The organism is Clostridium estertheticum (genome assembly GCF_018861295.1).
Lineage (GTDB): Bacteria > Bacillota > Clostridia > Clostridiales > Clostridiaceae > Clostridium_AD > Clostridium_AD estertheticum_D.
The window spans coordinates 1-57,671 of sequence record NZ_JAHLDM010000022.1; the positions used below are offsets into that span (position 1 = coordinate 1).

Sequence of the window (57,671 nt, forward strand, 5' to 3'; positions counted from 1 at the left end):
CATTTGGCCATTATGGAAAAGCAATGTACAATTTATTTAGATACTTAGGTGTCAAAGAATTATCATTTAATCAACCAAAAGGAATGCTTTATAAATCAGAAAATCCATTTAAATAAAAAATCTTGAACATTATAACCTATTAAGAACAAATTATACAAATGGCTGTAGATAAATTTATCTACAGCCATTTTAAAATATAAATCATAATTATTAATTTTTATGCTTTAGTGCTTACCTTTGAAATTGCATTTTCAAGTATATCGAGTCCTGCATTTAATTGTTCATCTGTAATACATAAAGGCATTAAGCAACGAAGTGTGTTTCCTCTAACGCCACAATTTAATATGACTAAGCCATTATCGTTGCAATCTTTAATTATTGCTTTTACTTCTTTTGAAGCTGGTTCTTTTGTTACTCTATCAGTAACAAACTCAACACCCATCATTGCCCCGAGGCCTCGAACATCTCCAATAATTTTATATTTTTCCTTCATTTTATTAAATCTATCCATAGCTATTTCTGCAATATGATTTGATTTATCAGCATAATTATCTCTTTCCATAATTTCAATAACTTTTAAAGCTGAAACACATGCTATTGGGTTTCCAGCATAAGTTCCACCAATTCCACCAGCTTGGGAGGCATCCATAATTTCAGCTCTACCTGTTACTGCACTAATTGGCATTCCAGCTCCAAGTGATTTTGCAGAAGTTATTATATCAGCATATAATCCATTGTCTGCCCAGTATTCACTAGCAAACATTCTACCAGTTCTGCAGTATCCTGATTGTACTTCATCACATACTAATAATATTCCATTCTCATCACATATACGTCTTAGCTCTCTTACATATTCAATAGGTGTTGGAAGGAATCCACCTTCACCTTGAAGAGGCTCAATAACAACCGCTGCAACGTCTTCTACATTTATTTTTTCTAAAAAGAAATTCTTTAATTTTTCAATGTAATACTTCATTGCATTTTCCTCTGGCATTCCAGCTGGACGACGATAAATATAAGGAAATTCTGCTTGATGAACTCCTGGAGCGAAAGGTCCAAAGCCAAGTTTATATGGTTTTATTGTACTTGTCATTGCCATAGTTAAACTTGTTCTTCCATGAAATCCACCTGTAAATGTAACTATTTCTGTTCTTTTTGTATATTTACGTGCAATTTTTACAGCATTTTCAAGAGCTTCAGATCCACTATTTACGAACATTGTTTTTTTCTTAAAATTCCCTGGAATAATACTATTTAATTTTTCAGCTAAACGTACATAAGATTCATATTGTACTACATTTATACTTGAATGAAAAAATTTTGAAACTTGTTCTTTAACAACTTCAATAACTTCTGGATTACTATACCCTATATTTAAAACTCCAATTCCACCAACAAAATCTAACATGATATTTCCATCTACATCTTCAAACATTGCACCTTCCCCTCTTTCAATAAAAGTAGGTACTCCGGATGATACTCCAACTGGAACATTTTCTTGTCTAAGTTTTATTAATTCCTTTGCTTTTGGTCCCGGTATTGTTGTTATTATTTTGGGTAAACTAGTTCTTAATTCTGTCATAATAAATTCCTCCTCGATTATATTGAAATATATGGTTGTTATGCATCTAATTTAATATTTTTATTGTTACTCAAAACCTCTCCAACAATTTCTTTTCTTGCATATAGCTCACCAAATATTAAAAGTTCTCTTTCTTTCAAAGTTACATTTGGATACGCCTTTTGAGTCATTAAAGATAATCCAATACCAAGCACTGCCCAGAAAAGAATCATACCCCATTCATAAGGCCAAACAAGTCCTCCTGACGAAAATGGAAGATATAGACATATAAATGCTACAGATATAGTAATTGCTCCATATCCTATAAACTTATCATGTTTAACTTTAAAAGGTCTTTCTAAATTTGGTTCTTGCTTTCTAAGCATTACGAAAGCTAAGCAAACAAACAAATATGTTACAACAACTCCAAAAGAACTTGCATTAACAAACCAAACTAATGCATTCTTCCCTAATAAAGGAGCTAGTTCGCATATAATTCCTATAAGAATTACTGCTGCATACGGACTTTGTGTTTTAGGATTAACTTTACCAAAAATCGGTGGAAGCATTTTAGCTCTTCCCATTGCAAATAAAACTCTTGCACCCCCAATAATAAATCCATTCCAACTAGTTAAGATACCACATAAAGCACCTAAAATTATAACCTTACCCATTATCGGATTTCCGAACATAAAGGCTGCCGCATCAGCAACAGGAACTGCTCCATTAAGTCTAATATTTGTTGGTGCTGCTAGAGCAATACCAACACACATTGCCACATACCAGAATCCAGCCAATAAAATTGAAAAAATAAGAATTTTACCTATTTGTTTTTTAGGAATATTCATTTCTTCTGCCGATTGTGGAATAACATCAAATCCTACATACATGGCAGGAACCATTAAAAGAACTGCAAAGATTCCTTTTCCACTCTTAACTGCATCTCCCATAAACTTTGAATCTCCTATGCTAAATCCACCTATTATAAAAATTAGTCCAACTAAAGTTAGACCAATAGTAGCTACATTCTGGAATAAAACTGCACCTTTTCCACCTCTCAGGTTTATTATAATTAAAATTAGTCCTACAATCATACCTATCGCAGACCAAGATGCGTAAACGTCATAACCAGCAATAGTCCATAAATATCCCAGCTGTGGTATTGGAATTATATAGTTAACAGCAGTTGAGATAGCAATTCCTTCCCATGCTGCAACTCCTACGTAAGCAAAGCATGTACACCATATAGTTATCCATCCAAGCTTATACCCCATGGCTCTATATGCAAATACCAATCCTCCACCAGCACATGGCAATGCAGGAGTTAACTCCGCATAACACAGTCCTACAAATATGCACATTACTCCACCAATTAAAAATGCAATAACTGCTCCTAACCATCCAGCTTGTTCTACCCAGTATCCAGATAACATTACCCAGCCCCATCCAATCATTGCTCCAAAAGCTAATGCTAATATGTCACCTTTAGAGTAGACCTTCTCCAGGCTTTCACGTTTTTCACTCATGAGTTCCCCCCCTTATTATGTATGATAATATTTTGTTTAGTTTCATAATTTACTTGCCAGTTAATATAAATTTGTATATATCTCAATCATTTCTTCTCTTGATAATTCTACGTAGTTATTTACTAATAATCTTTGTTGTGACTCTATAACGCTATCAGTAAACAATTCTATTTCTTCTTTCTTCATTCCAAATTCTTTTAATGGCTTTTTCATCAATAATTTATTTAATACATTTTCAATTTCTTTATAAACATCCTCACCATGACTAAGGCCTAATATGTTTGTCAAAAGAGTATTTATTTCCTTTATCTTTCCATTTGGATTCTTTTTACTGTACATTTTAAAAACTTCAGTAAATAGTTCATAGTTAGCTTCTCCATGTGCTACATGATAAACTCCACCTAATGGATAAGACATAGCATGAACTGCTCCAACTCCAGCATTTGCAAAAGCAATTCCAGCATAATTACTGGCGGTTGAAAATTCCTTTAATAAATTCTGACGATAATCCTCACCTTTTTCTATAATTTCCATGTAGCCCTTCATAATCATTTCTATAGCTCTAACTGAAAATATCTCTGTGTATACACTAGCCTTAGGAGATACAAAAGATTCAATAGCATGAATTAACGCATCTATAGAGCTAGCAACAAAAAATTTAAAAGGTAATCCCTTAATTAACTCTGGAATAAGCACTGCTTGATTTGCAAATAACTCATCAGTCGCAAGTCCCATTTTTGTATGTTTTGATTTTATTTCTGCAATTGAGATATTAGTTACTTCGCTTCCAGTTCCACAAGTTGTAGGGATAATTATTAATTCCTTATCCCTTATAAAAGGTACTTTTTTCTCAAATAAATCAAGACAATTTTTCACATCTTTAAAAACCATTAATTTAGAAATATCTATAACAGTTCCACCACCTATACCTACAATTCTTTTGATTTTTTTATTAGGCATAGCTGCAATAATTTTGTTAATCATCTCGTCTGAAGGTTCACCAACACCATATTTTTCTTGAAAAATAAAGTCTGCTTTTAAATTCAAATATTTCATAAATGGTTCATAAATAAATTCTTGAGTTAATACTAAGTCACCTTCGCCAATTTTAAACTCATCTGCAAAATCTTTAAAATTATTAAAAGTATGAATCTGAGGTACTAATTGAAAATTCTTCATAACATCCTACCTTTCTTTTATTCATATTTAATTTTGTAAGACTTTTTATGTATTCCTCTCCTTTCATTGAAACATTCCTCTCTCAGTTGTATTTTATACTTACATATGTAGCAATTCCTATGCCAAAGTTATAACAAAATTATACATTTGAAAACTATTGCTAGTTAAGCGTTCTCTTTGTGTCTTTTAATTAAATATTCTGATTATTGTTTTATGTAAATATTATAAAATAAATAATAGAATGTGTATCATAAAAGAAACACATCTTAACAATTTAAATTGCCGGATTCCATAAACCCTTGCATATTATAAGTGTTACACCTTATATTTATTTCTGTTGCATATCTGAAACGTGTTCCATTTTTAAAACATATTTTTTCCCGAATATTTTAGATGTACAAGTTAAACTACTCAATGTGATTGAAGTGGATAAAGTTGAAAGAATTGGAATTCTAAATTACTTGCACCTGAAATGCTCCCTTTTCATAACCAAAAAAATAAAAGTCTGTTTTTGTCTCTATGGCACTTTTACATGAATTAATTTTTCTTTACAAATGTATTTTATCAAATTTACTCTAATATATCAATTAAAAAAACTGTAAATAGATTTGTATTTAACCAAATTTATCTACAACCACCTTTAATTGAGTCTATAATATCAAATTATTTGATGCTATCGCTTTCACTATTTATACAAATCTTTTCATATTTAGCTTCAAGATTTTCGTAACTAGCGCAAGCCTTGCTACCTTCATTTAAAATTTTTCTAGCTTGTTCTAATAAGTCTTCATTTATTTGATTTATTAGTATTACTTTTTTAATATCTGGTATTGCTTCTTTAAGTGTAGCTTCGACCAAATCCTCAACAGTATATTTTGCAGAAAGACAGCCTTTACATTGACCTAAAAGCTTTACTTCAACTATTCCATCACAGATGTTAACAAGTTCAATGTTTCCATAGTGATCTGCTAGTTTTGGTCTAACATCCATCTCAAGGATTTTTTCAATTTTAGCAAACATACCTTCTTTAGTAAACATTTTGTCACTCCAATCTTTTAAATATATTAGGGTTTAGTTATCCCCTAATATATTTAGGTATTTAATATTATGAAAGATGTATTTATTCTTTTATTCTAGCTATTACTTTTGCTAAGGCTTTTTTATGAGCCAAATTGCCTTGTCTTGCTATCATTATTCTTTGAGCCTGTGGCGATCCTGCCCCATGCATTGATTCCGTTCTATAACCAACAGCAGCTGTTCCAAGTGCTAAATTTTCTATTAATCTTAATATTCTCATTCTGTTTTCAGTTGAAACAGATGCAACACCTTTTAAGTATTTTTCAAGATAAGGTCCAGTTATTGGATCTTTAAAATCTTTATCTGCAGGCATAGTTACCATAAGTCCTCCAGCAATGTCTTCCGCAAGTCTTACTATTTCATATGGGAATCTTGTAACATTTTGTTTACAGACATTTGCAAGTAACAAATCTATTATATAGTTACCTGATTCAGTTTTATGTCCTTCTGCAGAGCATGCAATTCCACAAGCATATAGAGTTTCATTTAAGTGAGTCATTTCTATTAATTTGTCTTTAATGTGTGATACTCTATTTGTTCCATTGTAATCTGCGGCTACAGCAGTAGCTCCAATGAGCACGTCACCAACACCAGTTTTGCACCCACCATAACTTTGTCTATGATATCCTGCAAATCTTTCAACAAGCATTCCTGCAAATTCAGTTTCTCCATTTAAGAATATTCTATCATTTGGTACAAATACATTATCAAAGATAGTTAAAGCTTCTACTCCACCATAATTATAATTTCCAACATCTATATCTGCGCCTTCTTCACTTTTTCTTGTATCACAAGATTGACGTCCAAGAATCATAATAATACCTTCTGTGTTTGTTGGTATTGAAAAAGATACAGCATAATCCTTATCCTCAGGTCTCATAGCAATAGTTGGCATAACTAAAACTTCGTGAGAATTACATATTCCGGTTTGATGAGCTTTAGCTCCGCGAACTACAATACCATCTACCCTTCTTTCAACTACATGAAGATACATATCTGGATCTTCTTGTTTTGTTATTGAAAGCCCTCTATCTCCTTTTGGATCTGTCATTGCACCATCTACTATTAAATCATTTTCATGAATATATTCTAAAAACTTTGTAAAATTTTTATGGTACTTTGTTCCATATTCTTTATCAATTTCATAAGTAGTACTGTATTCAGCATTAAATGCATCCATTCCAACACATCTTTGAAAACATGAAGCGGTTTTTTGTCCACATAATCTTTGCATTTTGACTTTTTTAACTAAATCCTCTGTGCTCATATGAATATTTGCGAATCTGTTAATTTTTTTACCAGTAATTATTGAAGTAGATGTCATTAAGTCTTCGTACTCAGACATTTGTGCCAAATCATAGGTCATTTTAACTGAGTTCATTGATGGACGAATTATAGGATTGTCCACTACATTTTCTACTTTTTCCCCAAACATATAAACCTTCAAATTTAATTTTCTAAGACTCTCTACATATTGTTCTCCAGTCATTAATCCCACTAAAACCATTCCCTTCACATGTATATTTTTTTATATTACTTCACGTTTATTTAATTTTACATTTATAAATGTAGCAATACTCATGCCAAAGTTATATGAAAAATACATTTTTACAACATTCCCATCTCTAAATATCTTTTACGCTTTCTAAAAAAAGTAGTAGAATTAATGCCCAATTTTTTGGCAGCATCACGAACGTTACCAGCATCATCAAAAGCCATACTAATAAGTTTTGCTTCTACTTTTTCAACTGCCTCCTTTAAATTACATATTTCCTCACACTCAATAACTTTTCCTATAATACTCTGTGATAATTCAATTGGCAAGTCACTTTTGAATATTTTATTGCCATAACTCATCACTATAACCCTTTCTACAATGTTTTTGAGTTCACGTACATTTCCTGGAAATTTGTAATTATAAAGTGTACTCAACGCCTCAATAGTGAAAGTCTTTTCAAAATTATATTTATTATTTAATTTAGATAAGAAATGCTGAATTAAAGGTAAAATATCCTCTCTCCTATCTCTTAACGATGGTACAATAAGTGGTACAACAGCTAAACGATAATATAAATCCGCTCTAAACGTTTTATTTTTAATCATCTCTTCTAATTTTCTATTTGTAGCTGCTAATACTCTTATATCAATTTTTACTGGTTTCACCGCTCCAACTCTTTCAACTTTTCCTTCTTGAAGTACATTAAGCAGCTTAACTTGTATGTCTAAAGGAAGTTCTCCAATTTCATCCAAAAAAACTGTGCCTCCATCTGCCACTTCAAAAAGTCCCATCTTGCCTTCCTTGTTAGCCCCTGTAAACGCACCTTTTACATACCCAAAGAGCTCAGATTCTATAAGATTTTGAGGAATTGCTCCACAATTAATTTTTATAAAGTTTTTGTCACGTCTCATACTATTTTTATATATAAATTTAGCGATTTCTTCTTTTCCAACTCCCGTTTCTCCGAGTATTAAAACAGTAGTATCCACATTAGCTACTCTTTTAGCAACTTCCAATAAGTCTAACATTGTTTTATCCTTAGCAATCACGTCTGTTAAATTTAGATACTGAATTCTCATAGCCTCTATCTCTGAATAATATTTTTCTGTTAACTTCATATTTTTAGCAAGCTGATCTTGTAGCTCGTATAGTTCTGTTATGTCTCGTACATTTGTAACAACCATATTTATATTGCCCTCGTCATCAAAGATAGGGTTACTTGAAACCAACACTTTTTTACCTGTACTAAATTCCTGCTCAATTGTATTAGATTTTCTATTTTTTAATACCATAAGAGTAGATGACTTAGATATGTATCCCTCTTTTTCTAGTTCGTACATATTTCTGGCTATCATATTTTTTCTTTGTAACCCTGTTATGTTTTCATAAGATTTATTAATCTTTAATGTATTAGCTTTGCCATCGGTTATATAGATACCATCAAAGGATGCTTCAATAACTGCATCCAATTCTATGCAATTGAGTTTTACAATGCCACATTCATTATTGCAGTTTAATCTTTGCTTAAGATCATTTATTTCTTCTAATGAATTAGCAAACCGATGTTTATAAATATTATTCACACTGAAATTCCCTACAAATTTACCATCTGAATTTGTAACTGCCATATAACTTTCCACTTTATCAATGCAGTCCGATATTTTAGAATCTTCATTTATAATATTTGTTGTACCCCTTAAAAGGTATTTTACATATGTATCAGGGCTTGTACCGTTAATAAAATTTTTAATTATATCACTTTTCGTTATAACTCCAACTAAAATATCTTTTTTATCTAATATAGGTATTACTTCTACTTCATTATTATTAAATAACTGTGATGCCTCATAAAAAGTATTATTTTCTTTTAGTTTGAAATCACTTTTCGTCATAATATCCTTTACTTTCAAAAAAAACACCTCTCAATTTATAATAAATTAAACCATGCATTATTTATAAATTACATAGTTCAATTTTATTATATCATTCCCTTTATACTAAGAGAACACCATCTAACTAATTCACTCATTATTAAACTTCCATCCCAAGGAGAATCATAGAAGTTCATATACCCTATTTTCACAACTCTGTCTACTCCAAATGTTGTTACTTTGTCCGTAAATTCTAAAACTTTTTCCCTATTCTTAGAAGCTATTCCTATAGTTTGTATATTTCTAGTAATTAAAGGACATACATCAAATATATCCTCCACCTCTTTTATAAATATAGTTCGCCCCGTGATTGGTTCCTCAAGCTTTATTTCACTATCAATTAATATTGTATATTGAAGTCCTGTGCTTATATAAGCTAGCTTATCAAGGCCTAATAAATATTCTCCTCTTTTATTAATTATCTTAGCAGCAATAGCCTCTTCTAAATCTAAATTTGTATATCTTTTAGTGATTCTTTCGAATTTTAGACTTATTATTTTAGCTACATCTATTACATTTAATTTACTTTTCTCTATAAATAACACCTGAGGCGAAGAACATCCCTTTTGACCAAAAACAATTATATCTGTAACCAAATTCTCTAAGTATTCTTCTAAATCATCACTCTCAATAGCTGATTTATCAAAAACAGCAAAAGAATACTTAGGGCCAAAAATCAAATCCTTACAAGTGGTTTTTTTTGGCATTAGGCAAATATCATCTACTGCTGCTTTATTTCCCCAAACTATCCTAACATCAGCTTTTAAGGACATCAAAGAATTAAGATTTCTATCAAAACTATCGAAATAAATAAGGGCAATATTCTTAAGTAAAATATTAGAAGAATATGTTCGGCCTTCATATTCAACATTTATATTTGCTAAAATTATTAATAATTTATATACAACACTTACGCTTTTCTTAGATACTCGAAGAATATTAGCATTTTTACATAATATGCTTTGCATAACAGAATAAATTCCAAGTGTAGGCACATTCCCAGCCATCCAATGACATACTATACCCCTTGGTTGTGCTTTAATGTATTTTTCATCATCTATCTGTACGAATTTATTTAAGTATTCGATATTTTCTAAGTTAAGTTTTAACTGTTTTTCAATATTAACCTTTTTCAAATAGAAACATAAAAACGAAACGCCTTCCATTCTTAATATTTCTCTGTTTTTTGCAATTTTTTTGCTATACTCATTAATTATAAGTATTATAGCTTCTACTGGAATTTTATGAATTTCCGAAAGATTGTTATTTAAGTAGGTTTCTATTTCGTTAAAATCTTTAAAACTCATACCATTCTCATTAAATTCACCATTTAGCTCATAACAATTTATCATTTTCCTACCTCTCTTCGTGCAAAAGTATCTCCACATCCTCTAACTTCAGCTTTGTCTATTCGCGACTTAAATTTAAAATACTTGCCGTGTCTACCACACAGGCAATCATCTATACCTATAAACTCGCCGACATCTTCAGTTAGGATCGCTTGTGACGGATAACTAGTACCTAAAATACTCATAACCTCTATAATCCCACTTTTTCCAAATTTCACTTCTTCTAATGTTTGTATATCCCTTATAATAATTTCTGCAAAATTAGGGACATGTTTATACCCATATTCACAATCAATAAAAACTACTCCTAACTGCTCTACCATTCCATAAAAATCTATTATATTAGAAACTTTAGCCTTAAATACCTGTGCAGCAGTCTCTGAAAACACTTTTTTCTCTACCCTTTCAGATATTAATTTTTTCCATCCGCCACTATGTAGTAGCTTCATATTTGGCATATTTAATTGTATTTGTTCCTGTTTTAAAACTTTTAAAAATTTAGACCATAATATATAGGTAAATCCATAAACTATAATTTTCTCATCCTTATGCTTTCGCTCAAATGCACGTAGTCTATCTATATTTACCCTAAGTTCATCATTCTCTTTATCCATTACATAACAAATCTCACTTCCAAAAGCACTTACTCCTCTTATCGCTGCACCACGTGCAGTCATGCTATCCCCTTTTTTATTGCTATCTTCATCATCTATGATAAGCATTGGTCTTCTTTTGGAACCTAAAAAATTTGATAATGTACTTATTAACCCTTGTGTTTGCCTTATTGAAGTCTTTTTATCTAAATATATTTTGCTAGGGATTCCTGTGGTTGTAGCACTAGAAAGCAACACTCTTGCTACTTTCTCAACCTCGCAAACTCTAAGATCAAAAGATTTAAACATATTGACAGGTATATATGGAACCTCTTCTAATGTTTTAATGCTATTTATATCTATACCTAATTTTTCATACATAGATTTTATGTTTAGATTCTCCATATTGTTATCTAGCTGAGATAATATTGTTTTTAAAAGGAGCTTTTCCTTATCTTTCTGATTTAAATTAAACTGTTCACCAAACACTAGCTCATCTATAATTTCCGCAATCTCCAATTTTATCACCCTCTTGTTGTTACTTAAGTTGTTTAATTAACACCTTACCTGAAGAATTTTTAGGAAGAGTGCTTAAAAACTCTATATATCTTGGTATTTTATATGAAGGCAATTGTTTTTTACAAAAATCTAAGATATATTTAAAATCTATAAATGTTTTATCCACAACTATTACTACAAAGGCTTTTACCGCTTCTCCTAAAATGTCATCCCAAACCCCAATAACAACGCATTCTACTACTTCTGGAATTTGTAATATTATATCTTCTATTTCTTTAGGACTTATTCTAATACCACCACTTTTAATAATATTTTTTTCTCTTGAAACTATATATATAAACCCCTCATCATCTACTTTTGCTATATCTCCCGTATATAAATATCCTTGCTTTAGAACTTTATCTGTTTCTTCCTTATCATTAAAATATCCCTTCATTATATTGTCGCCTTGAGCAACAACCTCTCCTATTTCACCAGATTTCACTCTATTTCCTTCACTATTTAAAACAAAAAGCTCTGTTCCCTTAATTCCATGTCCTATTGAATTCATCTTTTCCTTAATTAAGCATGGTGGTAAATAAGATAACCTTGCTGTAGCCTCAGTTTGACCGTACATTATAAATATATCTACGCCTCCCAAAATATCTATAAGTTGTTTTATAAATATCTCTGGTAGCTTTCCACCTGCTTGAGTTATATACCTTAATGTTGGGAACTTAGTATTCTTCATATCAGTCATTCTAAGCAATATTTGATAAGTACTAGGAACACCTGAAAAACCTGTACAATTATACTTATTTATATCCTCAAGAACTGTTTGTGGAAACATAAATTTATTATTAATTACTAGACTTCCCCCTACTCTAAAATGAGTATGTAAAATTGAAGTACCATAACAATAATAAAAAGGAAGCACCGTTTCCACTCTATCATTATTTGTAAGTTCCAAGTATTCTATTATAGAATTTGTATTGTATATAAGATTATAATGGGTAAGCATTACTCCCTTAGGATTACCTGTAGACCCAGAAGTAAACAATATTACAGCTACATCTTCTTTTATATTTATATTATCTTTATTGTTATTTTCCTGATTAGAACTTAAATTAGATCCATTTTTATCTGTATATATTTCAACATCTTTATAATCAAGTGACTTTATTTTTTCACAAAATTTGTTTTGAGTAAAAATCACCTTAATATTTAGAGAGTCAATAATATACTTTATCTCATTACTACTTAAAGCTGGATTAATAGGAACACATATGACCCCGCTTTTAATTATTCCAAAGTAGTTTTCAATAAAGAAATTAGAATTTTCCGAAACTAAAAGTACAGCATTCTTTTTTGATAAATTCTTGTTTATTAAGAAAGAAGCTTTTTTTTTACATTTTCATAAACTTCTTTATAGCTAATCTCATTTTTAAAGATAACAGATGTTTTATTAAGTTTTGATGAATTCTCGAAAATGTAATCTGTAAATGTCATATCTCAATACCATACTTGCCAACTATTTTCTTAATATCACCTATAGTATACATTCTAGAAATATCCACCACATTTAAAGCTATATCAAAAACTTCTTCTAAACTTGTTATAAGTTCTACATGTCCAATAGAATCCCAATTTTCTATCTCATCTGGTCCCATATCATCATTTATATCCTCAATTTTTTTTATATCAAATACATCACGTAACACCTTGTTTAGTTTTTCTAAATTGCTCATAGTAATTCCTCCTAAATATTAATGTTTTATTATATACAAAGCAATATTCATGCCAAAAGAGATTATACTTCTCCAAGTATAATCTCTTTTTCTTCTTCATTAAGGTTAAAGTAATCATATAAATAATTTTCATCTGTGCCCTTATACTCCATCATGGTTGGAATGCATAATTTCATTAAGTTATTTGGATAATACTCATATGCATCCTCACCTAGTTTTTTCGCAAAGGTCTTAAAATAGAATTCGTATATTTTACTATTTAATATGTATAATAAAAAATCATAAGTAACCTCAGTATCTTCTTTTAATGTAAGTGCATATACATCTGCACTAAAATAACTTCCCGTGTCAAGAGCAAATCTGTTACTACTCGCTTTAAACGGAAAAATTATCTTTTCACCTTCGAATATACTTTGATTTCTTCCCCATTGAAGTTCATACCATTTTCTAATACCCTTTTGACACTCCCTTCTTTTTAGAAGCTTTTCCTTCTGTAGTCCAATATAAGCTATAGCATTATTATATTCTTTAGGATTACAAATTAAATCTGAATATATTATATAACTATCTTGCCTTAAAATTATATTTTTTTCTATGTAACTACTCTTAATCCAAGGTTTTATTATATTCTTTTCAATATTTTTTCTTAGTAAAGTATCCTTATTTAGTACGAAAGCTTTATCACACCCAGTTATTATTCCCTGATAGCTATAACATATATTACTAAGCTCAGTATGTTTTTGTTGTTTTATTTTTTTTATTATGGTTCTCACTTTCTCATCTACTAAAACCCAACCCTTATCATCTAGTTCTTTTTTATTTAGCATAAAAGCGTTGAATTTATTGCCACCTTTTAAAAATACATTATTATAAAATTCTTTTTTTTCTTTACCTTTTACGGTCAATGGCTTTATAATTTCAATTTGATTATCAGGGGTTTTATGATTTGTTATAAATATAATTAAAGGGTCTATCCCTACATTTTTAAATGGTCTTATACCATAAAAATCTATCATTTTATCTATAGTGTAGCCTTCCCTTAATAGTTTCCTCAAATCTTCTCCACTAGGTGATTCTATAAAGTATCTTGAAGTAATAAATGTAAGTTTCCCACCCTCACTTAAATCTTCTAATGCTTTCTCAAAAAAACAATATGATAAGTCACCTTTATCTCTGTATACTTTTTTATATTTTATTTTTAAAAATGAAGCATACTCGTTATCTATAGATTTTTTGCCAACATAAGGTGGATTTCCTATTACGATATCATATTTACATTCGTTCTCATATAATAAAAAATCCTTATTAAAAATATTTACAAGTATGCAACCCTTGCTTAAATCATATAAATCAATAACAAGAATTTTTAATGCTATATCATCAATGTCAAATCCGAACAAGTTATATCTTATTATATGGTCATCAATGCTTTTTTCATTTAACTTTAATCCATTTTTCTCATTAATAAAGCTCAAATTATCCTTATATAAATTTTTAAGAAATTTAAAACAACAAATCAAAATATTCCCTGTGCCACAGGATGGATCGACAATTCTTATATATGGATTATTTATTATCTGCACTGCTTTTATAGTATTTTCTATCATATAAGAGGTTATAGGTTCTGGAGTGTACACCGTACCCTTCTCTTTATTATTTTTTATAAATTCATAATAGCCATCACCAAAACTTTTTTTCCCTGATCTTTCTAATTTTATTTTATAATTTTTAAGAGCAATTACTTTATATATATCCTCTATTGGACTTATTATAATATTATATACCTCTTTTATTTCTTTTTTTAATAAATCAAGCATTTATTTTCTCCCACCTATGTTACTAAAATTTAGTTTTAACATGTTATTATTTAACTACAAACTCTCATCAACAATAGTTAATATTTCATCCCGTTTTATTCTTCCATTTTCAACTAATTCGTAACAACGTTTTTTAACTTTTTCTTTGTAAATTTCATCTTTAATACTAGAAAGGTTTATTTTAACATTTAAAATTGCACTTTCAATAGATGCTTGAAGCATTAAAACTGATACCCCAGCATCAGAAATCGCATTTTTGTTACCTAACTTAGCTGCTACCATCACATACTCATATGTTTTATATGCTTCTTCTGCTACATTTAAAGGAACTTCTAAAGCCCCTAAATATCCCTCTTTTATTTTAGCACTTCGTGCTTTCTTATCATCATCGCTTTCCTTTGGAAGTTTAAAAGCTGACATCAGTATTAAAAAAGCCTCCTTGTCTTTATTCATTAGTTCTAAAAATTTATCCTGATATTTAAGACATTCATCTAGAGTTTTAGAAATAAGTATTTTTTCCTCATCACTATATTCATTGTATACCTTCTTACCTATAGTTAAATTAAATACCATAGAACCTAATCCACTGGCTAAAGATGCTGCAAGTGCTGCAACACTTCCACCTCCTGGTACAGGTGAATTTGAACCTAATTCATCAATAAATTCTCTTACAGTTTTTTGATCTAACATTTTTTATTCTCCCTTCAAAAATCTAATTATTTCTTTGTTAATATCACTACTGACAAAACAATCATTATACTCCCAATTATAATTCTAGATGAAATAGGCTCTCCTAAAATTATTATTCCTAGTATTAAGCTAACTATAGGCTCAATAGTACTTAGAATTGAAGCCTTAGAAGGTCCTATTAGTCTAACCCCTTCTAAAAATGCCATTAAAGCTACCACCGTAGATATAAATGCTATAAGTAAAATTGCCACAAGTGCATAGAAAGAAATATGGATGCTAAAATTATTAGTGCTCATAGCAGCTATAAACATAACAGTAGCAGATGCACATGAAATATAAAAGGTTAATACGTAACTATTAATATTCTTAAATTCTTTATTAGAAGCTCCTAGCACATATAATGAATATAATACTGCCGCTATTAATGCGAGTATTATTCCTTTTATGTTAAAACTAACACTTGCCTTATCAATTAAAATATAAATACCCATTAAAGATATAATCAAAGATATAATTTTTCTAGAATATATTTTTTCTTTATAAAACACATATGCTAATATAGTGACAATAGATGGATATATGTAGAAAATCATACTTGCCATTCCAATGCCTATATAATTATATGACATGTATAAACTAGAAGTTGTAAGTGTAAATCCAAATACACCAATAATTAATATTAAAATGGACTGTTTTTTAGTCAATTTCATAGATATACCTTTTGTTTTCAAGTAATAGAAAAGCATAATTGCTGCAAACAAAAACCTAAGGAACAGTGTACTGTATGCATTTGCTCCTCCTTTATATGACAGTTTCGCAAGTATTGGCATAATGCCAAAAGCACTAGCTGATAAAATAATGTATAGAATTCCTTTTGTTTTCTCCATAGTATCCCTCCTCTTTTTCACATAAATTAAATAACAATTGCATAACTATTAAAATTGTACCATTTTTATGTTAATATTTCATCAATTAACTAAAATAAGACCCCATGATAACAAAAACATCATAGGGTCCTAGAATAAATTATCTATTTAGTATATGCATTATCCCAAGTGTTTGAAAATACAAATTCTTTTACATCTTTTTTATCATAATGTTCTTTACTCTCTGCAATTTCTCCAATTGGGGTTATAGCAACTACCTTATAATTTTGTGGAATTGACAATGCTTTTTTGATAATATCCTCATCAATTGCAGCAATCCAACAAGTTCCATACCCCTCATTAGTAGCAGATAAAACAAAATGCTCCATAGCTATAGCACTATCTACTAAATAATACTCTTTATTTTCTACTTCTCCCGAAGCATTTGGATCCGCAACTACAACTGCCGTCATTGGCGCATCAATTATTGACTGTGCTGCTAAATTATCCTTGTTCATTATTGCTTTTGAAATTTCCATAAGCTCCTTCTTTTCATCAACTAATATAAATTTGTAAGAAGTCTTATTTTTCCATGATGGCGACATCATAGCTGCATTAATCATTCTAGCTAACTTTTCTGCATTTACTGGGGTACTTTTAAATTTCTTAATACTTTTTCTATTTTCAACTACATCATAAAATTCCATATAACACACTCCTTTAAATTTAGTATGTGTAATAGTGGCATAAACAATGTAATTATTTTTTCGAATTTTTACTTTTAAATATATTCCATACATACATAGTTTCTTCGATTTTAAAAAGGTACGTCAAAACAAAATATAATATACTTCCTATAGCTGCACATACAAATAAAATTGTTAAATTCAAAACAAATCCTGACACTAAATTAATTATAAATATTTTTTTCATGAAATATATTATCACGCCCATAATAATAGAAGCTATAGATATTTTTCCCACGGTTTTAGCCATAGAACTAAACTGTATTCCTGGAAATTTCTTATTCATCTTAAAAAACAACATTAAAGTAATAACTACAGCTGATATTGATGATGATAATGCCAGTCCCGGAACTAACATATGTCTATACAAAACAGCACTTAAAACAACATTTATTACCACACCTACTACACTATATATCATCGGAGTTTTAGTATCTTTAGCTGAGTAAAATGCCCTATTTAATATGTCACGTACTCCATAAGCTACCATAGTAGGAGAATATAGTACTAATGCCTCTGAAACCAATTTCATGTTACCTACCGTAAATTTTCCTCTTAAATATAGTACGCTAATTAAAGGTTCCCTTAATATTACTATTGCAAGTGCAGCAGGTATCATTACTATATTTATGATGTTAATTGATTTAACTAAAGATTTTTTGTATTCCTCATGATTATTTTGAACTATGAATGTAGAGAGTATTGGGTATATTATCATAGATACTGCTACAGCAAAAACTTCATAAGTAAGTAAAGTGACCTTATTTGCGCAATCAAGAATTGACGCTGCACCCTCATATAAACCTATTGCAAATGATCTATTAATGAATAAATTGAATTGCATTGTTGCAGTACTTATTATTATAGGAATCATTAATATAAACATTTTTCTTAAGTCTTTATCCTTAAAATCAACTTCTAATTTATACCTATATCCAAATTTCCTAAATTTGGGTACATTAATTATGAATTGTATAAAGAATGCTAAAACTGTTGTTATTGCAAATCCAGTAAGTCCAAATTTATCTACAAATAAACTTAAATAGATTATATATATTAAATTTGCTGCAGCCGCCATGGCCGACGGAATAGAAAATTCCTTATGAGCTTGCAGAGCGCCCGCAACCACACCTTGAAGAGTTAAAAATAAAACTGATAAAAACATTATTCTAAGTATTTTCACAGTTTGTTTAAATACTATTGGCTCATTAGACAAGTTATTAGCAAAATAATACACTATATAATAAGAAAATAATATCCCAATTCCTGTTATTATTACAGTAGCTAACATTGAAGTGTTAGTTACATTATTTACAAAGCTATTTCTTTCATTTATATCTTTTGTCTCAATATATTCTGTAAGCACAGGTATTATTGTAGTACTAAGTCCATATCCTAGACTAGTAAAAAGATACACTATTCCAAAACACCATACATATATGTCTGATGAATGAGAAGTCCCAAATTTAGCAAATATTAAACTATCTCTTACTATACCTAATATTTTCCCAACAATTACAAATATCATTACAATCATTGAACTCTTTAAAACTTTATTTTCTTTCATGATACGCTCCATATTTTTGTGAATTTAAGAATTATTATCATCTTCACTGTTAAATCATTTTTTTAATATTTTTTTATAAATTTCATAATATTTTTCCCAAAAATTATCTATAGTGAAATTATTAATAACGATACCATGTAAATTTTCTCCTTTTACATTTGAATAATCCTTATCTAAATAGGCCTCTCTCATGGCCATGTAAATATAAACATTATCCTTATCTTTTATTTTATATCCACTATTGTCATCTAATATACACTCTAGGTCTCCAACTTGCGTATAAATTAATGGTTTCTTTACAATTCCTGATTCTAATACTGTAAGTGGCGGTGCTCCACCCTCACTTAAAGAAGCTAGAATACTAACATTAGATGCATTTATGTAGTCTAAAGGATTAAAAACATTTCCTACCATAATAACTTCATTTTCTAATTTTAATTCCTTTATTAAATTTTTCAGTTCTAAGTCTAACTCTCCACCACCAACTAATAATAATTTCACATCATGAAATTCAAGAATTAATTTTTTAAATGCTAAAATAACTTCTTTATGGTTTTTTATTGGATGTAATCTTGCTACCATAACATATACAAATTCATTCTCTTTTATTTTCAAACTATTCCTTATATCTTTTGCAGGGATCCCAATGATACAATTTTTTATATCTATACCATTGTTTACAACTGAAATTTTTCCTTCTATTTTCTTATCTTCAAGTAAAGACTTCAAGTTATTTGATACACAAATATAATTTTTAAAACTCTTTAATCCACTAGTACTTAAAGGCGTAAATATAAAATATTTCAGCTTATTGTTAAGAAAATCATATCTAAAATCACTATGAACTACGGCTACTGTTGACACATTTAATTTACTTTTTAAAACTAAATGTAATAGGAAAGGTTTGGCTCCATGGAAATTAACTATATTTATTTCATTGTGATTTATGAAGTTAACAAGCTCCATATTATAAAGCTTCTTACTAAAAAGTTTATAACTAACACCCAGTTCCTTAGCTTTTATATATAACGGGCCTTCTCCAAGACAAGCAATTACATTTTCAAATTTTTTATTTGATTTGTCACATATATTTAATACATGTTTTCCACCACCACCATTGTCATTACCAGATATAATATGTAATACTTTAATGTTTACCCCTCCCTTTACTCATCTAAAAAAACAATAATTACTCCTGTTTGTTTTTATATTTTATTACCATCATAATAAATTTTGGTATAGATGCTAATCTTTTAATCCTAAATGGCTCTTTTATTACTCTATATAACCATTCCATTCCTAAGTTTATCATCCATTTAGGTGCGCGTTTAACCTTACCCGCAATATTATCAAAACTTCCCCCAACTCCCATAAATATTTTGCAAGGAAGCCTGTCCATGTATTTTGTTATAAATAATTCTTGCCTTGGACATCCCATTGCAACAAATAATACTTTAGGTTTTACGGCTTCTATTTCTTTTAATATATCTTCACAATTATCTAATTCAAAATATCCATCATGGCTACCAAGTATATTCAATTTATGATATTTAGTTCGTAAATTTATATTACACATATCAACTGTCTCTTTTGTTGATCCTAAGAGATATATTCCTTCATTATCTTTTTCACATTTTTTAACTATATTATCCATGACTTCTATACCTGCAATCTTTTCTTTGACAGGATTTCCTACAATTTTAGAACATATAACTGTTCCAATTCCATCTGGAATAATAATTGAATTTTCACTTATAAAATTATGCAGCAAAACAGTATTTTCAAGTCCACTAAGGAGAACTTCTGGATTTCCTGAAATAATATGTACCTTTTCAAAATTGTCTATAGCTTCAAGTAAAGCTCCCATATTATCATTAAAAATTTTATATTGTAAAATTTTCGTTATCATAAATTCCTCCAAACAACCTACCTCTAGCAGATTCAATATTAAATTAGTTTAGTTTAGTAACTCACTAATGTGAGTTACTAAAATGCACCATCTTTCTTAAATACAGACACCACGGTTAATAAGATTATTTTTATATCTAATATAACTGAAAAGTCCTTAATATAATTAAGATCATAAGCAACCGTTTTTCCTAGTTCTATTTCTCCTCTTCCACTAATTTGTGCAAGTCCTGTTATTCCTGGCAAAACTAAAAGCCTTTGATGATAACTTTCCGGATAATACTTAACTACTTCTGGTATTTCAGGTCTAGGTCCTACAAGACTCATATTGCCAAACAAAACATTAAAAAGTTGAGGTATCTCATCTAAACTACTACGTCTCAAAAAATTACCTACCTTAGTTACCCTACTGTCTGACCTACTTTGAAATACAAAATTTTCAAGATCATCTGGATTAATATCAAGTTTTCTTTTACTCTCAGCTTGAACTATCATGGTTCGAAATTTATAGATAGTAAAGTTTTCACCATCTTTACCAACTCTAATTTGCCTAAATATAGTTCCACCTTTTGAGTCTATTTTAATAGCGATAATGATAATTAAATATATAGGTGATAATATAATTATCCCTATTAAAGATAATATAATGTCCATTAATCTTTTAAGTGCAAATTGAAATTTTTTATTTTCGATGTGTGTTTTCTTATCTATAGTTATCATTTTACTTTTATTCACCTTATACCCCTACCTTCTCATGAATATTTAAATACTTTTCATTTATAATTTTCTTAATAATTCGTATATTTTAATTAATTTCTGATGAATTTAATAAACTTTCAGCTGTAGCTATTAAAAACCAAAAATATGTTGTAGCCATAGGTACAAAAAATAAATTATCAACTATATTCATAAAATAAAACGCAATCATTGATGCAAATGCTCCCATATAAAAGGCTTTTATAAATTTATCATTTGTTATAGTAAATAGTTTCTTCACTCTAATAAGCGATGTCACTAAAACTGCTAAAAAAGACACTATTCCTACTATCCCCAATTCACTTTCAACTTTCAAATAAGAATTATGAGCAGGATATCTTTTGTAAGCATTATAACTTAAACCCTTATATTTACTAACATATTCATTATATCTACTTATATAATTACCATTACCAACTCCGAGAATCGGATGATCTTTAATCATCATTAGTGCCGTTTTCCACAATTTAATTCTAGATTCATTTTGCGCTGTATTTTGTAAATCTCTTACTCTGTCAAGAACCGATGGCATAAATAAAGTTAAAATTCCTATACCACCAAAAGCTATAATTAATTTATAACTGTAAATTATACATAATACTACTGCACCTATACAAACTCCTACTTGTGCACTCCTAGAATAAGTCATTATTATATTTACAAATAATAAAATAGATATTATCCCATACATGCTCTTAATCTTTTTGTTTTTCTCATAAATAGTAAGCATTACTACTGGAAATATAATTAAAATAAGAAAGGCAGCGTAGGCATTAGGATTAAACATTGTCGTAGCAATTCTAACCACTCTGTATCCTGGATACTGTTCTACAAACTTTTTATCTAATCCTATTATTGTGAAATGTTGGATTATACCAAAAATGCTCAAAAGCCCTGCTGTGAATATATAACATTTCAATAAATTCTTCACTAATTTTTTAGTATTAAATTCATACTTAATTACAAAAAATATAAATACATAAGTTAAAAACCTTGCGCTTTCTTTTAATGCTAATGGTTTTTCTAATGCATAGGAAGTTGATAATAACATTATTCCAAGTAATATTATTATGCAAATGCTTAAAGTACTACTAAATAAATCTCTAATACCATAAAGGAACCTTTCACGTGTAGTCTTCTCAATAATTAACTTTATCAAATATACAAATACGACTATACCTAATAAGATATCTGACACAGGTATTCCTTTAAAATTTGTTCCTTCCTGAATCAAAGGCATTATTACTATATACACACACATTAAAAAATATAAAATACTATACTTGTTTTTCATTATTTACACCTCTTTATACAATAATAATATCATTTTTACATAATCAGTCCCTCACTTTCAAAGACGCTTCAATTTGTAAGTGAGGGACTGCAACTTATTATGATTTTTATAAATTCACCAATATTTTTTCAAGTTTTCTTGTTATATTTTCTCTAGCATAATTTTCCATAACATAAGCTCTGCCATTTTCACCCAATTCATTTCTAAGTTCTATATCATTATATAACTTTAACACTGCTTCTGCAATTTCTTTTGAATTTTCAGGTTCCACAACTATTCCTGCATTTGCATTATTTATTAGCTTTGCAGCTTCTCCCTGTACAGGAAGAATAATTGGTATCTCTGAGGCCAATGTTTCAAACATTTTTGAAGGTAGTGCACCTTTAAACAGCTCTAATTTCTTTAAAGGAATTATTGCGGCGTCCATAGATGATACTATTTTAGGCATATTAGTTTTTGGCTGAAGAGGTAAAAATGTAACATTTGTTAATTCTTTTTCTTTAACCAAATTTATAAGATCCTGTTTTTCTGGACCATCACCAACAAAAATAAATTGAATGTTTTCTTCATCTTTTACTATCTCCGCTGCATTTATTATAACTTCAAGTCCTTGTGCAATACCATGAATACCAGCATAACATAATGCAAACTTATTTTCTATTCCAATTTCACGTCTAAAGTCTTCATCCCTATTTTCTTTCTTAAATAACTCTGTATCCACTCCATTAGTTAAAAGGTGTATTTTATTTTTATCGAAGCCTCTATTAACTATGTCATCAACTATTCCTTGTGTTTGACATGTAACAGCTGCAGCCCTTCTATAACAGAATTCTTCTAGCCATACAGACATTTTTATGAACAATTTATTATGAAGCACACCTAATTTTATAGCTGATTCTGGCCATAAATCAGATATGTTAAAAATAAATTTAGCTCCTTTAAGCTTAGCTAATACGAACCCTGAAAATCCAAGGAACAATGGTGGAGACTCTGTTATTATTACATCCTGTTTATCTATATGTTTAGCGCCACTAAGTACTGATGAAAAAGTAAAAGATAGATAATTCCTTAATCTTTTAGTAAACTGCTTGGATTTCGTAGCATAAATACTAGTTCTAACTATCTTTATACCCTCTATTTCTTCGATAACAACTCCACGATCTTTGTACTCATCAAAGATTTCTCCCCTAGGGTAGTTAGGTAAAGCTGTTAATATTGTAACTTCATGACCAAATTCTTTTAATTTCTTAGCAAACTCAAAAATTCTATTTTGAGGTGCCCCAACTTCTGGAGGACAATATTGTGTTAAAAATAAAATACGCATTTTCCACCTCTATTATTTGTTTATGATTTCTAAAATTTTCTCTGCAGCGTGACCATCACCAAAAATATTTTGTTGAACTTTATTTGGTTTAAAATTGATTATACCATCTAATATTTTCGCCTTATTAGTTCCAACAACAATATTCCAGCCATTTTCTACTGTTTCTACCCATTCGGTTTCATCTCTCATAGTAATGCAAGGCTTATTCATGAAGAAAGCTTCCTTCTGAACTCCACCACTATCTGTAATAATCTTTCTACAGTTCATTTCTAAACTTATCATCTCTAAGTACCCAACTGGATCTATTATCTTTATATTTTTGTTAAATGATAAATTATAATCGTCCATATACTTTTTAGTCCTTGGATGTAATGGCAATATTACTTGCTGACCACTTTCATTTAATGCTTCAATTATATTTCTTAACCTATTTATATCATTGGTATTTTCTGCTCTATGAATAGTCGCTAATATAAATTCTTCCTGCTTTAAGTTCAGCTCTTTCATAATCTTTGATTTTTCTTTTGAAAGTTTTGAAAAATTAAGCGTTGCATCATACATTACATCTCCTACATTATAAACACCACTCGTAACTCCTTCGTTACTAAGGTTTTTAATAGCTGAAGCCGTAGGTACAAATAAATATTTTGATATATGGTCAGTTAAAATTCTATTTTGCTCTTCTGGCATAGTCATATTAAAGCTTCTAAGTCCAGCTTCTATATGAGCTACTGGAATAAGTAATTTACTTGCACAAAGTGCACCAGCTAAAGTTGAATTCGTATCCCCATAAACCAAAACCATATCTGGTTTTTCCTTTTCATAAAGTTCTTCAAGTTCTATTAACATATTTCCTGTTTGCTTGCCATGTCCACCTGAACCTACTCCTAAATTATAATCAGGTTTAGGTATATTAAGTTCCTCAAAAAAGATTTTCGACATATTTTCATCATAATGTTGGCCTGTATGCACTAAAATTTCCTCATGCTCTTTTCTGATAACATTAGATACTGCAGCTGCTTTTATAAACTGTGGTCTTGCTCCTACTACTGTTAATATTTTCATATATACTCCTACCATTCACCAAAGTTTTTCTTTGATAAAATTAGGATTTACACTTCCTTCCACAACATTTTCTATAAACTTTCAATAATATTAATTAAATCGCGAGTTAAATTTTCCCTACTGTACTCACTAACTTTTTCCCAATTAACATCTGTTTTTTTCTGCATACCCTTCCAAATACTATAAGATTTGTATATAGCTACTTCAATTTCATCCACTTTTTCAGGATGACAACAAAAACCTGTATTTGTACTTAGTATTAAACCTCTAGCAACCCCTGGAGGCACAATACCTACGATATCGCGTCCACTCCTTATGTATTCAAAAAGCTTACCTGTATATATTCCATCGCTACCCTCGCCAGCTTCAATAATTAAAAGTGTTGCAGTAGACTCTTCTAATTTCTTTAAACTTTCTTTATGTGGCAGATATGATATAAATTCAATAATATTATCATATTTAGCAATAAAAAATCGTATATCCTCTTGGGCATCTTTTCCTATTTGTCCAACAAATCTAATTGTAAGTTCATCCTGCTTTATCTTTTTTTCCATTATCAACTTATCTATAGCTATCAAGAAATTCTTAGGTGATCTCTTACCATATAAAGTACCATTATGAGTTATAATATATTTTTTTGCCACCAAATTCATGTTAAAATCAGCAAAATCTTCTTCGTCATATCCATTAGTAATAACCTTAAATTTATCTACTGACTCATCTTTATATCTATAAGCAAACTCATCTATTATAGGTTTACTTACAGATATTACACAATCAGCCTTTTCTATTACCATTTTCTCCATCTTTTCATTTTTTATTTTAGCATATGTCGAATAATTTACAAATGGATTAGCTACCCACTGATCACGAAAATCTGCAATCCATGGTAGATTAGATTTTTGTTTCAATTCATATGCAATTAAATGTCCAGTATATGGTGCTGATGTAGAATATATTATATCAATTTTCTCATCCTTAATTATTTTAAGACCTACCTTGACCGCATCTTTTTTCCAGGATATTTTATCATCAGGTATATACATATTTCTGTACATATTTAATAAATGTTTTTTTACTTTTCTCTTAATTCTAGATTTCAATGTAGTCTCAGGCGCTTTTTTTGTAATATTTTCTTTATTATCTATTTTAACATCAGTTACTTTTCTATTGAGAATAGAATTAACAATAAATTTTTCTTTTTGAATAGCCCTAAATACTTTTATTCCATCAGTTGCTTCAAGTTTTAAAGATTCATCTTTTATAGTTCCCTTTTCATTATTTACAGTAAGTACAAATACATTATAGCCAAATTTCTTTAGAAACTTAGCAAATTTTAATGTTCTCTGAACTCCTGCACCACCAAGTGGCGGATAAAAATAAGCAACAATTAGTATATTTTTCATTACAAACCCCTCACACTATTCTAAATCTTAATTGGTAGATTTTCCTTCTGGATATATCATTAATATCATCACCACAGTAAAAACAAAAGCAGGTGCTACACTTAGTGGATTTGCCGAGGCCATAAAAGATTGCCCTGTAATATTTCCATAGCTCAACAGACAAATAACACCAATAATTCCAGGCCATTTAAACTCCTTAAAATCTTTTTTCCTATTTTTAATAATGTCCAATACAGATTTTAATAAAGCGCCTATCCATGCTACCATAAATGCAAATGAAAATATAATCCCAAATTCTGTAACTAAATCAAGTACAATATTATGAGCATCTATATACATTTTTTTAGGATTACCACCATATTCTAAGTAATAATATTTGAAATGCCCTGGTCCCACACCAAAATACGCATGATCTTTAATCATTCCAAGAGCTAACGCCCATATAGGTCTTCTATTTTTAGCCTCATCTATCAATCTATTCCATATTTTAGCATTGCTCGTAACAAGGCTTGCTGGACTGGTTATTTTAATACCATCTGCAATGCCCTCCACATCCCATCTATGCATAACATTATAAGTCATACAAGAAAATACAACAATAGAGATTAATATATACTTTTTCCAATTCTTTTTATCAATGACAATAGAAACAAAAAAGCATATTGCTAGTGTAAAAAGAATACCTCTTGATTTCTGACCACAAAAATTGATTATTTGAATTAATAATAATAATTGATATATTTTATTATATTTCCCAGACAATTCTTTATTTAAAGCATAAAGTAATATAAATGGCATTATCATTATTGTATATCCAAGCATAAAATTACTACCAAGTACTCCATAAAGATGCTGATTCACATGTCTAAAAATTAGATTATATATTGTAACTATTATATCTGGAATTGATGATAATGTAACTCCTATACATAAATAAAGCAATATATCCTTAAAAAAGTCTTTATTGTTTTTCTTATAACATAACATTCCAATGCTATATACCATCATTGAGACTATGCTAAGTATCACGAGTTTAAATGCTTCTAAAACATGAATGCTTCCCACCGAAGATATTACTGCGAGTATTAACAAGATAACGTATAATATGCTTATTTTTCTATATTTAGTTGTAAGTCTCGAAAGATCAAATTCACCATTTTTATATTCACGAATCATAGTGATTAAATATATAGCAAAGTAAGCTATATATAAGACTTGACCTATTTCATCCATATGCAACCTATGCATAATATAAAACACCATAGGTATTATGGGCATTGATATAGCGTAAATTTTACTTGCTGTAATAAAGTCTTTAAACATTAATATCAAACTACAAATTACAAATAACGTTACAAATATGCTACAGAGAAACATAAGCACATTTGATGTACCAATTTTTATAAATAGTCCTATTTCTATAATCATATATAATCCTAAAATTATATAAATATATTTTTTCATATAGTTATAATAATCCTTAAGGTCTCCTGTAAATTTCATTTTCATCCTCCTAAATAGTTTTCTCGTATTTTGAAATTATATCTCCTCCACTAGTAACATCGCAATTGCAAGTTTTAATATAATCATAAAACCACTGAAATATATCTCTAGAATGAATATTATATTCATTTGAAATTGCAGAATTATGCCACAATAAAACAAAAACACCCTTATGAATCTCAACTTTTTGAATCAATTCCTTAATATACTTTACGGATCCCGTAAAATCCAACTTCATGTATTGCATTAAAGAGCCATCCATAACTATTAATGGGATTTCCCATACCTCAACAATTCTATCGTTTTTTAAATCATATGGTTTATAAGGTAAACAATATCCCCCCTTAAAACCAGCACGCTCCGGGAAACATAACGTAGTGTCATAATTAATTCCATGCTTCTCTTGAATTGACCAAGTTTTTTGAGCATTAAAACTTAAATAGTGCTGCCTAACCCCAACCTTCTCTAACCCAATAAAGTTTTTTTTAAATATCATAAATTCTTTATTAAATAAGTTTTCATTATCAGATGTACCAAGCCCTGGATGAAATCCAATTTCATTTCTTCCATAAGATATTTGTTTTAAGATTTTTTTCACTTTTTTATTAGTTGGGCTATAGCCCTTACCATCTGCCATAAAATAGAAGCTTGAATTATATCCCTTGCTTTTTTCCATAGTTAAAATCATATTAAAAGTATCACAAGGGTCCTTCTCTATTTTACATAACTCTGTAGCTATGTATCCTTTGATTCGGCTTAAAACTTCTATTGGTTTTCTATCTATCAGTAAAATACTTAGTTGAAGCCTTACCTCCCGCAGAAAAGTCAAGTATTTACTAACCACATCTACATCATGTGACAATAATACTTGAAAGTTTTTCTCACCCCATAAATTCTTTTTTTTAATATCAAAATTATATTTAAGATTTATTGTATCTACAAACCATTGAATGCTCTCATTTACAACAGGCCTATTGAGTAAATCATGTATATACAATGTACTTTTCTCTATATTAAACCTACCATACATATCATATTCATTTATGACGTATTCCTCATAACAAGTCAAAAAGAAAAAGCTAGCTTGAATAATGTCTATATTAACAATAAATTTATTTTCCACACTTTTCATAAAATAGTCTTCGTCACTATTCATAAAAAAAACAGGTAATCCTTCATAGCTTTGTATATCAGTTGGAATTGATTTTAAAGTTAGGTATTCCTTTGAAAATAAAGGACCTTCTAATAATATCATATTTGCACAAATGTCGTTCCTAATATTTCCATAAGATATTACTAAATCAAAAATTTGGTTCAGACAATTAAAATCATTAGCACTAACTATTAAGACATCTACTTCATAATCCTGAAATATAGTATTAACTGTATATTCTATTTGATTTTTAAATGCCTCATTAAAATATATAAATGCTATATGTTTCATATAACGTCACCACTACCCCAATTCACACTATTAATTGTATTATTCCTTCTATTTTTTATTTTTAATAACAAAGTTGTTTCAAACTATAACATAATATCACTATTTATCAATATTGACCAGTTTTTTATATAAATTGTCCATGATTTTTGCATTGTTAATCCAACTATACTTCTCAAGAACTAACTTTCTTGCATTTTTTGAGAATTCCATCATTTGTACTTCATTTTCAATAATTTTAATGATTTTTAATTTTATATCTTCACTACTTTTTTGCTTTATTATAAAACCATTATAATTATCAAAAATTATCTCTTTTAATCCACCTACGTTAGTAGCAAGTATTGGCCTTTCACATGCACACGCCTCAACAGCTGAAACCCCAAAGCTCTCACTTAACGAAGGTAGACATACGATGTCCATCATATTTATATATTCAGGTACTTTATCATTATCTATTTTTCCTGTAAAAGTAACATTAGAATTAATACCTAGTTCATTTACTAATGATTCGAGTTTAATTTTTTGGGTACCATCGCCAACAATTAAAAGCTTTAATTCTTTGCTCCCTTGGTATTCACGTATAACCTTTGAAAAGCCCTCAATAAGATACTCTATTCCATATATTTTTTCTAATCCCTTAATAACCCCTATTGTAATATTACTCCTACTTAATACAGGTGTGTAACATTTGAATTTGTCTATATCTACACCAAATGGAGTTATTATAATGTCTTTGTTATAATATTTTCTTGTTTCCTCAGCCATATTATAGCTTGTAGAACAGACTTTGTCTGATCCTTTCAATATATACTTAAGTAACAATTCTTTAGCAATGTTCCCTTTAGGAAACTCATATACATCACTACCCCATACAGAAATTATAAAAGGGTGAAAATTGCACATTCTCCCATAAAGTCCGTAACTAGTGGCATAATGACTATGCAATATGTCCGGATTGATCTCTTTCACTAATTTTTTAATATCTTTAATTAGTAAAAAGTAACTTAATTTATTTTTAGATATACTTCTCAGTACATGCACATATACATTACTTTCATAAATATAATCTGTTTTTCTCATAGAAATTATATGAATCTCATTATAAATACTAGAGAAATATTGAGCCCATTTTCTGGTATGTATACTTTGTGCATCTGCTAAGAAACAAATTTTTACCATCGATTTCCTCCTATTCTTTTATACTATTTAAGCATAAACAAGAGTCTTAGAAAATTAATTATAAATCACCATTTTTAACTGTCCCTTTAAAACTCTTATATGGATTTTCTATAATACTTATTATTCTATCTGTTACTTTTCCATCTAACTTATAAAAATTTTCAGTAATATACTTTTTCATGTTATTGTTTAAAGTAATATTTTCTAAATTTATTTTTACCATATATTCCAAAAGTTCATTTTCATCCTTAACACCAAATGAGACTCCATCTTTAACAAACCCACCAGCATCGTTATATTTAGGAAGGATTATACAAATAGATGGTTTATTCATAAGAGCAGCTTCTACAACTACGGTTGAATGTACACTTATTATGAGATCACTCCATTTAATTAATTCATACAAATCTCCATCTTTCATTATTTCACAGTTTTTTATATGAAATTTTTCCACCATAGCTTCATAAAATTCGAAGTTTAAATCTGCAGGGTGAAGTTTTATAATTAATTTATAGTCTTCCTTCATTAAACTTAGTGCCTTAAATAACATTATAGTAGCAGGTTCAAGTAAATCCCTAAAGTATTGAGTTGCATAAACTATTTTTAGCATTCCACTTCTTTTAATGGTTTTTAAATATCCATTTTGAACTAAGGTGTCTGTTCTTACTTGTCCAACAACACTAACATTTTCTTTATTATACACGTTTGTATGAGATATTAATAAGTTTTTATAGTTTTCTCCCCAGACGAATGTATGTTTAGGAACTAACACCTCTTTATACTTTGAATTAATTATATAAGTAGATGATGTTTCATTTATTATTCCATGTTGTACAGCATAAGTATCTATTTTAAACCTATTGCCTGCCGCTATAAAACATCGTCCTCTATCTCCCTCTCCAACTACTAAACATTTCTTAATCTTTAATTTGTCAATAAATTTTTCTGCTACTAGAAGCTCATATAAATATGAATAATAGTTTTGTCTTAAATTCTTCATTACGTAATTAAGCATAACATTTTTAAGATTTAGTTCATTGAAATGAAAATCTAATTTATTAATATAAATTAAATTATCAACTATTAAGCTAATATTTATATATTTTTTAGATTTAAGTCTTTTGTAAAAAATAAATAATTCGAATGGCACAAAATTTTCATGATAATTTAGGGTCTTATCTATAATATATTTATTATTTAACTGTTGAAAATTTATAACATTATAATTTTCTTTTAATTTATCTATAACTTGTCCTAATTGAGTATCGTAATAACCATTTTTATTACCTTTAACAGGATTTAAATCTGAAGCATGCGAAATAACTAGGAATGGTTGTTTACATTGCTTTTTATTAAGGAGTGAATTATTTAATAAAAATTTAGAATAGCTCCCTATGCCTCTTATAAATCTTCTAAATAACTTGACTTTGCTTACTTGACGAATGTTTTTTTTGCTATATATTTTATTACATTTAATATTAAAAACATCATCACAAACCTTTTCCATAATGTCATCATCTGTCTCTACTTCTAAATCTTCATTAATTTTATTCTTTGTATTCATTATAACCATAATACAAAAGATCAAACCATTCAATTTTCTGTATATTGTAGGTCTATCGAACACATATAAGGGTACGTTATCATATAAATATAATTCTTCAAGTTTTAACCCATTAACTTTTTGATTTTCTAAGTAGCTTAAATATTTGAAGGCTTCATCTTCTATGTTTATATTCCCTATATATTCAAATAAACCTATAACCTTACCATTAATTATTAATTCTTTTTTTTGTGCTGTATAGATTAATTTAACCATTAAATTCCATCCTACTCTTTTGATTTATTTTTGCATTAATCTTTTACTAATCTTTTTAATCTGATAACCTAATATAACTAATATTGTTATCAAAATTCCATATCTTAAAATCAAATTGTTTTTCACTATATAAAACATAACACTACTTAATACTATTGATGTAATACCATATGCAAAAGGTTTAAAAGTATATATTCTTACATCAAATATGCGTATGGATATAATATAATGATATAAAAACAATATAACATATGCTATTATTGTTGTCCAAGTAGCCGCAACTGCACCATACCTTGGTATCATGATGTAATTTAAAACAACATTTGCTAAAGCTGCAATAAGTGTTCCAAGGGAAAGTAATTTTGTATTTTTAGTATAAAACTCCAGATTAACTGGTATGCTGTATAAAAATTGAAAATAATATCCAACCATTATTAATGGTACATAATTTAATCCACCATAAAAATCTGATGATCCCATTAGTTTCCCTATTTCAGGTGATATAAATATTAACACAAATCCCATAACAGAAAATAATGCAATATAATATTTAATTTTAAGTCTTATATCATCATAATTTTTTTCTTTCATATTTTCATAAAACCAAGGTACCCAAGCTTTGTTACAAGCTAGCCACACAAAGTACATTATCATTCCTATCTTATATGCAAAACTGTATATTCCGGCAGCACTTGACCCTAACATACTGTTTATCATTACTGTATCCACTGACTGCAATATTACACCTGATAACAGATGTACAATTGCCGGTATCGATAATATTAAAGCATACTTCCAGTATTTAAAATTAATTAGTTTTTTTCCTTTTCTCATTGCAATTATATATAAAACTGTTCCATAAAGTATAGCAACAATAAGTAAAGAACCAATCCTACCATAATATTTATCTGTTTTTAAATTATATATAAGAATTATAGCCAAAATTGTATTTAAAATAGCACCACTTATTGATATTAGTAGATATTTTTTATACTTATATTCAGCATTTAATTTTGCATTAGAAAAATCCACAATAAATCCAAAAAAACTTTGAATGATAAGACACATAACTAATATAGAATTCAAATTAATAATAGAACCTATTTGCTTTTTAAATATAAATACAATTATAAACCAGAAAATAGCAAACAAGGTAGCCAAAAAAAGTATCGACGAGGCAAACTCATCATATCTTTCTTTAAAATCCACTTTTGCATTATTAACTGTAGCAAGGAGTCCTAATGTAATTAAAGTAGTAAAAACGGAAAGCCATGTAGTATATACATTAACTATTCCAAAGTCAGCAGTCCCAAGCATACGCGTAAAAATAAACATAGTTATAAATGAAATACCTTGAACAAAAAAGGTTCCTATAGTAAACCAAATTCCGCTTTTTACTAATCTACTTTGGTATAGTTTTTTTAAAAAATCAATGTTCATATCTGTCTCCTATCTACCTTAACCATCACCTTCGGTGCTGTTAATCATCACCTCTGGTGCTGTTAATCATCATCTTTTGCGACATTAAAAAGCAAGAAATAACAAAGTTATTTCTTGGAGTTTTTTATTAGTTCACATACCGCTTTTATGTCCTCTTTTTTAAGTCCTACAGAACTTGGAAGATTTATTCCTCGTGCATATAACTCATTCGTAACAGCTAAATCCCCGTGTTTACTTCCCTTATATGGAGGCATATCATGGATAGGCATAAAGAAAGGTCTCGCCTCTATTTTCTCTGCATTTAATTTTTGTATAAGTTCATCACGAGTTATACCATATTCATCTTCAACTAGGATTGAATATAACCAATAACAGTTTTCTACATTTTCTCTTTCAGCAGGCAATGTAATTCCTTTAATTTCACCTAGAAGCTGGTTATAATAAGTTGCATTTTCTCTTTTAGTTTTTAAATACTCTTTAACATTTTCAAGTTGAGCTACTCCAAATGCAGCTAAAAGATTTGGCATTCTCATATTGTATCCTATTTCTGAATGGTAAAACGCTTTATTATCAGTAACCACTTTTGTTTGAGTAGATAAAAATTTTGCTCTTTCGCCATATTCTAAATTGTTAGTTACAAGCATTCCACCTGCTCCAGTAGTTATAAGCTTATTACCATTAAAACTAAAACAACCTATGTCACCTATAGTTCCTGCCATTTTTCCGTTGCAAGTAGAACCTAGCGATTCTGTTGCATCTTCTATAACAAATAAATTATGTTTTTTCGCTATTTGCATTACTTTAACCATGTCTACAGGATGACCATAAATATGTACTGGCATTATAGCTTTTGTTTTAGACGTTATCAATTCTTCTATTTTATCAGCATCCATAACAAATGTGTCACGACATACATCTACAAAAACAGGCTCTGCACCTACATATTTTATAGTATTAACTGGAGATATAAATGTAAGTGATGGGACTATAACCTCGTCTCCATCTCCTATTCCAAGTGTTAATAATGCTAATTGAAGCGCAGCCGTACCATTCATTGTAACTACAGCACTTTTACTCTCTACATATTCACTAAATTTTTTTTCAAATAAATTAACATAACTTCCTACTGAAGATACCCAATTAGTATCTATACATTCTTTAACATATTTGAGTTCATTGCCTCTAATCTCTGGTATACATAAAGGTATCATTATAAAAGCCTCCTATTTTTCAAATTATTCTTTTACTAAACGTTGTATATGTCTGTTTTAAAATACTGCATATTGTTTTTTATCCACTCTATTGTTGCGCAAAGACCCTCGTCTATATTGTAATTAGGCTTCCAGCCTGTTAATTCTTTAATTTTAGTGTTATCAGCCCATAGTCTATTAACTTCACTGTTTGTAGGCCTTAATCTCTCATCATCGCAAATAATTTTTACATCTTTACCTATTATCTTTATTATTTTTTTAACTGTTTCTCCTATAGTTATTTCATAGTTTGAACCAGCATTTATAACTTCACCAATAGTCTTTTCACTTTCTGCTATTTTTATGAAAGCCTCAGCAGTGTCTTTAACAAAGTTAAAATCTCTAGTTGGCGTTAAACTTCCAAGTTTTATTTCCGTTTTTCCTGCGAGTATCTGTGATATTATTGTTGGAATTACAGCCCTTGCAGATTGTCTTGGTCCATAAGTATTAAATGGCCTTATAGTTGCTATAGGCATATTAAAACTTTTATAGTAACTTTCTGCCATTTTGTCTGCTCCTATTTTTGATGCTGAATATGGAGATTGACCTTGCATTGGATGTTTCTCATCAATTGGGACATAAAGGGCTGTACCATAAGTTTCAGACGTGGATGTATGTACAATTTTTTCTACGTCGTATTCCCTGCATGCTTCTAAGACATTAGTAGTACCTTCAACATTTGTTCTTACATAAGCCATAGGTGATAAATAAGAATACGGGATTGCAATAAGTGCAGCAAGATGAAATACTACTTCTTGACCTTTTATAATTCTTTTCATTCCATCGTATTCCCTTATATCGCCAGTAACAACTTTTATATTGTCTTTAATCTTCTTATCAAAAGTATCAATCCATCCCCAGTTATTGAATGAGTTATATTGAGCGAGTGCCGTAACATCTGCTCCAAGTTCCACTAATCTTTCCGTTAAATGACTTCCTATAAAACCTTCTGCGCCAGTAATTAAAACTTTTTTCCCTTGCCAATTCATTTAATCTACCCCTTTTTTATAGTTTAAAAAATTTGTGAATATCCGTGTTGGCTTTTCTATAGTCTTCTATTTGTCCTATGTCCTTCCAATACTCAGTTATCTCGTATATACCTGACTTATATTTATTATTAATTGCATCTTCTATTAAGTCTGTCATATTATAAACTTCATTCTTGTGTATATATTTTATAATTTCTGGATTTACTACATATACACCACCATTAATATTAAATTTGTATGTGGGTTTTTCTTCCAAAGACTCTATAAGCATATTATCAGTAACTAGTACTCCATAAGGAATATTAACTTCATAATTTCTAACACCTACAGTTATATTAAACTCGTTTTTAATATGATGATTTAAAAATTTTTCGAAATCTATACCTGTTAGTATATCCCCATTTATAACTATGAATGGTTTAATAAACTTTTCTTTAACTAACGCTATTGATCCTGCTGTACCTAATTTTTTAGTTTCTCTAATATATTCTATGTTTACTCCAAACTTTTTCCCATCTTCGAAGTAGTCCTTTATTATTTCTCCTTTATAATTAAGAGATATCATAAAGTTATTAAACCCATATTCTTTGAATTGTTCTATTATAAGTTCTAGTATTGGTTTGTCACCAATTAATAGCATGGGTTTTGGTACTGTCTCAGTTAATGGTCTTAACCTAGTTCCCAAACCTCCAGCTAGAATAAAAACATAATTGTCCTTTTTATCATAAGATAATATATCATCAAGAAAATATAAATCAATTAATTTTTTATCTTTATCAATTACAGGAACCTGTCTTATATTATTGCTTAACATATACTCTTTTGCTTTCTTTTTACTATGCTCTTCTGTAACAAATTTAAAATTTTTGAAATATGTATTCTCTATATTATCATTTATACTTAAACCCTTAATCATAGCACGTCTTATATCTCCATCTGTAATAGTTCCCACTAATTCATTATTTTCATTTACAACTAGCGCTCCACCAGTTAAATTTTTATCTATAACTTTCATAGTTTCTTTTATTGTAGAACTAGCTCCTATACAATAATTTTCAATTGGAAATTTCACAATATCACCTGCGCTTTATAATTTTTGATGGAACTCCTACAGCAACTACATTATCTTCTACATTATTAATAACCACAGCTCCTGCTCCTATAATTACATTGTTTCCTATATGTAAGGTTTGAATTATACAACTCCCCATCCCTACATGTGTATCATGCCCTACTTTCACCCCACCAGCTATACATGCTTTAGGAGAAATATGGGTGTTCCTTTGTATTTTACACTCATGTTCAATTACTACACCAGTGTTTATTATACAATTTTCTTCTATGGAAACACCTGGATTAATTATGGCCCCTGGCATTACACAAGTTCCAGCAGCAATGCTCGCATAAGATGAAACTATTGCATCTTTATGTATAAGTACAGGTATATTAAAGCCTATATCTTTTAATTTATTATATATTTTATCACGAAGCTTAATATTTTGAAGTGCACCAATACATACAAAAGCATTTTTTACACCATCATTATATAATTTTTTCAAAATACTATCATCACCTATTATAGGTATATCTAATACTAATTTTTGACCTCTAAAAGTAGTATCTGTTACGCCTATAATATCATATTTACCAACACTTTTTATAATATCTATAATTACCTTGCAGTGTCCACCTGCACCTACAAGTACGATTTTCTCCATAATTTCACCTCAACTTTAATTTCTAAGTTAATTCATCTCCTGGGTCGCTGTATTAACGACTTCAGAAGGAGATTTATACTCCCACTAAAATTTTCTATTTGTTCGAGTATATATCTCCACTCATAGAAGTAGGAAACTTTCCTTCTGAAATGTCGTTAATAAGTAATTCTCTTTTGTATAAGTTCCCTATCTAATTTTACCTCACTTATAATTTGTGCTATTTTTCCGCTAGCATTGCCATCACCATATGGATTTGTACAATTTTCTAATTGTTTCTTAAAACCTTCATCATATATCGCTTCTTTAATACCTCTTATAACAGATTCTTTTCCATAAGAAACATCTATTATATTACTAGCTCTTAATCTTCCATCTTGCCTTGAACCTATATTTACTACAGGTAACTTGAAACTAGGTGCTTCAATTATACCTGAAGATGAATTTCCTATCATTACCTCTGCTATCTCTAAAAAGCTAAGGTATTCTACTTGACTTAAATTTCTAAATACTTTTAAAAATGGATATTTAGCTCTGTATTCTTCAATTACCTTTATAATTTCACGTCCTCCATTATCACTGTTAGGGTATGAAACTATAGTTTGATAACCGAGCTCTACAACTGCATCAAGCGTTTCTCGTATTTGACATTCTACCATGTCACGCTCTGTAGTTACTGGATGCTGCGTTAATAAAAATATCTTATCATCTTTTAATTCAAACTTCTTTAGCATTTCACTTCTTGAAATATATTGTGTTTTTTTAATATAATCAAGGCCTGGTGCTCCTACTACATAAATATTCTTTTCTTTCTCGCCTAATTTAATTATTCTTTGCTTACTATCCTCATTAGCAGGAAAATGTATATGTGAAAGTTTAGTTATAGCGTGTCTTACAGACTCATCTACAGTTCCAGTTACTTCTCCCCCATGAATATGAGCCACAGGTATATTCATATGGATAGCTGCCGTTGCTGCAGCAAGCATTTCTCCCCTATCACCTAGTATTAATAAAAGATCTGGTTTTATGCGATCAAAACTTTGAGCCATGCTTATAATTGAAAGTCCTATTGATTTAGCCATAGAAGCACCAGTATCCGACGCTAATATAGTTTCAAATTTATCCGCTATATCAAAACCATCTTTTTCGATTTCATTTACAGTCATCCCATATTCAGGACATAAATGCATTCCACATACAATAAGCTTAAGGTCTAAATCTTCATGTTTTTCAATTTCCTTAAGAACATAATAAAATATTCCATAATCGGCTCTCGTACCTGTTATAACTGCTATTTTCCTTTTCATGTTTCTCCTCCTTGCAGGACTCTTATGGAATAACAATTATTAATTGTTATTCTATATAAACGTAAAACTAATTAGCTACTTTTCATTCTATAATATTTAAAGTTATTTGTTCATCCATTTCTATATCTCTATTAGTTTTTTTCCCAACAAGATCTACATAAAATTTAGGTAAAAGTCCAGTGCCTGGTCTTTTGTAATCTAAGTCCATTAAGGTTATAAGCTGCCCTTTTTTTATATATCTAGATGCAACAATACTTTTTCTTGCAGCCTTAATTGTATCTACTTCACTTGGGTTATACCTTTTAATGCCATTTCCAAGTGCCATTTCCACATCCCTAATTGCTTGAACCATATCTTTTAGTTCCGTAGGGTTTAATGAAGCTTTGTGGTCTGGTCCCTTCATATTTTTATCTATTGTAAAATGCTTCTCGATTATATTAGCTCCCATAGCCACTGCAGCTATTGGTACTGTAATCCCTTTCGTATGATCAGAATATCCGCCTACAACTTTAAAAGCATTCTTTATAGTATTCATAGCATTCAAGTTAACACTTTGTAATTTAGCTGGATAATTTGAAGTACAATGGAGTACAGCAACCTCACTATTTCCTAAACAATAAATTGCATTTAATGCTTCTTCAATTTCTGAAAGATTTGCCATTCCAGAAGATAATATTATAGGTTTATTAAATTTTGCTATATGTTCTAAAAGAGGAATATTAGTTAAATCTCCTGAACTAATTTTAAAAGCCAACATTCCTATAGATTCTAAAAAATCTGCACTTTCAAAATCAAAAGGAGTAGATAAAAACATAATCTCCTTATATTTACAATATTCTTGAATTTTTATAAAACTTTCTTGTGATAGTTCTAGTTGCTTTAACATGTTAAACTGTGAGGAAGTATGCCCAATATTACTTTTTTGATAATCAGCCATATCCGCATATCCAGTAACTAACTTTTCTGTTTTAAATGTCTGAAATTTTATTGCATCAACACCTGAAATTACAGCTTTATCTACCAGTTGTTTTGCTATATCTATGTCTCCATTATGATTAACCCCAGCCTCTGCTATAATAAACGTTCTGTTTTCATCACCTATAACTTTATTTTCTATCTTAAACATCTATGCTCTCCTTTATTATAAGTTCTACAAGTCTTGCATCGAGCATTGTATCAATATCTATAGAGCTTTCCTTGTCCATTACATAAGGAACTGTATTTTCATCAACAAACTTTCTTTTATTTATTAACATACCATTCGAATTTATATATAGAGCACCATTAAATTTATAAAAAGTAGGTAAATCCTGACGCCTTAGATTTGTTCCCTCAAAACTAATAACTTCTTTTAATTTTTCATTTTCTATTCTTCTCATAAGTACAGGATTTTCATCTGCTTCACATACGCTTACAAGTGATGTGCTATTTGACTCAATAAGCTTCTCTATAGCATTATCCAGATGCTCAAATGTCCTTAGAGGTGACGTAGGTTGTAATAATATCACATAATCATAACTTACATCATTCTTTTTATAAAAATTTATAGCATGCATTACTACATCTATAGATTTTGAAGTGTCATTTGATAATTCCTCTGGTCTTAAGAAAGGCACCTTAGCTCCATACTGCTCTGCTATCACCTTAATTACATCACTATCTGTTGATACTATTATTTCATCTATATATTTAGATTTTTTTCCTGCGTCAATTGTATAAGCTATAAGTGGTTTACCACATATAGACATAATATTTTTATTGGGTATACTCTTAGAACCACCTCTTGCTGGAATAATGGCTAGAAATTTTTTGTTCTTATACATAATTATCCCCTTCCAAGTATGATTTTTCCGTATTTTCTTATATCTTCTTTCAAATTTAGAATAATTGAATTATTTTTACTTATCCTGAAATATTGCTTTTGCAAAGCGCCAAAAGATCTAAACATACTTTCTATTTGAGGAGCTACTGAACCTTCAAAATCAAATTTATCAGTAAATTCTGCTGAATATTTTATAGCTTCAAAAATATTTAAATACATAGCTCCACTGCTTCTGAATTTGGGATCAGCACCACCTAATAAGTAATATGCAGAGTTTCTATCATATACAAGATATAATGCTGCATGAAGATTGTTTTGTTCATCCACTGTAAAAAGCATCTTTCTTGATTTATTTTTATTTATTATTTTATCAAAGCTACTAAACCAATTAAAATCGAAAGGTACAGGCATATTTTGCCTTTCATAAGTCTTTTTCAGCATACTATACATATCTGTAAGGTTCAAACTATCAATAACCTTTAAATTAAGACCCATAGATTTCGTAATAACAGACTTCGTGCTATCTGCAAACGCCCCCCGAACTTTTTCAATATCTTGAATACCTTCTATTACATAGGTATATCTAGTTTGCTCTTTATACCCTTTCCACATAAAAGGCATCCAATTAGTAAAATTATAGTGAAATGCACAATCAAAAAACTTTAATTTAGGAATATTATTTACAAATTCCATAGTTATATCTTTTTCTTTTGTAATTTTTTTCACATATTTCATTTGAGAGAAGTCATTAAAAAGTATACCGAGTGTTTGAGTAAGCTTTGGCATTGATACATGTCCCTTATTAGTTTCAGTTATAGGCATACCTGCTACTAACCTATTCCCCTTATCAAAACACCCTAATATTTTATAATATGATCCTACTGCATCAAGCCAAAATGTTTTAGCAAATATGCTACCTTGCGGTGATTTATCTACAAACTCATTCCACAATTCATATTCATTTTTTTCTAGATTTCTAAAATTATAATTTCCCATTATTACTTCCTTTATTGATTCTTGAGCAATTGATTTTCTGGCACGTCACGCATTACCTTAGCTGGATTACCCACTACAATAACACCTTCTTCAACATTTTTTGTAACTACACTACCTGCTGCTACAAAACCATCTTCATGTATAGTAATACCTGGTAAAATAACAGCTCCTGCTCCTATTCTTCCACCATTTTTAATAGTTACACCTTTAAATTTACCAAATCTTTCTTTAGAACGTGCTGCATAATTATCATTAGATGTTGTAACGCAAGGTGCAATAAATACATAATCTCCAACTAATGAATATGCTGTTATATATACATTAGTTTGTATTTTGCAATTAGATCCAATCTTGCAGAAATTTTCAATAGTAGTTCCACGACCAATAATAGTCTTTGAACCCACTATTACATTTTCTCTTATTACAGCAGTATCGGCAATTAGTGTTTTAGTTCCAATTTCGCATCCACAATAAATTATTACACCTGCCCCTATAAGGCATCCTTCATTAATTTTAGCTGGCAGCAATTTTTCTTCACTTTTAAATATGCTGTTTACAGATCTCATAGGTTGCTTGCCTATTACTGTATTATCATCTATTCTAACATTATCTCCAATAATAGTTCCCTCATGGATAACTACATTACTTCCTATAACACAATTGTCACCTATTACTACCTCATTATCTATTACTACAAAATGTCCCATTGTTATATTTTTGCCCAATTTACTTTTATCTGAAACATACTTCATGAAAATAACCCCTTTTCATATAATATCTTTAAAACTATTTTTTCATTTGCATTGTTGAGAATTCTCCCATTGGAAATTTAACTGGAAGTCCTGTTAGTCTTGATTTATAAGCTGCAAGTATTATAGACATACCTTTTTTTCCTTCTACTCCATTTATGAGTGGTTGTCTATTTGTATTTATAGCATCTATCATATCTTTAAACAATGGTGTATGTCCAAAACCATATACTGAATCTGGGTCTCCCTTTTGCTGTTTTAATATTTCTTCCTCAGTATCCTTATTATCAGCAAATCTCCAAGTCTCTATTGCGTTAACTGCAATACCGCCAATAGCTACTGTGCCATTTTCACCAAATATGCTTAATGTTTCTTCTAAATTTTTAGGATATACACAAGCTGAACCTTCAACTACACCTATAGCTCCATTTTTAAATCTAATAATTATTGCTCCAAAATCTTCAGCTTCTATATCTCTTAAAAATGTTCCACACTGTGCATAAACAGTATCTATATCTCCACCCATCATCCATTGTAATAAATCAATATTATGAATACATTGGTTCATTAAAGTACCACCATCAAGTTCCCAAGTTCCTCTCCATGGTGCTTGAGTGTAATATCCCATATTCCTATTCCAAAGGATTCTTGCTGTTCCATTAACTAATTTCCCAAATCTATTCTCCTCAACTGCAGCCCTTAGCTTTTGTATTGGCTCATTAAATCTGTTTTGATGACTAACACAAAGCTTAACATTATTTTTATTTGCGCATTCAATCATTCTGTCAGCATCTTGAGTAGATAAAGCCATTGGTTTTTCTACAAGTACATGTTTCCCTTTATTCATACAATATATAGCTATTTCTGGATGATATCCACTTTCAGTAGCAATTGAAACCATATCAATATCCACTTTTTCAAGCATTTCTTTGTAATCCTTATAAACTTTAACATCTACATTGTTACCTATTTTTTTTATATATTCATCTTTTTTAGCAATAGCATTAGCTTCTACCACGTCACAAACCGCTACAAGTTCAATTTCATTCTTATTTTGAATTATGGCCTCTACATGTTTATATGATATTCTTCCGCATCCTATTATTGCCATACGTATTTTTTTCATTTAAAATCCTCCTTGTAATATCCCTTAAAACATAACATCTTTGAATAGTTATTTTAAGGGATTCCTTACTGCTTATATTTATCGGTTAATAAAATAGTGATTTCTATAATTTTGGCATGCAATATTATAAAATAGTTTACAATACTTGCATGCCATATTTATTATATTAAATAATTACTTGCGGAAATGTAGTTAAAGCTTATTTATCTTTTCTCTGTTATTTACAACATGTTTTGTAGCATTTCTAGTATCATATAACAAAGTAGCTTCTGCCACAATTCTTTCATAATCATAACTACTGTGATCTGTTGTTATGATTACTATATCTGCACTTTTTATTTCATCTTCCCAATTTACAGTTACATATTCTTTGCCGTTATGTGTGAACTTAGGTATAAACGGATCATTTATAATGATGTCAGCACCATTCTTTTCTAACTGTTCTATAACCTTTAGTGTTGGTGATTCGCGCATATCATCTATATCTTTCTTATAAGCTGCACCCATAAGAAGCACTTTTGCTCCGTTCAAAGCTTTTTTCTGACCATTTAAAAGTTTCATAACATTTTCTAAAACAAATTCAGGCATATAATCGTTAATTATACCTGATGCTTCTATTAATTTTGTATGATAATCAAATTCTTTTGCTTTCCACTCAAGATAAAATGGATCAAGAGGTATACAATGTCCACCAAGTCCTGGACCTGGGTAGAATGGCATAAAACCATAAGGTTTAGTTTTAGCTGCATCTATTACTTCCCATATATCTATATTCATTCTTTTACATAAAATAGCCATTTCATTAGCTAATGCTATATTTACATTTCTAAAAGTATTTTCAAGTATTTTTTCCATTTCAGCTACTGCTGGTGAAGACACTTCTAGTATATCTCCCTCAAGCACGCTTCTGTATAACATCCCAGCTACTTCTGTACAATCTTTTGTACATCCTCCGACTACCTTAGGAGTGTTTTTTGTGTTAAATTGTTTATTTCCTGGATCAATTCTCTCTGGAGAAAACGCTAAGAAAAAGTCAACTCCACATTTAAGTCCTGATTCTTCAAGTATTGGTTTAAGCACTTCTTCTGTTGTTCCTGGGTATGTAGTACTTTCGAGTACTACAAGCATCCCCCTATGTAAGTACTTAGCTACACTTTTAGTTGATGCAACTACATATGATAAATCTGGTTGTTTGTATAAATCAAGGGGAGTAGGAACTGCTATACATACTGTATCAACATCCTTAACAAAGCTAAAATCTGTAGTAGCTTTGAGTTTTCCTGTCTTTACCAATATTTTTAAATCTTCATCTACAATATCACCAATATAATTGCGTCCCTCATTTACCATTTGAACCTTTTTATCTTGAACATCAAACCCTATTACTTCATATCCTACCTTAGCCTTCTCTACAGCTAGTGGCAATCCCACATAGCCAAGTCCAACTACACCAAGTTTAGCTGTTTTGTTTTTTAATTTTAATAATAATTCATCTTTTAATTGAAACATTTTGTTACCTCCTGCAACCTTAAAGGTTTTATTTAATGTATAAACTTTCTTATACACACTTTCTTTTATATGTATAAACTTTTACTTTCATTAAAGCTAATAGATTTTTTATCAGTGTAACTCTCCCTAACCATTTTACATCATTTCTAAAATTATTCAACATATTTTTTGTACTTGCATAATGGTATATCTCAGCATGTACCATTATATCCTAAATCATTCTATTTGTATAATTTATAAGAGTATATTAACTATTTATTTATAATTCATTAAATTAATACAAATTATATTGTGTTAAAATCCCTGGATTTACATTCATAATCCTTTATCTACCTGATTATAACTTCTGCCTAATATAAATAAAAAGCTAGTTTCACTAGCTTTTTACTTACACTATTTGTTTTGATTATTAATACATTTACTATAAATCTCTTTAAACATATCATTATCTTTAATAGTTAAAAGATATTTCATAAAAGTTTCTTTAAGGTCATCTCGTTTAAGTGCATATTCCACAGTTGCTTCTAAAAAACCTTCTTTATCTCCCACATCATATCTTCTACCCTCAAAATTATAAGCATACATGTCTTCCTCTGATATTAAAGTTTTTAAAGCATCAGTAAGCTGTATTTCTCCACCTTTACCTGGTTTTGTATTTTCTAAAATATCAAATATTCTAGGTGTTATAATATATCTTCCTAGTATAGCAATATTTGATGGAGCTTCACTTGCCTTAGGCTTTTCTATAACATCTTTAACCTTATAAACTCTGTCTTCTACTGATATTCCATCTACAATACCATATTTGGAAACTTCACTTTCAGGAACCTCTTGAACTCCAATAATTGAAGTCTCATATTTTGAGTAGCAATCTATAAGTTGTTTTAGGCAAGGTACCTCACTATCTACAACATCATCACCAAGCATTACCGCAAATGGTTCATTTCCAACAAAAGTTTTTGCACAACTTATCGCATGACCTAAACCTTTAGGTTCTTTCTGACGTATATAATAAATATTTGCCAAGTTGGATATATTTTGAACCATTTTTAGAACTTCATCTTTACCATTTTTTTGTAACTGGTATTCAAGTTCAACTGACTTATCAAAATGATCCTCGATAGCTCTTTTATTTCTTCCTGTTATAATTAATATTTCCTCAATTCCTGCTGCAACTGCCTCCTCTATAATATACTGTATTGTTGGTTTATCAACAATTGGCAGCATTTCTTTAGGTTGCGCTTTTGTAGCTGGTAGAAATCTTGTGCCAAGCCCCGCTGCAGGTATTATAGCTTTCTTAACTCTCATAATTCTTCTCCCCTTTAATAAATGTTCTTTATTTTCCTATTTATAATATTATGCCCATCCCAGCCCAAAATATTTATCATATTACATAATTTTTTCTATCTACTCCATTATTTACTTTCAGCAAAAAGTTTTTCTAAATCGATCACAATTTCATCTTTTGCATCTATTTTTTTAGCTATATCTAAATGTATTCTTGCTTGTTCAACATTTTTTACATTTAGATAACACATAACTAGATTTGTGCATATCTCTATAGATTTTGTGACTTCAAATGCTTTTCTAAAATATTGTATTGCCATCTCGTAATTTTCAAGGCAAGCATAATTAATTCCAAATTCATTAATCACCTCAATTAAATCCTTATCAATTGCTACTGCCTCATTTAAATAATATATTGCCTTCTCATAATTTTGTAAATTTCTATAGCAAACAGCGCAATGATAATATATATCTGGTCTATCTCCTAATTGATTTATTAAAGGTATTAAAATTTTAAGTGCCTCTTTAGGATTCGTCTGTACTAACTCTTTTGCTTTTTCAAAACCCGTTATTGTTTCCAATGAATTTTTAAGTTCAACAACATCTAAAGTTTGTTCACCACCATTAATAGTATAATTTCTTAAAGCCATCAATGCTAAATCGTGTTTATTCTCACTATTTAGTACTAGTGCTTCATATAAATATGGATTACTATAATTAGTAATACTTTTAGCTTTTTCTATAAGTTTTAGTTCTTCTTCCTTAAACATAATATTGTTAAGTCTTAATTTATCAACTAAAAGAAAAATTTTATCATAATTATCGATATTTTCTTCTATAACTAATAATCCTTTCAAAATAATATATGCTTCTTCATAATTTTCATCTTTAATTTCTTTAAATACTACACTCTTAATAAATCCTGTGGAATTTGGTACAGTATTAATGATTTTTTTGTACTCTTCATTGTATTTAAAGTGCTCATCTGCTCCCAAAACATAAAACATTCCTTCTATAAATAAATTGACTGGTATATTTTTAAAATCTTCCTTTTTCTTTACCTTTTGAATTATCTCATTAGTTCTCACAGGGAAATAAATATCATTCAAAATGACAAAATCATTAATTTTACTATTCTTTTTTATTTCTAAAAAAAGAAGTGCTGCTAATTTTTCCGAAAAATATGTTTTGCTATCCATGTTTATACCTTCCTAACAATCTTTAATTTGTGCCTGCTTTATCAATTATCACCATAACGTTCTTTCTTAGATCAATTATCTTTTTAGATGCATTTTCCAAAGAATCTCCCTTAACTGATAGATAAATCTTCATTTTTGGTTCAGTACCTGATGGTCTAACTACAAACCAAGAACCATCCTCTAATACAAACTTTAATACATTTGATTTCGGTAATTTAATCGACTTTTCAGTCCTACTAATTAAATCCATTTCTAAACCCAATTTATAATCCATTTTTTTTACGATCCTGTTATTGTTTATAGATTCTTTTTTTGAATTTCTTAAATTTTCTAATATATTACTTATTTTATCTGCACCATCTTTTCCTTTAAGTTCTATTGAAACCAAACTTTCTTTATAATATCCATGTTCTTTATAAATATCTATTAAAGCATCATACAAACTTAGGCCTTTATTTTTGTAGTAAAGTGTCATTTCGCAAATTAGCATCGCAGCTATTACTGCATCTTTATCTCTCACAAAATTTCCTGCTAAATAACCGAAACTTTCTTCAAATCCAAATATAAAGTCCTTCTCACATGTCTTTTCAAACTCTTTAATTTTTTCTCCAATATATTTAAAACCTGTAAGCACATCTAACACTTCTACATTATATTTTTTAGAAATATTATCTACCATATCTGTGGTAACAATAGTTTTTATTACTACACCATCCTTAGGCAATTGATCCGTTTCGCTTAATGAATTTAGTATATAATTACTTAATAATACTCCTGTCTGATTCCCGGACAGTACCTTGTACTTTCCTTCATCGCCCTTAACTACTACTCCAATCCTATCACAATCAGGGTCTGTACCAAAAATAATGTCTGGATTAATGTCACTTGCCATTTCTAACGCCAGTTCAAACACCTTTGGTTCTTCTGGATTAGGATATGGCACTGTAGGAAAATCGCCATTTGGCATCTCTTGTTCTTTCACAACAAATACATTATTATAACCTAATTCTTTTAAAACTCTTCTCACAGGTAGATTGCCAGATCCATGAATAGGAGTATAAATTATTTTTAAATCGCTGGCATATTTATTAACCAAGTCTTTTCTTATAGTTAGATTTTTAACCTTATCCATATATGATAAATAAATATTTTCTCCAATGATTTTTAATATTCCATTTTGTTTTGCATTATCAAAACCCATATTTTTAACTTTAGAAAAATCTTCTACGCTACCTACACAAGTTATTATGTCATTTGCAACTTCATCAGTAACTTGTCCCCCATCTTCTCCGTAAACCTTATACCCGTTATATTCTTTAGGATTATGCGATGCAGTAATAACAATTCCAGCCTTGCTTTTTAATTGACGAACAGCATAAGATAAAATTGGTGTTGGTGTTAATTCTTCAAATAAATTCACCGAGATACCATTTCCACAAAGCGTTTCTGCAGCAGCTTTTGCAAACTCTATTGACATATTTCTTGAATCATATGCTATGGTAACTGAAATTTTTCCAGTGTGTTTTGATTTTAAATAGTCAGATAAACCCTGAGTTGCTTTACCTATTGTATGTATATTCATTCTGTTCGTACCTGCACCAATTATTCCTCTTAACCCTCCTGTACCAAACTCTAAATCTTTATAAAATCTATCTTCAATTTCTTTTTCATCTTGTAATTGCGAAATTTCTTTCTTTAATTCTACATCTATAAAATTTGAATTAATCCACTTTTCATATTTCTCTTTATACGTCATATATATTGACCTCCTTATACTTATCTATGGAAAATAGCAATTGATATCCTGCCTATTGTTTTGTATTACCATGCCTTTAGTCTATCATATTATACTATCAACCTATTACAAATAAAAGGTATTGTTAATGTCTTTATTATGAATTATTATTTTCTTAAGGTTTTAAATACGATTATTTTGTTTTATTTTATAATTATAAAGGATTATAATTGCAATTGCATATCTAATCCTCTATAATTATAAATTGGCTGAATGAATATATTTTAAATAGCGATATAAATAGTTAATATAAATTCTTTTGAAAGGGGTGTATAAAATGTATAGATTAAATCAAAATGAAACACCATTATTTGATGCTTTAATGGAATATGTTGACAGAGACACCTTACCTTTTCATGTACCTGGTCATAAAAAAGGCTTAGGAGCTGATGAACAGTTTAAAAACTTTATGGGAGAAAATCCTTTTAAGATTGACGTTACAGTTTTTAAACTAGTTGACAGTTTTCACCACCCAACCGGCCCTATTAAAAAGGCTCAGGAATTAGCAGCAGATGCCTATGGTGCTGATGCATCATTTTTCTCAGTTCATGGAACTTCTGGTGCAATTCAAGCTATGATTATGTCTGTAGTTGGATCCGGCGATAAAATCATTGTACCTAGGAATGTACATAAATCAATAACTGGTGGTATCATTTTATCAGGTGCGGTGCCAGTTTATATGCAACCAGAGCTAGATAAGAAAATAGGAGTTGCTCATGGGGTTTCTCCAGAGACAGTTGAAGAAACCTTAAAGAATAATCCTGATGCTAAAGCTGTGCTTATAATTAACCCTACATATTATGGCGTTTCCACTGACATTAAAAGAATTGCAGATATGGTTCATGAATATGACATACCACTCATAGTTGATGAAGCTCATGGCCCTCATCTTAAGTTTAATAGCAGATTACCAATGTCAGCAATGGAAGCTGGTGCAGATATATGTGCTCAAAGTACGCATAAAATTATAGGATCCTTAACTCAAAGTTCAATGCTCCATGTTAATTCTAAGCTTGTGAGCCCTGCTAGAGTTAAACAACTGATAAATCTTATGCACACAACGTCACCTTCATACATACTAATGGCATCCCTTGATTGTGCAAGAAGGCAAATTGCATTAAATGGAACAGAGTTACTCGAAAAAACTATTGATTTATGTAATTATGTAAGAAGTGAAGTAAATAAAATACCTGGATTTTATTGTTTCGGTGAAGAAATTTTAAATGGCCTTGGAACTTACGCCTTTGATCCAACTAAAATCACAATAACATGTCGTGATTTAGGCATAACAGGTTATGACTTAGATATGATACTTTCTAATAAATATCACATACAAATGGAGTTATCTGATATTTATAATATATTAGCAGTTGGATCCTTTGGTGATACAAGCGATGGAATGGAGCAATTACTAAAGGCTCTAGGAGAAATAAGTTATGAATATTATGGCAAGGGCACAAAAAAAATTGATTTCATTGATATACCTAGTATTCCAGAACAAGTTCAAATTCCTAGGGAAGCATTCAATAGTGTAAATACCGCTGTTGAAATCAAGAAAAGTGTTGGTATGATAAGTGGTGAATTCTTAATGGCTTATCCACCTGGCATCCCAGTTCTTTGCCCTGGTGAGAGAATAACACAAGAGATTGTAGATTATGTTGAAAAGTTAAAAAATACTGGATTGTATGTTCAAGGAACCGAAGACCCTGAAGTTGAATATATAAAAGTTGTTCTTGAAGAAGATGCAGTGTACATAACTGTTGACTAGAACTAAAAAGAACTCCAATTTTGGAGTTCTTTTTAGTTCTTTTTACTTCTGTTTAATTTTACTCTGTTATCAATATTTGTTTTTTCAATAGTTTCTAAGTACTTAAAATATTGCAAATCTGTTTTTCTACTTATTGTTTCACAACTATTAACCACTTTAATAAAAAAATCCATCATATAACTTGTTTTTGTTAAGGACTTATTTAATTTATAGTTAAAACGAGTAAAAATTTGTTTTCTCTTTTTTTTAGAAATTTTATTAATATTTTCGTAACACTCTTTTGCTGAATATACTAGTCTTATCTTTTTTAGATTTATGCTTAATGCCTCTCTATATATTAATAATAATTTCTCTAACATATTTATATCGAAATACTTTTTTTCATCTCTATATTCCTTAGCTTTAGCCATAAATGATTTTAAAATTTCATTGCTTTCTTCACGAATACCAGGCAATTTAAGTACCATTTGTTTTACTTGCTGCGAATCCATATTTCCATCTTTAGTTAGAATCTCAAGTCCCTCAGTCATTAATCTATAATTATCATTATCCTTTTTAACTTTGGTCTCGTCTTCAAATGTATTCACTATACAGCTTTTGTTTTCTGTATTGTAAAATATTTCTAAAAAATATGCTAATTTTGCTAATCGTTCCTTAAGTGTCTTTTGAGAAATAATTTCATTTTTCTCATTAATATAAAGATACCCTAAAGGCACTTTTGAATTATTTTTAGACCATTTTTTAAAGAATATAACTTCTCTGTATAATATACTATTATTTTCTAATAAGTCGGATATTTCAACTGTTTCACCACTCTTTATATATTGCTTTATACATTCTAAAACTTCCCTAGTTGGTAGTGAGTATGTTGACATTTATATTGCCCTCCTTATTAAAATTCTACTTCATCTAAATCTTCCTCCGTAAAAACCTTTATACCCTTTGATAACAACAACTCAGCAGCAACTCCATTACCTGGCCTTAGGGTACCGCTAAATGTTCCATCATATATTTTAGAAACTCCACAAGAAGGACTTCTCGCCTTCAAAATAGCCGTAGTAGCCCCCATTTTTTCTGCTATCTTAAGAGTTTCATAAGCACCTTTTAAAAAGCTTGAAGTTAGATCGTTATTTTTCGCTCCAATAATTGTTGCTTTGCCATCTATTACATCAAGACCACTTCCATTTAAAATTTCACATGGTTCCCGCGGAGTGGCTAAACCTCCAAGCTGTTCTGGACAAACAGATATAGCTTTCCCTTCTTTTAGTAGTTTAAGCACTCTCGTATCTAAATTATTACTACCATCATACCTACAATTAATACCGCATAAACAAGAACTCACAATAATCATATATAATCATCCTTTATTAATCTTTTATTTAATTTCTGCGACCGTAACTCCACTACCGCCTTCCCCATAATTACCTAATCTATATGCTTTAACATGACCATGCCTCTTTAGCATATCTGTAATAGACTTCCTTAAAACGCCTGTTCCTTTACCATGAATAATGGTAACTTCTTTAAGTCCGCCTAAACACGCTTCATCTAAGTACTTATCAACAGTAAAAATAGCCTCCTCGGAATCCATACCTCTTAGATCTACAGAGGTTGATACATTGCTTAAATTTAGTTTCATTTCTCTCTTTTTTATCTTAGCTTTTTTCTTATCTTCCTGAGAAAGTTTTGATACGCGCAAATCCTCTACTTTAACATTTATCTTCATAATACCAGCCTGAACCTGTACCTCACCTTTTTTATCCGGTTTAGAAATTACAATTACCTTTTGGTTAAGAGATGGCAAATATACTTCTTCCCCTTGTTTTACATTTTTTACTTTTTCTCCTAGAGTCTCATTGTTTTTTTCTACATGGATCTCTATACTATCAAGCTTATTTTTTATTTTTTTTCTTTCCTCTTCAAGCATTTGCCTTGCCTCAGATGAATATCCTAATTTTTCTAGTTCTCTCATGTTTTTAAGAATAACATCTGACTCTTCCTTAGCATTTCTTATAAGTCTCTTTGCTTCTCTTTGAGCTTCATACATTGCATTTTCTCTTATGTTTTCAAGTTTATATAATTTTTCTTGATACTTATCTTTTAACTTGCTAGCTTCTAGTTTCAAAGCCTCAGATTCCCTAGCATCTCTCTCTACCTTTATGCTTTTTTCTTGCAAACTTTGTACTAATTCTTCAAATTCCAATGTCTCTTTAGAAATATTTTCTCTAGCACTTTTTATAATGTAATCAGGAAGTCCTAATCTTTTTGAAATTTCAAAAGCATTTGATTTACCTGGTACTCCTATTATTAATCTATAGGTTGGGCTTAACGTGTCAACATTAAATTCTACAGAAGCATTTTCCACCCCTGAAGTTCTTAGCGCATATCCCTTTAATTCACTATAATGAGTAGTTGCAACAACTTTTGTACCTCTTGCTCTTAAGTTTTCTAGAATTGAAACAGCAAGAGCTGCTCCTTCTGTGGGATCTGTACCAGCGCCTAATTCATCAAATAGAGCTAATGATTTTATATCTGCTTTTGCAATTATATTCACTATATTTGTCATATGAGAAGAAAAAGTAGATAAACTTTGTTCTATGCTTTGCTCATCACCTATATCTGCAAATATTTCATCAAAAAAGCTAACCATAGAACCTTCTCTTGCTGGGATTAAAATCCCACTCATAGCCATTAACTGAATTAAACCAACAGTTTTTAATGTTACTGTTTTACCACCTGTATTTGGCCCCGTTATTACAAGTGACGTAAATTCTCCTCCTAAATATATATTACTAGGTACAACAACCTTTGGATCTATAAGCGGATGCCTTGCCTCAGTTATATCTATTATTCCATCTTCATTAACCTTCGGAATAATGGCATTAATTTCCAGTGCATACCCTGCCTTTGCAAAAATAAAATCCAATTCCCATACTATATTCGCATTATTTGAAACAATATTTATATTTTCATATATTTTATAAGAAAGTTCTGCTAAAATCCTCTCAACCTCAGCTTTTTCCTTGAGCATAATTTCCTTAATTTCATTATTTAAATTTACTAAACTCATTGGCTCAATAAAGAGTGTAGCTCCTGAAGAACTTTGGTCATGCACAATTCCTGGAACACTCCCTTTATGTTCTATTTTAACAGGAATTACGTATCTATCCCCTCTTATAGTGTAAAGACTTTCTTGAAGATATCTTGCATAAGTCCTAACTAATGAAGTTACCTTATCCTTTACAGAGGCATTCTTATCTTTTAGAGATTTTCTTAAACTAAAAAGTAAACTACTAGCCCTATCAGAAATTTCTTCATCACTAATTATAGCCATGAAAATTTCATCTTCTAATTTTTTTATTGGAACAATACCAATACATATATCCTCTAAAACTCTAGAGGACAATTCATCTGTCTTATTACCAACATAATTTTGAAATAATCTAGCGCACCGTAGCATTTGAGCTATTCGCAGTAGCTGCATTGGCATAAGTGATGCTTCCTTGGATGCTCTTATTATTGCAGATCGAACATCATATATTCCTTCAAAAGGAGCACTTCCTTTTCTTGATAAAAGAAGTAACGCCTCATTAGTTTCTTCTAAGTGTTCGCGTACTTCATAAACATTTGTGTAAGGCTCCAAATTGTCTATAATATCTTTACCTGCCGTAGTATGCGTATATGCTTTAATTTTTTCTTTAATTTTATAATATTCTAGAACTTTTAATGATTTTGTATTCATGATCCACCGTCTTCCCTTTGTTAAAAAATTTAAATTTATTGACTTGTATATATTGAATTATTCAACGCCTCTTTTATAATGACCTCTTGTATAATTTTTAAAATCTCCTTGCCACTCTTTGCTAATATAATTTGTAAGAACTTCAATAGTTTCATCATAACTTTCTTCTATAAAATCTAATCTAAATGAAGTAATTTTATTCTTTTTAATTTCCTCAATATTAGGTATCAAGTTAACAGGAACATTATTGTAGATATAACTTCTACAATATTTATCAGTATTAATACTAAACTCTATACCTTTTCTATCTTTAAGTGTATAAGATCCTTTACTACAATTGCCCAGGCAAGTTTTATTTTCGCTCTTGTCACCAAAAACGCTACCAATAGCACAATACTCACTAACCATAAGTTCATATTTCCCATATACCATAATTTGAAGTGGAAGCGAACTTTTATACGCAATTTTTTTTATTTCTGCTGCATTTAATTCAGCACTAATACAAGTTCCAGTAAGGAACTCTTTATAAAAATCTCCTGCATAACTATTAAAAATGTTTAATTTATAATCACCAATAACCATTGTTCTTTTATTGAATCTACTAATTATACCCAAATTAGCAGTTATAATACCTTTTATATTACCTAGATTATTTTCTATAAACTCACAAACGCTTTCAAATTCACCCTTAATAATATTAGGGGCCTTAATGTAAATATTTACATCCTTTATGTTTAAGTCCATTGTGCACCCACGCATAAAAGGGTTTATAGCAATATTGTTAAATCCCATTTGTGTTGCAGCCTTTAATTGCGAAGTCGTTGAAACTACAATAAGAGTTTCAGGCATGATTTTATCTTTTTCCTGCGTTACTTCTATCGCTTTATTATCTTCTTGTAGTGCAAGTCCTTTATTATAATTAATCTGTCTATTAGTATTCTCTCGTTTATATTTTTCTATTATAAAATTCTGCACAGATTCCACTAATTCTCGCCTTACTAAATTTAATGAGGACATTTTCATAAATCCATCCTCGAAGCTTTCAAAAGTCACCTCATTTATTAAAAAAGGTGTATCCCCTGTTTTAGATAAACTCTTAATTATACGTTCTTTATCTAGTGGCTTATTTATCGCTTCTTGAACAAGTTCTCCGATCATTTCAAAAGTTCTACCAAGATAATTCGTGCTAATTCTTAGAGGTTTATTCACACTAAATTCTATTAAAAGATTTATTCCAATTTTCCTTCTATATTTATCACTATAATTTTCTGCGAGCTTATTCATTAATAAAACATCTGTTATTTTATATAAGGAGTCTCCAGCTTTAAATTTAGTTGGTTTTAATAAAACCCTATCACCCTTTAGTGCTACTTCTACATCTACTCCATCCTTTATAATTTTAGATATTGTAAATCCATCCTCAAGGAACATTACACCATCTTTTAAAGCAACATCTTCTAAAAGTGTTACCATTAAATCACTTCCAGCTATACCAATTGGAATTCCAGAATTTTTAGGAACTTTGTATGCCATCATATCTTTTCCTTTATTACCATACAAATACGCCTTTGAAAATCCTTCTCTGTTAAATAATTGAGTTAAAACTTTAGTATCCTTATCTAATTTTTGTATCTTATTATTATAAATATTATTAAGCGCACGTCTATATATTTCCACTGTACCTGCAACATATTCTGATCTTTTCATTCTTCCTTCAATTTTAAGTGAGGATGTACCACTTGCAACTATGTCTTTTAAACTATCTAATGTGCAAGTATCCTTAGGGCTTAAAAGATATGCTTTATGTTCTTTGTTATTAGCCTTATCTATCAGCGTATATGGTAATCTACATGGTTGAGCACATCTGCCTCTATTGCCACTTCTTCCACCAATAATGCTACTCATAAGACACTGTCCTGAATAACATATACATAAAGCTCCATGAACAAAAACTTCTGTTTCCACGTTTAAAGTATTAGATATAAAATCAATTTCTTCTAAACTAAGCTCTCTTGACAGAACTATTCTTTTAAACCCAATCTTCTTTAAAAATAAGGCAGCTTCTCCATTGTGAACAGTCATTTGCGTTGACGCATGCAATTCAAAATCCGGAAAATTGTTTCTTATCAAATATATTAACCCAGTATCTTGGACAAGCAAGGCATCAACTCCAATGCTATATAAAAATCCTACATACTCCATAATTTCTTTTAATTCATTATCCTTTGCTAGCGTATTTAAAGTAACATATACGCGTACCCCATAAATATGGCAATAATCTACTGCAAGAGTTATATTTTCTTCATCAAAATTAGAAGCATAAGCTCTTGCCGAGAACTTACTTCCTCCCATATAAATTGCGTCTGCTCCCATTTGCACTGCTGCATATACACTTTCCATGCTGCCAGCAGGTGCTAATAATTCAATCTTCTTCATTTGCATCTCTCCTAATAAGTCTTCTATATCCTATTATACAATAAATGTCGCAATAAATTAAGTCATTAAAAAATTTTACATTAATATAACCGTCTATTTTCATGTTTTATGATAATGGACACAACAAAAATAATGGAATATAATTAAAAATAGACTAACTTACTTCTTATTTATTATTTGAGAAAGCTTAGTACAAA

General features: G+C 29.7%; 46 protein-coding genes. 1 reads left to right on the top strand and 45 read right to left on the bottom strand.

All coding sequences use genetic code 11. The features are described from left to right. Positions 1 to 217: 217 nt before the first annotated feature. The 41 genes from gabT to KPL54_RS18635 all read right to left on the bottom strand — a co-directional run bounded on the left by gabT (position 218) and on the right by KPL54_RS18635 (position 49,489). Entirely contained in the window at positions 218 to 1,582 is a 1,365-nt protein-coding gene (gene gabT / locus KPL54_RS18435) for a 4-aminobutyrate--2-oxoglutarate transaminase (protein WP_216107957.1), read from the bottom strand. 38 nt (positions 1,583 to 1,620) lie between these two features. Next, a complete protein-coding gene (locus tag KPL54_RS18440) occupies positions 1,621 to 3,087 on the bottom strand; it encodes an APC family permease (RefSeq protein WP_216107958.1) in 1,467 nt (488 codons plus the stop codon). Between the two features lie 60 nt (positions 3,088 to 3,147). Beyond that, the gene (locus KPL54_RS18445) at positions 3,148 to 4,266 is read right to left on the bottom strand and encodes a 4-hydroxybutyrate dehydrogenase (protein WP_216107959.1); all 1,119 of its coding nucleotides are present in this window, start codon (positions 4,264 to 4,266) and stop codon (positions 3,148 to 3,150) included. 663 nt (positions 4,267 to 4,929) lie between these two features. Next, complete coding sequence (locus KPL54_RS18450; protein ID WP_253203571.1) at positions 4,930 to 5,304, bottom strand: NifU family protein; 375 nt, start codon at positions 5,302 to 5,304, stop codon at positions 4,930 to 4,932. Between the two features lie 82 nt (positions 5,305 to 5,386). Then, positions 5,387 to 6,841 (bottom strand): 4-hydroxyphenylacetate 3-hydroxylase family protein, encoded by a 1,455-nt coding sequence (locus KPL54_RS18455; protein ID WP_216107960.1) that lies wholly within the window; start codon positions 6,839 to 6,841, stop codon positions 5,387 to 5,389. Between the two features lie 110 nt (positions 6,842 to 6,951). Continuing rightward, complete coding sequence (locus tag KPL54_RS18460; protein ID WP_253203575.1) at positions 6,952 to 8,751, bottom strand: sigma 54-interacting transcriptional regulator; 1,800 nt, start codon at positions 8,749 to 8,751, stop codon at positions 6,952 to 6,954. Positions 8,752 to 8,819: 68 nt separating this feature from the next. Next, on the bottom strand, positions 8,820 to 10,124 hold the full coding sequence (locus KPL54_RS18465; RefSeq protein ID WP_216107961.1) for an acyl-CoA reductase: 1,305 nt from the start codon (positions 10,122 to 10,124) through the stop codon (positions 8,820 to 8,822). After that, a complete protein-coding gene (locus KPL54_RS18470) occupies positions 10,121 to 11,233 on the bottom strand; it encodes a LuxE/PaaK family acyltransferase (RefSeq protein ID WP_216107962.1) in 1,113 nt (370 codons plus the stop codon). Before KPL54_RS18470 ends, KPL54_RS18465 begins: the two co-directional genes overlap by 4 nt. 19 nt (positions 11,234 to 11,252) lie before the next feature. Further along, on the bottom strand, positions 11,253 to 12,599 hold the full coding sequence (locus KPL54_RS18475) for an AMP-binding protein (protein WP_268038774.1): 1,347 nt from the start codon (positions 12,597 to 12,599) through the stop codon (positions 11,253 to 11,255). Positions 12,600 to 12,717: 118 nt separating this feature from the next. Beyond that, a complete protein-coding gene (locus KPL54_RS18480) occupies positions 12,718 to 12,960 on the bottom strand; it encodes an acyl carrier protein (protein ID WP_216107963.1) in 243 nt (80 codons plus the stop codon). A gap of 62 nt (positions 12,961 to 13,022) precedes the next feature. After that, entirely contained in the window at positions 13,023 to 14,777 is a 1,755-nt protein-coding gene (locus tag KPL54_RS18485; RefSeq protein WP_216107964.1) for an Eco57I restriction-modification methylase domain-containing protein, read from the bottom strand. Positions 14,778 to 14,831: 54 nt separating this feature from the next. Continuing rightward, a complete protein-coding gene (locus tag KPL54_RS18490; RefSeq protein ID WP_216107965.1) occupies positions 14,832 to 15,467 on the bottom strand; it encodes a cyclodeaminase/cyclohydrolase family protein in 636 nt (211 codons plus the stop codon). Positions 15,468 to 15,493: 26 nt separating this feature from the next. Beyond that, the gene (locus tag KPL54_RS18495; RefSeq protein ID WP_216107966.1) at positions 15,494 to 16,354 is read right to left on the bottom strand and encodes a DMT family transporter; all 861 of its coding nucleotides are present in this window, start codon (positions 16,352 to 16,354) and stop codon (positions 15,494 to 15,496) included. A 143-nt stretch (positions 16,355 to 16,497) separates the two neighbouring features. Next, positions 16,498 to 17,040: a nitroreductase family protein gene (locus KPL54_RS18500; protein WP_216107967.1), complete on the bottom strand. Its 543-nt coding sequence runs from the start codon at positions 17,038 to 17,040 to the stop codon at positions 16,498 to 16,500. A gap of 52 nt (positions 17,041 to 17,092) precedes the next feature. Next, a complete protein-coding gene (murJ, locus tag KPL54_RS18505; protein WP_216107968.1) occupies positions 17,093 to 18,646 on the bottom strand; it encodes a murein biosynthesis integral membrane protein MurJ in 1,554 nt (517 codons plus the stop codon). A 54-nt stretch (positions 18,647 to 18,700) separates the two neighbouring features. Then, complete coding sequence (locus KPL54_RS26585; RefSeq protein WP_216108025.1) at positions 18,701 to 19,798, bottom strand: glycosyltransferase; 1,098 nt, start codon at positions 19,796 to 19,798, stop codon at positions 18,701 to 18,703. Between the two features lie 37 nt (positions 19,799 to 19,835). Beyond that, on the bottom strand, positions 19,836 to 20,555 hold the full coding sequence (locus tag KPL54_RS18515; RefSeq protein ID WP_216107969.1) for a WecB/TagA/CpsF family glycosyltransferase: 720 nt from the start codon (positions 20,553 to 20,555) through the stop codon (positions 19,836 to 19,838). 77 nt (positions 20,556 to 20,632) lie between these two features. Then, on the bottom strand, positions 20,633 to 21,274 hold the full coding sequence (locus KPL54_RS18520) for a sugar transferase (RefSeq protein ID WP_216108026.1): 642 nt from the start codon (positions 21,272 to 21,274) through the stop codon (positions 20,633 to 20,635). Positions 21,275 to 21,359: 85 nt separating this feature from the next. Further along, a complete protein-coding gene (locus tag KPL54_RS18525) occupies positions 21,360 to 22,604 on the bottom strand; it encodes an O-antigen ligase family protein (protein ID WP_216107970.1) in 1,245 nt (414 codons plus the stop codon). A 106-nt stretch (positions 22,605 to 22,710) separates the two neighbouring features. Beyond that, positions 22,711 to 23,928: a glycosyltransferase family 4 protein gene (locus tag KPL54_RS18530; RefSeq protein ID WP_216107971.1), complete on the bottom strand. Its 1,218-nt coding sequence runs from the start codon at positions 23,926 to 23,928 to the stop codon at positions 22,711 to 22,713. A 12-nt stretch (positions 23,929 to 23,940) separates the two neighbouring features. Further along, positions 23,941 to 24,993: a non-hydrolyzing UDP-N-acetylglucosamine 2-epimerase gene (gene wecB / locus KPL54_RS18535; RefSeq protein ID WP_216107972.1), complete on the bottom strand. Its 1,053-nt coding sequence runs from the start codon at positions 24,991 to 24,993 to the stop codon at positions 23,941 to 23,943. A 71-nt stretch (positions 24,994 to 25,064) separates the two neighbouring features. Next, positions 25,065 to 26,399, bottom strand: a complete 1,335-nt coding sequence (locus KPL54_RS18540) for a glycosyltransferase (RefSeq protein ID WP_216107973.1) — start codon at positions 26,397 to 26,399, stop codon at positions 25,065 to 25,067. Positions 26,400 to 26,426: 27 nt separating this feature from the next. After that, positions 26,427 to 27,902 carry an O-antigen ligase family protein gene (locus KPL54_RS18545; protein ID WP_216107974.1) on the bottom strand — a complete coding sequence of 492 codons (1,476 nt, stop codon included), beginning with the start codon at positions 27,900 to 27,902 and terminating at the stop codon, positions 26,427 to 26,429. A 10-nt stretch (positions 27,903 to 27,912) separates the two neighbouring features. Then, positions 27,913 to 29,346: a polysaccharide deacetylase family protein gene (locus KPL54_RS18550; RefSeq protein ID WP_216107975.1), complete on the bottom strand. Its 1,434-nt coding sequence runs from the start codon at positions 29,344 to 29,346 to the stop codon at positions 27,913 to 27,915. Between the two features lie 99 nt (positions 29,347 to 29,445). Continuing rightward, positions 29,446 to 30,525 (bottom strand): glycosyltransferase, encoded by a 1,080-nt coding sequence (locus KPL54_RS18555; protein ID WP_216107976.1) that lies wholly within the window; start codon positions 30,523 to 30,525, stop codon positions 29,446 to 29,448. Between the two features lie 58 nt (positions 30,526 to 30,583). Beyond that, positions 30,584 to 32,344, bottom strand: coding sequence for a hypothetical protein (locus KPL54_RS18560; protein ID WP_216107977.1), 1,761 nt, complete (start codon positions 32,342 to 32,344; stop codon positions 30,584 to 30,586). A gap of 24 nt (positions 32,345 to 32,368) precedes the next feature. Next, positions 32,369 to 33,784 carry a lipopolysaccharide biosynthesis protein gene (locus tag KPL54_RS18565; RefSeq protein ID WP_216107978.1) on the bottom strand — a complete coding sequence of 472 codons (1,416 nt, stop codon included), beginning with the start codon at positions 33,782 to 33,784 and terminating at the stop codon, positions 32,369 to 32,371. A gap of 107 nt (positions 33,785 to 33,891) precedes the next feature. Continuing rightward, the gene (locus tag KPL54_RS18570; protein ID WP_216107979.1) at positions 33,892 to 34,995 is read right to left on the bottom strand and encodes a LegC family aminotransferase; all 1,104 of its coding nucleotides are present in this window, start codon (positions 34,993 to 34,995) and stop codon (positions 33,892 to 33,894) included. 35 nt (positions 34,996 to 35,030) lie between these two features. Further along, positions 35,031 to 36,023 carry an NAD-dependent 4,6-dehydratase LegB gene (locus KPL54_RS18575; RefSeq protein WP_216107980.1) on the bottom strand — a complete coding sequence of 331 codons (993 nt, stop codon included), beginning with the start codon at positions 36,021 to 36,023 and terminating at the stop codon, positions 35,031 to 35,033. Between the two features lie 16 nt (positions 36,024 to 36,039). Continuing rightward, positions 36,040 to 37,095: a nucleotidyltransferase family protein gene (locus tag KPL54_RS18580; protein ID WP_216107981.1), complete on the bottom strand. Its 1,056-nt coding sequence runs from the start codon at positions 37,093 to 37,095 to the stop codon at positions 36,040 to 36,042. Between the two features lie 4 nt (positions 37,096 to 37,099). Next, positions 37,100 to 37,741, bottom strand: a complete 642-nt coding sequence (locus KPL54_RS18585; RefSeq protein ID WP_216107982.1) for an acetyltransferase — start codon at positions 37,739 to 37,741, stop codon at positions 37,100 to 37,102. A gap of 155 nt (positions 37,742 to 37,896) precedes the next feature. Continuing rightward, positions 37,897 to 39,045 carry a UDP-N-acetylglucosamine 2-epimerase gene (gene neuC, locus KPL54_RS18590; RefSeq protein WP_216107983.1) on the bottom strand — a complete coding sequence of 383 codons (1,149 nt, stop codon included), beginning with the start codon at positions 39,043 to 39,045 and terminating at the stop codon, positions 37,897 to 37,899. Between the two features lie 82 nt (positions 39,046 to 39,127). Continuing rightward, positions 39,128 to 40,171: an N-acetylneuraminate synthase gene (gene neuB, locus KPL54_RS18595; protein WP_216107984.1), complete on the bottom strand. Its 1,044-nt coding sequence runs from the start codon at positions 40,169 to 40,171 to the stop codon at positions 39,128 to 39,130. Next, the gene (locus KPL54_RS18600) at positions 40,164 to 40,868 is read right to left on the bottom strand and encodes an acylneuraminate cytidylyltransferase family protein (RefSeq protein ID WP_216107985.1); all 705 of its coding nucleotides are present in this window, start codon (positions 40,866 to 40,868) and stop codon (positions 40,164 to 40,166) included. Before KPL54_RS18600 ends, neuB begins: the two co-directional genes overlap by 8 nt. Positions 40,869 to 40,870: 2 nt before the next feature. Further along, positions 40,871 to 41,863, bottom strand: coding sequence for a GNAT family N-acetyltransferase (locus KPL54_RS18605; RefSeq protein WP_216107986.1), 993 nt, complete (start codon positions 41,861 to 41,863; stop codon positions 40,871 to 40,873). An 11-nt stretch (positions 41,864 to 41,874) separates the two neighbouring features. Beyond that, positions 41,875 to 42,621 carry an acyltransferase gene (locus KPL54_RS18610; RefSeq protein ID WP_375373003.1) on the bottom strand — a complete coding sequence of 249 codons (747 nt, stop codon included), beginning with the start codon at positions 42,619 to 42,621 and terminating at the stop codon, positions 41,875 to 41,877. A 28-nt stretch (positions 42,622 to 42,649) separates the two neighbouring features. Beyond that, positions 42,650 to 43,738: a Gfo/Idh/MocA family protein gene (locus KPL54_RS18615; RefSeq protein WP_216107988.1), complete on the bottom strand. Its 1,089-nt coding sequence runs from the start codon at positions 43,736 to 43,738 to the stop codon at positions 42,650 to 42,652. 192 nt (positions 43,739 to 43,930) lie between these two features. Next, positions 43,931 to 45,247, bottom strand: coding sequence for a nucleotide sugar dehydrogenase (locus KPL54_RS18620; protein ID WP_216107989.1), 1,317 nt, complete (start codon positions 45,245 to 45,247; stop codon positions 43,931 to 43,933). A 393-nt stretch (positions 45,248 to 45,640) separates the two neighbouring features. After that, positions 45,641 to 46,555 carry a UTP--glucose-1-phosphate uridylyltransferase GalU gene (gene galU, locus KPL54_RS18625; RefSeq protein ID WP_216107990.1) on the bottom strand — a complete coding sequence of 305 codons (915 nt, stop codon included), beginning with the start codon at positions 46,553 to 46,555 and terminating at the stop codon, positions 45,641 to 45,643. Between the two features lie 107 nt (positions 46,556 to 46,662). After that, a complete protein-coding gene (locus KPL54_RS18630) occupies positions 46,663 to 47,733 on the bottom strand; it encodes a tetratricopeptide repeat protein (RefSeq protein ID WP_216107991.1) in 1,071 nt (356 codons plus the stop codon). Positions 47,734 to 47,755: 22 nt separating this feature from the next. Then, positions 47,756 to 49,489 (bottom strand): phospho-sugar mutase, encoded by a 1,734-nt coding sequence (locus KPL54_RS18635; RefSeq protein ID WP_216107992.1) that lies wholly within the window; start codon positions 49,487 to 49,489, stop codon positions 47,756 to 47,758. Between the two features lie 316 nt (positions 49,490 to 49,805). Here KPL54_RS18635 and KPL54_RS18640 point away from each other — a divergent pair, with 316 nt between their 5' ends. Continuing rightward, on the top strand, positions 49,806 to 51,296 hold the full coding sequence (locus KPL54_RS18640) for an aminotransferase class I/II-fold pyridoxal phosphate-dependent enzyme (protein WP_216107993.1): 1,491 nt from the start codon (positions 49,806 to 49,808) through the stop codon (positions 51,294 to 51,296). A 32-nt stretch (positions 51,297 to 51,328) separates the two neighbouring features. Here the strand turns inward: KPL54_RS18640 and KPL54_RS18645 are convergent, their stop codons facing one another. The 4 genes from KPL54_RS18645 to KPL54_RS18660 are packed head-to-tail and all read right to left on the bottom strand — an operon-like array spanning position 51,329 to position 57,474. Beyond that, positions 51,329 to 52,171, bottom strand: a complete 843-nt coding sequence (locus KPL54_RS18645; RefSeq protein WP_216107994.1) for a hypothetical protein — start codon at positions 52,169 to 52,171, stop codon at positions 51,329 to 51,331. Positions 52,172 to 52,188: 17 nt separating this feature from the next. Then, positions 52,189 to 52,647, bottom strand: a complete 459-nt coding sequence (locus KPL54_RS18650) for a DUF523 domain-containing protein (RefSeq protein ID WP_216107995.1) — start codon at positions 52,645 to 52,647, stop codon at positions 52,189 to 52,191. A gap of 24 nt (positions 52,648 to 52,671) precedes the next feature. Continuing rightward, positions 52,672 to 55,038, bottom strand: coding sequence for an endonuclease MutS2 (locus tag KPL54_RS18655; RefSeq protein ID WP_216107996.1), 2,367 nt, complete (start codon positions 55,036 to 55,038; stop codon positions 52,672 to 52,674). 57 nt (positions 55,039 to 55,095) lie between these two features. Next, positions 55,096 to 57,474 (bottom strand): DUF3656 domain-containing U32 family peptidase, encoded by a 2,379-nt coding sequence (locus KPL54_RS18660; RefSeq protein WP_216107997.1) that lies wholly within the window; start codon positions 57,472 to 57,474, stop codon positions 55,096 to 55,098. Between the last annotated feature and the right edge of the window lie 197 nt (positions 57,475 to 57,671).

Bases quoted from the DNA above. Each gene is read 5' to 3' on its own strand.
- gabT (WP_216107957.1), bottom strand. From the start codon at position 1,582: ATGACAGAATTAAGAACTAGTTTACCCAAAATAATAACAACAATACCG.
- KPL54_RS18440 (WP_216107958.1), bottom strand. From the start codon at position 3,087: ATGAGTGAAAAACGTGAAAGCCTGGAGAAGGTCTACTCTAAAGGTGAC.
- KPL54_RS18445 (WP_216107959.1), bottom strand. From the start codon at position 4,266: ATGAAGAATTTTCAATTAGTACCTCAGATTCATACTTTTAATAATTTT.
- KPL54_RS18450 (WP_253203571.1), bottom strand. From the start codon at position 5,304: ATGTTTACTAAAGAAGGTATGTTTGCTAAAATTGAAAAAATCCTTGAG.
- KPL54_RS18465 (WP_216107961.1), bottom strand. From the start codon at position 10,124: ATGATAAATTGTTATGAGCTAAATGGTGAATTTAATGAGAATGGTATG.
- KPL54_RS18480 (WP_216107963.1), bottom strand. From the start codon at position 12,960: ATGAGCAATTTAGAAAAACTAAACAAGGTGTTACGTGATGTATTTGAT.
- KPL54_RS18485 (WP_216107964.1), bottom strand. From the start codon at position 14,777: ATGCTTGATTTATTAAAAAAAGAAATAAAAGAGGTATATAATATTATA.
- KPL54_RS18490 (WP_216107965.1), bottom strand. From the start codon at position 15,467: ATGTTAGATCAAAAAACTGTAAGAGAATTTATTGATGAATTAGGTTCA.
- KPL54_RS18495 (WP_216107966.1), bottom strand. From the start codon at position 16,354: ATGGAGAAAACAAAAGGAATTCTATACATTATTTTATCAGCTAGTGCT.
- KPL54_RS18500 (WP_216107967.1), bottom strand. From the start codon at position 17,040: ATGGAATTTTATGATGTAGTTGAAAATAGAAAAAGTATTAAGAAATTT.
- murJ (WP_216107968.1), bottom strand. From the start codon at position 18,646: ATGAAAGAAAATAAAGTTTTAAAGAGTTCAATGATTGTAATGATATTT.
- KPL54_RS18515 (WP_216107969.1), bottom strand. From the start codon at position 20,555: ATGATAACGAAAATTTTACAATATAAAATTTTTAATGATAATATGGGA.
- KPL54_RS18520 (WP_216108026.1), bottom strand. From the start codon at position 21,274: ATGATAACTATAGATAAGAAAACACACATCGAAAATAAAAAATTTCAA.
- KPL54_RS18525 (WP_216107970.1), bottom strand. From the start codon at position 22,604: ATGAAAAACAAGTATAGTATTTTATATTTTTTAATGTGTGTGTATATA.
- KPL54_RS18530 (WP_216107971.1), bottom strand. From the start codon at position 23,928: ATGCGTATTTTATTTTTAACACAATATTGTCCTCCAGAAGTTGGGGCA.
- wecB (WP_216107972.1), bottom strand. From the start codon at position 24,993: ATGAAAATATTAACAGTAGTAGGAGCAAGACCACAGTTTATAAAAGCA.
- KPL54_RS18540 (WP_216107973.1), bottom strand. From the start codon at position 26,399: ATGAAAAATATACTAATTGTTGCTTATTTTTATCCGCCACTTGGTGGT.
- KPL54_RS18545 (WP_216107974.1), bottom strand. From the start codon at position 27,902: ATGAAATTTACAGGAGACCTTAAGGATTATTATAACTATATGAAAAAA.
- KPL54_RS18550 (WP_216107975.1), bottom strand. From the start codon at position 29,346: ATGAAACATATAGCATTTATATATTTTAATGAGGCATTTAAAAATCAA.
- KPL54_RS18555 (WP_216107976.1), bottom strand. From the start codon at position 30,525: ATGGTAAAAATTTGTTTCTTAGCAGATGCACAAAGTATACATACCAGA.
- KPL54_RS18560 (WP_216107977.1), bottom strand. From the start codon at position 32,344: ATGGTTAAATTAATCTATACAGCACAAAAAAAAGAATTAATAATTAAT.
- KPL54_RS18565 (WP_216107978.1), bottom strand. From the start codon at position 33,784: ATGAACATTGATTTTTTAAAAAAACTATACCAAAGTAGATTAGTAAAA.
- KPL54_RS18570 (WP_216107979.1), bottom strand. From the start codon at position 34,995: ATGATACCTTTATGTATACCAGAGATTAGAGGCAATGAACTCAAATAT.
- KPL54_RS18575 (WP_216107980.1), bottom strand. From the start codon at position 36,023: ATGAATTGGCAAGGGAAAAAAGTTTTAATTACTGGCGCAGAAGGTTTT.
- KPL54_RS18585 (WP_216107982.1), bottom strand. From the start codon at position 37,741: ATGGAGAAAATCGTACTTGTAGGTGCAGGTGGACACTGCAAGGTAATT.
- neuC (WP_216107983.1), bottom strand. From the start codon at position 39,045: ATGAAAAGGAAAATAGCAGTTATAACAGGTACGAGAGCCGATTATGGA.
- neuB (WP_216107984.1), bottom strand. From the start codon at position 40,171: ATGTTTAAGATAGAAAATAAAGTTATAGGTGATGAAAACAGAACGTTT.
- KPL54_RS18600 (WP_216107985.1), bottom strand. From the start codon at position 40,868: ATGTATAAGAACAAAAAATTTCTAGCCATTATTCCAGCAAGAGGTGGT.
- KPL54_RS18605 (WP_216107986.1), bottom strand. From the start codon at position 41,863: ATGGGAAATTATAATTTTAGAAATCTAGAAAAAAATGAATATGAATTG.
- KPL54_RS18615 (WP_216107988.1), bottom strand. From the start codon at position 43,738: ATGAAAAAAATACGTATGGCAATAATAGGATGCGGAAGAATATCATAT.
- KPL54_RS18620 (WP_216107989.1), bottom strand. From the start codon at position 45,247: ATGTTTCAATTAAAAGATGAATTATTATTAAAATTAAAAAACAAAACA.
- galU (WP_216107990.1), bottom strand. From the start codon at position 46,555: ATGAGAGTTAAGAAAGCTATAATACCTGCAGCGGGGCTTGGCACAAGA.
- KPL54_RS18630 (WP_216107991.1), bottom strand. From the start codon at position 47,733: ATGGATAGCAAAACATATTTTTCGGAAAAATTAGCAGCACTTCTTTTT.
- KPL54_RS18635 (WP_216107992.1), bottom strand. From the start codon at position 49,489: ATGACGTATAAAGAGAAATATGAAAAGTGGATTAATTCAAATTTTATA.
- KPL54_RS18640 (WP_216107993.1), top strand. From the start codon at position 49,806: ATGTATAGATTAAATCAAAATGAAACACCATTATTTGATGCTTTAATG.
- KPL54_RS18645 (WP_216107994.1), bottom strand. From the start codon at position 52,171: ATGTCAACATACTCACTACCAACTAGGGAAGTTTTAGAATGTATAAAG.
- KPL54_RS18650 (WP_216107995.1), bottom strand. From the start codon at position 52,647: ATGATTATTGTGAGTTCTTGTTTATGCGGTATTAATTGTAGGTATGAT.
- KPL54_RS18655 (WP_216107996.1), bottom strand. From the start codon at position 55,038: ATGAATACAAAATCATTAAAAGTTCTAGAATATTATAAAATTAAAGAA.
- KPL54_RS18660 (WP_216107997.1), bottom strand. From the start codon at position 57,474: ATGAAGAAGATTGAATTATTAGCACCTGCTGGCAGCATGGAAAGTGTA.